General features: G+C 72.0%; 55 protein-coding genes, 2 pseudogenes and 1 riboswitch (2 of these 58 only partly in view). Of the genes and pseudogenes, 27 read left to right on the top strand and 30 right to left on the bottom strand.

The genetic code is table 11. The features are described 5' to 3' along the window. The 6 genes from IEY99_RS21500 to IEY99_RS21475 all read left to right on the top strand — a co-directional run. Window positions 1-164, top strand: the final stretch of a protein-coding gene (locus IEY99_RS21500) for a (Fe-S)-binding protein (RefSeq protein ID WP_189205786.1). 574 nt of this gene lie to the left of the window's left edge; the window shows 164 of its 738 coding nt (coding positions 575-738); its start codon lies beyond the left edge, outside the window; the stop codon is at window positions 162-164. Next, entirely contained in the window at window positions 161-1579 is a 1419-nt protein-coding gene (locus IEY99_RS21495) for a lactate utilization protein B (RefSeq protein ID WP_189205785.1), read from the top strand. The genes IEY99_RS21500 and IEY99_RS21495 overlap by 4 nt, the downstream gene beginning before the upstream one ends. Continuing rightward, entirely contained in the window at window positions 1576-2148 is a 573-nt protein-coding gene (locus IEY99_RS21490) for a LutC/YkgG family protein (RefSeq protein ID WP_189205784.1), read from the top strand. Before IEY99_RS21495 ends, IEY99_RS21490 begins: the two co-directional genes overlap by 4 nt. A gap of 82 nt (window positions 2149-2230) precedes the next feature. Further along, on the top strand, window positions 2231-2566 hold the full coding sequence (locus IEY99_RS21485) for an STAS domain-containing protein (protein WP_189205783.1): 336 nt from the start codon (window positions 2231-2233) through the stop codon (window positions 2564-2566). 24 nt (window positions 2567-2590) lie between these two features. After that, window positions 2591-3487 carry an ABC transporter ATP-binding protein gene (locus IEY99_RS21480; RefSeq protein ID WP_189205782.1) on the top strand — a complete coding sequence of 299 codons (897 nt, stop codon included), beginning with the start codon at window positions 2591-2593 and terminating at the stop codon, window positions 3485-3487. Next, the gene (locus IEY99_RS21475) at window positions 3484-5079 is read left to right on the top strand and encodes an ABC transporter permease (protein ID WP_189205781.1); all 1596 of its coding nucleotides are present in this window, start codon (window positions 3484-3486) and stop codon (window positions 5077-5079) included. Before IEY99_RS21480 ends, IEY99_RS21475 begins: the two co-directional genes overlap by 4 nt. 10 nt (window positions 5080-5089) lie before the next feature. On the opposite strand, the gene IEY99_RS21470 is transcribed toward IEY99_RS21475, so the two are convergent. From IEY99_RS21470 to ahcY, 3 genes are all read right to left on the bottom strand, one after another. After that, window positions 5090-5587 (bottom strand): hypothetical protein, encoded by a 498-nt coding sequence (locus IEY99_RS21470; RefSeq protein ID WP_189205780.1) that lies wholly within the window; start codon window positions 5585-5587, stop codon window positions 5090-5092. Beyond that, on the bottom strand, window positions 5580-7235 hold the full coding sequence (locus IEY99_RS21465; protein WP_189205779.1) for a Na+/H+ antiporter: 1656 nt from the start codon (window positions 7233-7235) through the stop codon (window positions 5580-5582). The genes IEY99_RS21470 and IEY99_RS21465 overlap by 8 nt, the downstream gene beginning before the upstream one ends. 78 nt (window positions 7236-7313) lie before the next feature. Beyond that, complete coding sequence (gene ahcY, locus IEY99_RS21460; protein WP_189205778.1) at window positions 7314-8774, bottom strand: adenosylhomocysteinase; 1461 nt, start codon at window positions 8772-8774, stop codon at window positions 7314-7316. Between the two features lie 17 nt (window positions 8775-8791). Continuing rightward, window positions 8792-8872, bottom strand: a riboswitch (S-adenosyl-L-homocysteine riboswitch). 233 nt (window positions 8873-9105) lie between these two features. On the opposite strand from ahcY, the gene IEY99_RS21455 reads away from it, so the two are divergent. Then, on the top strand, window positions 9106-10143 hold the full coding sequence (locus tag IEY99_RS21455; RefSeq protein WP_189205777.1) for a LacI family DNA-binding transcriptional regulator: 1038 nt from the start codon (window positions 9106-9108) through the stop codon (window positions 10141-10143). A 35-nt stretch (window positions 10144-10178) separates the two neighbouring features. Here the strand turns inward: IEY99_RS21455 and IEY99_RS21450 are convergent, their stop codons facing one another. After that, window positions 10179-11009 (bottom strand): TIM barrel protein, encoded by an 831-nt coding sequence (locus IEY99_RS21450; RefSeq protein WP_189205776.1) that lies wholly within the window; start codon window positions 11007-11009, stop codon window positions 10179-10181. Between the two features lie 205 nt (window positions 11010-11214). On the opposite strand from IEY99_RS21450, the gene IEY99_RS21445 reads away from it, so the two are divergent. Then, window positions 11215-12327, top strand: a complete 1113-nt coding sequence (locus tag IEY99_RS21445) for a M48 family metallopeptidase (protein ID WP_189205775.1) — start codon at window positions 11215-11217, stop codon at window positions 12325-12327. A gap of 124 nt (window positions 12328-12451) precedes the next feature. Further along, complete coding sequence (gene def / locus IEY99_RS21440; protein WP_189205774.1) at window positions 12452-12988, top strand: peptide deformylase; 537 nt, start codon at window positions 12452-12454, stop codon at window positions 12986-12988. An 815-nt stretch (window positions 12989-13803) separates the two neighbouring features. On the opposite strand, the gene IEY99_RS21435 is transcribed toward def, so the two are convergent. Then, a complete protein-coding gene (locus IEY99_RS21435) occupies window positions 13804-15015 on the bottom strand; it encodes a cytochrome P450 (RefSeq protein ID WP_189205773.1) in 1212 nt (403 codons plus the stop codon). A gap of 87 nt (window positions 15016-15102) precedes the next feature. Between IEY99_RS21435 and IEY99_RS21430 the strand changes: the two genes are divergently transcribed. The 3 genes from IEY99_RS21430 (at window position 15103) to IEY99_RS21420 (ending at window position 16954) form a co-directional block, all read left to right on the top strand. After that, window positions 15103-15330: a CsbD family protein gene (locus IEY99_RS21430; protein ID WP_189205772.1), complete on the top strand. Its 228-nt coding sequence runs from the start codon at window positions 15103-15105 to the stop codon at window positions 15328-15330. Between the two features lie 328 nt (window positions 15331-15658). Continuing rightward, entirely contained in the window at window positions 15659-16264 is a 606-nt protein-coding gene (locus tag IEY99_RS21425; RefSeq protein WP_194505967.1) for a hypothetical protein, read from the top strand. A 129-nt stretch (window positions 16265-16393) separates the two neighbouring features. Next, entirely contained in the window at window positions 16394-16954 is a 561-nt protein-coding gene (locus IEY99_RS21420; protein ID WP_189205770.1) for a GNAT family N-acetyltransferase, read from the top strand. Window positions 16955-17136: 182 nt separating this feature from the next. Here IEY99_RS21420 and IEY99_RS21415 read toward each other — a convergent pair whose 3' ends face one another. After that, on the bottom strand, window positions 17137-17286 hold the full coding sequence (locus IEY99_RS21415) for a hypothetical protein (RefSeq protein ID WP_189205769.1): 150 nt from the start codon (window positions 17284-17286) through the stop codon (window positions 17137-17139). 326 nt (window positions 17287-17612) lie between these two features. Beyond that, window positions 17613-18029, bottom strand: a complete 417-nt coding sequence (locus IEY99_RS21410) for a hypothetical protein (protein WP_189205768.1) — start codon at window positions 18027-18029, stop codon at window positions 17613-17615. Between the two features lie 797 nt (window positions 18030-18826). Here IEY99_RS21410 and IEY99_RS21405 point away from each other — a divergent pair. Beyond that, on the top strand, window positions 18827-19243 hold the full coding sequence (locus tag IEY99_RS21405) for an antibiotic biosynthesis monooxygenase family protein (protein WP_229799030.1): 417 nt from the start codon (window positions 18827-18829) through the stop codon (window positions 19241-19243). 9 nt (window positions 19244-19252) lie between these two features. Here IEY99_RS21405 and IEY99_RS21400 read toward each other — a convergent pair whose 3' ends face one another. The 3 genes from IEY99_RS21400 to IEY99_RS21390 all read right to left on the bottom strand — a co-directional run bounded on the left by IEY99_RS21400 (window position 19253) and on the right by IEY99_RS21390 (window position 21912). Continuing rightward, window positions 19253-20383 carry a sensor histidine kinase gene (locus IEY99_RS21400; protein ID WP_189205767.1) on the bottom strand — a complete coding sequence of 377 codons (1131 nt, stop codon included), beginning with the start codon at window positions 20381-20383 and terminating at the stop codon, window positions 19253-19255. After that, the gene (locus IEY99_RS21395) at window positions 20376-21089 is read right to left on the bottom strand and encodes a response regulator transcription factor (protein WP_189205766.1); all 714 of its coding nucleotides are present in this window, start codon (window positions 21087-21089) and stop codon (window positions 20376-20378) included. The genes IEY99_RS21400 and IEY99_RS21395 overlap by 8 nt, the downstream gene beginning before the upstream one ends. Before the next feature lie 79 nt (window positions 21090-21168). Beyond that, complete coding sequence (locus IEY99_RS21390) at window positions 21169-21912, bottom strand: alanyl-tRNA editing protein (protein WP_189205765.1); 744 nt, start codon at window positions 21910-21912, stop codon at window positions 21169-21171. A 105-nt stretch (window positions 21913-22017) separates the two neighbouring features. Here IEY99_RS21390 and IEY99_RS21385 point away from each other — a divergent pair, with 105 nt between their 5' ends. From IEY99_RS21385 to IEY99_RS21370, 4 genes are all read left to right on the top strand, one after another. Further along, on the top strand, window positions 22018-22887 hold the full coding sequence (locus IEY99_RS21385) for a DMT family protein (protein WP_189205764.1): 870 nt from the start codon (window positions 22018-22020) through the stop codon (window positions 22885-22887). A 46-nt stretch (window positions 22888-22933) separates the two neighbouring features. Then, window positions 22934-23554, top strand: a complete 621-nt coding sequence (locus IEY99_RS21380; RefSeq protein WP_189205763.1) for an L-threonylcarbamoyladenylate synthase — start codon at window positions 22934-22936, stop codon at window positions 23552-23554. A 149-nt stretch (window positions 23555-23703) separates the two neighbouring features. Then, entirely contained in the window at window positions 23704-24828 is a 1125-nt protein-coding gene (locus IEY99_RS21375) for a citrate synthase 2 (protein ID WP_189205762.1), read from the top strand. 143 nt (window positions 24829-24971) lie between these two features. Continuing rightward, entirely contained in the window at window positions 24972-26459 is a 1488-nt protein-coding gene (locus tag IEY99_RS21370) for a GGDEF domain-containing protein (protein WP_189205761.1), read from the top strand. Here the strand turns inward: IEY99_RS21370 and IEY99_RS21365 are convergent. The 5 genes from IEY99_RS21365 to IEY99_RS21345 form a co-directional block, all read right to left on the bottom strand. After that, complete coding sequence (locus IEY99_RS21365) at window positions 26444-27610, bottom strand: Gfo/Idh/MocA family protein (RefSeq protein ID WP_189205760.1); 1167 nt, start codon at window positions 27608-27610, stop codon at window positions 26444-26446. The two genes, IEY99_RS21370 and IEY99_RS21365, sit on opposite strands and share 16 nt — an antisense overlap. A gap of 60 nt (window positions 27611-27670) precedes the next feature. Next, window positions 27671-28567, bottom strand: a complete 897-nt coding sequence (locus tag IEY99_RS21360; protein ID WP_189205759.1) for an ATP-grasp domain-containing protein — start codon at window positions 28565-28567, stop codon at window positions 27671-27673. A gap of 5 nt (window positions 28568-28572) precedes the next feature. Further along, complete coding sequence (locus IEY99_RS21355; RefSeq protein WP_189205758.1) at window positions 28573-29460, bottom strand: hypothetical protein; 888 nt, start codon at window positions 29458-29460, stop codon at window positions 28573-28575. Between the two features lie 79 nt (window positions 29461-29539). After that, a complete protein-coding gene (locus tag IEY99_RS21350) occupies window positions 29540-29860 on the bottom strand; it encodes a hypothetical protein (protein WP_189205757.1) in 321 nt (106 codons plus the stop codon). A gap of 76 nt (window positions 29861-29936) precedes the next feature. Then, window positions 29937-30602, bottom strand: a complete 666-nt coding sequence (locus IEY99_RS21345) for a DUF305 domain-containing protein (protein ID WP_189205756.1) — start codon at window positions 30600-30602, stop codon at window positions 29937-29939. A 130-nt stretch (window positions 30603-30732) separates the two neighbouring features. On the opposite strand from IEY99_RS21345, the gene IEY99_RS21340 reads away from it, so the two are divergent. Together IEY99_RS21340 and IEY99_RS21335 are read left to right on the top strand one after the other, a co-directional pair. After that, window positions 30733-32175, top strand: a complete 1443-nt coding sequence (locus IEY99_RS21340) for an LVIVD repeat-containing protein (RefSeq protein ID WP_189205755.1) — start codon at window positions 30733-30735, stop codon at window positions 32173-32175. Between the two features lie 142 nt (window positions 32176-32317). Next, window positions 32318-32827: a class I SAM-dependent methyltransferase gene (locus IEY99_RS21335; RefSeq protein WP_189205847.1), complete on the top strand. Its 510-nt coding sequence runs from the start codon at window positions 32318-32320 to the stop codon at window positions 32825-32827. Window positions 32828-32840: 13 nt separating this feature from the next. Here IEY99_RS21335 and add read toward each other — a convergent pair whose 3' ends face one another. Further along, window positions 32841-33794: an adenosine deaminase gene (gene add / locus IEY99_RS21330; protein ID WP_229799028.1), complete on the bottom strand. Its 954-nt coding sequence runs from the start codon at window positions 33792-33794 to the stop codon at window positions 32841-32843. 140 nt (window positions 33795-33934) lie between these two features. On the opposite strand from add, the gene IEY99_RS21325 reads away from it, so the two are divergent. After that, complete coding sequence (locus IEY99_RS21325; protein ID WP_189205753.1) at window positions 33935-34933, top strand: RNA polymerase subunit sigma-70; 999 nt, start codon at window positions 33935-33937, stop codon at window positions 34931-34933. A gap of 27 nt (window positions 34934-34960) precedes the next feature. On the opposite strand, the gene IEY99_RS21320 is transcribed toward IEY99_RS21325, so the two are convergent. Next, entirely contained in the window at window positions 34961-35779 is an 819-nt protein-coding gene (locus IEY99_RS21320) for a M15 family metallopeptidase (RefSeq protein ID WP_229799027.1), read from the bottom strand. Between the two features lie 380 nt (window positions 35780-36159). Between IEY99_RS21320 and IEY99_RS21315 the strand changes: the two genes are divergently transcribed. The 4 genes from IEY99_RS21315 (at window position 36160) to IEY99_RS21300 (ending at window position 38507) form a co-directional block, all read left to right on the top strand. Beyond that, window positions 36160-36393 (top strand): helix-turn-helix domain-containing protein, encoded by a 234-nt coding sequence (locus IEY99_RS21315; protein WP_189205752.1) that lies wholly within the window; start codon window positions 36160-36162, stop codon window positions 36391-36393. 23 nt (window positions 36394-36416) lie between these two features. Next, window positions 36417-37511, top strand: a complete 1095-nt coding sequence (locus IEY99_RS21310) for a helix-turn-helix transcriptional regulator (protein WP_229799024.1) — start codon at window positions 36417-36419, stop codon at window positions 37509-37511. Between the two features lie 19 nt (window positions 37512-37530). Beyond that, entirely contained in the window at window positions 37531-37707 is a 177-nt protein-coding gene (locus IEY99_RS21305; protein ID WP_189205750.1) for a hypothetical protein, read from the top strand. Window positions 37708-37919: 212 nt separating this feature from the next. Further along, the gene (locus IEY99_RS21300; protein ID WP_229799023.1) at window positions 37920-38507 is read left to right on the top strand and encodes an HAD family hydrolase; all 588 of its coding nucleotides are present in this window, start codon (window positions 37920-37922) and stop codon (window positions 38505-38507) included. Window positions 38508-38587: 80 nt separating this feature from the next. Here the strand turns inward: IEY99_RS21300 and IEY99_RS21295 are convergent, their stop codons facing one another. From IEY99_RS21295 to IEY99_RS21250, 11 genes and pseudogenes are all read right to left on the bottom strand, one after another. Then, window positions 38588-39103 carry a DUF3592 domain-containing protein gene (locus tag IEY99_RS21295; RefSeq protein WP_189205749.1) on the bottom strand — a complete coding sequence of 172 codons (516 nt, stop codon included), beginning with the start codon at window positions 39101-39103 and terminating at the stop codon, window positions 38588-38590. A gap of 45 nt (window positions 39104-39148) precedes the next feature. Continuing rightward, window positions 39149-40141, bottom strand: a complete 993-nt coding sequence (locus tag IEY99_RS21290; RefSeq protein WP_229799021.1) for a 2-dehydropantoate 2-reductase — start codon at window positions 40139-40141, stop codon at window positions 39149-39151. A gap of 82 nt (window positions 40142-40223) precedes the next feature. Beyond that, the gene (locus IEY99_RS21285) at window positions 40224-41921 is read right to left on the bottom strand and encodes a class I adenylate-forming enzyme family protein (RefSeq protein ID WP_189205748.1); all 1698 of its coding nucleotides are present in this window, start codon (window positions 41919-41921) and stop codon (window positions 40224-40226) included. After that, on the bottom strand, window positions 41918-43261 hold the full coding sequence (locus IEY99_RS21280; protein WP_189205747.1) for a flavin monoamine oxidase family protein: 1344 nt from the start codon (window positions 43259-43261) through the stop codon (window positions 41918-41920). The genes IEY99_RS21285 and IEY99_RS21280 overlap by 4 nt, the downstream gene beginning before the upstream one ends. After that, entirely contained in the window at window positions 43258-43479 is a 222-nt protein-coding gene (locus tag IEY99_RS21275) for an acyl carrier protein (RefSeq protein WP_189205745.1), read from the bottom strand. The genes IEY99_RS21280 and IEY99_RS21275 overlap by 4 nt, the downstream gene beginning before the upstream one ends. Beyond that, a complete protein-coding gene (locus tag IEY99_RS21270; RefSeq protein WP_189205743.1) occupies window positions 43476-44846 on the bottom strand; it encodes an amino acid adenylation domain-containing protein in 1371 nt (456 codons plus the stop codon). Before IEY99_RS21270 ends, IEY99_RS21275 begins: the two co-directional genes overlap by 4 nt. Continuing rightward, window positions 44843-45406: pseudogene (locus IEY99_RS34405) on the bottom strand (TIGR03086 family metal-binding protein); the annotation flags it as partial. The gene IEY99_RS21270 and the pseudogene IEY99_RS34405, both read right to left, overlap by 4 nt. A 30-nt stretch (window positions 45407-45436) precedes the next feature. Continuing rightward, window positions 45437-46288: pseudogene (locus IEY99_RS34400) on the bottom strand (SDR family NAD(P)-dependent oxidoreductase); the annotation flags it as partial. After that, window positions 46285-47565, bottom strand: coding sequence for an MFS transporter (locus tag IEY99_RS21260; protein WP_189205739.1), 1281 nt, complete (start codon window positions 47563-47565; stop codon window positions 46285-46287). The pseudogene IEY99_RS34400 and the gene IEY99_RS21260, both read right to left, overlap by 4 nt. Then, window positions 47562-48785, bottom strand: a complete 1224-nt coding sequence (locus IEY99_RS21255; protein ID WP_189205738.1) for a phenylacetate--CoA ligase family protein — start codon at window positions 48783-48785, stop codon at window positions 47562-47564. Before IEY99_RS21255 ends, IEY99_RS21260 begins: the two co-directional genes overlap by 4 nt. Further along, entirely contained in the window at window positions 48782-49756 is a 975-nt protein-coding gene (locus IEY99_RS21250) for an ATP-grasp domain-containing protein (protein ID WP_189205736.1), read from the bottom strand. The genes IEY99_RS21255 and IEY99_RS21250 overlap by 4 nt, the downstream gene beginning before the upstream one ends. Window positions 49757-49874: 118 nt before the next feature. Between IEY99_RS21250 and IEY99_RS21245 the strand changes: the two genes are divergently transcribed. Then, entirely contained in the window at window positions 49875-51131 is a 1257-nt protein-coding gene (locus IEY99_RS21245) for an ATP-grasp domain-containing protein (protein WP_189205735.1), read from the top strand. Window positions 51132-51179: 48 nt separating this feature from the next. Here IEY99_RS21245 and IEY99_RS21240 read toward each other — a convergent pair whose 3' ends face one another. Together IEY99_RS21240 and paaI are read right to left on the bottom strand one after the other, a co-directional pair. Next, window positions 51180-53723 carry an AfsR/SARP family transcriptional regulator gene (locus IEY99_RS21240; protein WP_189205734.1) on the bottom strand — a complete coding sequence of 848 codons (2544 nt, stop codon included), beginning with the start codon at window positions 53721-53723 and terminating at the stop codon, window positions 51180-51182. A 5-nt stretch (window positions 53724-53728) separates the two neighbouring features. Continuing rightward, window positions 53729-54151, bottom strand: a complete 423-nt coding sequence (gene paaI / locus IEY99_RS21235) for a hydroxyphenylacetyl-CoA thioesterase PaaI (protein WP_229799019.1) — start codon at window positions 54149-54151, stop codon at window positions 53729-53731. A 316-nt stretch (window positions 54152-54467) separates the two neighbouring features. Here paaI and IEY99_RS21230 point away from each other — a divergent pair, with 316 nt between their 5' ends. Both IEY99_RS21230 and IEY99_RS21225 read left to right on the top strand, forming a co-directional pair. Then, complete coding sequence (locus IEY99_RS21230) at window positions 54468-55322, top strand: helix-turn-helix transcriptional regulator (RefSeq protein WP_189205732.1); 855 nt, start codon at window positions 54468-54470, stop codon at window positions 55320-55322. 69 nt (window positions 55323-55391) lie between these two features. Further along, window positions 55392-55734, top strand: the 5' end (the start) of a protein-coding gene (locus tag IEY99_RS21225; RefSeq protein ID WP_189205731.1) for an MFS transporter. 1097 nt of this gene lie beyond the right edge of the window; only the first 343 of its 1440 coding nucleotides appear in the window; the start codon lies at window positions 55392-55394; its stop codon lies beyond the right edge, outside the window.

The following is a 55734-nucleotide window of genomic DNA, read 5'->3' as shown; positions in this document are numbered from 1 at the left end:
TCGCCGACAAGATGCACCACATCCTGGACACCGGCGCGGAATTCTGCACCGCCGGCGACGCGTCCTGCCTCATGCACATCGGCGGCGGACTGTCCCGCCTCGCAGCCCCGGTGTCCACGGTCCATCTTGCCGAGATCCTGGCCACGACCGAGGGGGAGACATGAGCCGGACCTTCCTCGGGATGCCCGCGACGGCCCCGCGCGGGGTGGGCCGGTTGCGCGGCGACGAGCCGTTCCCGGCGGCCGCGCGCAAGGCGCTGAGGGACGACCAGCTGCGCCGCAACCTGAGCCACGCGACCAGCACCATCCGGCGCAAGTCCGGTGCGGTCGTCGCCGAGCTGCCCGACTGGCAGGAGCTGCGGGACGCCGGCGCCGCACTGAAGGCGGCGACGCTCGCCCGCCTGCCCGAGCTGCTCGAACGCCTGGAGGAGAAGGTGACGGCGGCGGGCGGCGTGGTGCACTGGGCGGCGGACGCCCACGAGGCGAACCGGATCGTCACCGACCTCGTGCGGGCCACCGGTCACGACCGCGTCATCAAGGTCAAGTCCATGGCGACCCAGGAGATCGGTCTCGACGAGGCCCTCGAGGCGGCCGGGATCGCGCCGGTCGAGACGGACCTCGCCGAGCTGATCGTCCAGCTCGGACACGACCGGCCGAGCCACATCCTGGTGCCGGCGATCCACCGCAACCGGGCCGAGATCCGCGAGATCTTTCTCCGCGAGATGCCGGGTGTCGACCCGGGGTTGACCGACGACCCGGCGGCGCTGGCCGCGGCGGCCCGCCGCTATCTGCGGGAGACCTTCCTGAGCACCCCGGTCGCCGTGTCCGGCGCCAACTTCGCGGTTGCCGAGACGGGGACGCTGGTGGTGCTGGAGTCCGAGGGCAACGGCCGGATGTGCCTGACCCTGCCCGAGACGCTGATCACCGTCATGGGCATCGAGAAGGTGGTGCCCGCCTGGCGCGACCTGGAGGTGTTCCTGCAACTGCTGCCGCGGGCGTCGACCGGGGAGCGGATGAACCCGTACACGTCGATGTGGACCGGGGTGACGCCCGGCGACGGGCCGCAGAGCTTCCACCTGGTGCTGCTGGACAACGGGCGCACGGCCGTGCTCGCCGACGAGGTGGGACGGCAGGCGCTGCACTGCATCCGCTGCTCCGCCTGCCTGAACGTCTGCCCGGTGTACGAGCGGACCGGCGGGCACGCGTACGGGTCGGTGTACCCGGGACCCATCGGCGCGGTGCTGTCCCCGCAGCTCACCGGCGTGGAGGACAACGCCTCGCTGCCGTACGCCTCCACTCTCTGCGGCGCCTGCCTGGACGCCTGCCCGGTGCGGATCGACATCCCGTCCCTCCTGGTGCACCTGCGGAACCGGACTCCCCACCCGCGGGCCGAACGGGTGGCGATGGCCGCGGCGGCGTACACCATGGACCGTCCGGCCCTGTACGCCCGCGCCCAGCGGGCGGCGAAGCTGAGCGGGCGCCTGACCCGCCTGCCCCCGCCCCTGAGCGGCTGGACCGCGAGCCGCGACCTTCCGGATCCGCCGTCCGAGACGTTCCGGGAATGGTGGGCGCGGCGATGAGCAGTCGTGACCTGGTCCTCGCCCGGATCCGGGCGGCGCTCGGCGAGACCGCGGTGCCGCCGGTGCCGCGGGCCTACCGTCCCGCCGGGAGTTCCGGGGCCGGCCTGGATCTGCTGGTGGACCGGCTGACCGACTACCGGGCGGTGGTCCACCGCGATGGCGACGTGGCGGCCGTCGTCGCGTCGTTGGATCCGGGACGCCTCGTGGTCCCGCCGGGGATCGACCGCTCGTGGCTGCCCGCCGGCGCCCGGGTGGTCGAGGACGAGCACGACGCCGACGCGGTGCTCACCGCGGCTGCCGTGGCGGTGGCCGAGACCGGCACGATCGTCCTCGACGGCTCGCCGGACCAGGGCCGCCGGGCCCTGTCGCTCCTGCCCGATCTGCACATCTGCGTCGTCCGCCCGGACCAGGTCGTCGGGGGCGTACCCGACGCCCTGGCCCGCCTCGACCCGGCGCGGCCCCTCACCTGGATCAGCGGCCCCTCGGCCACCAGCGACATCGAGCTCACCCGGGTCGAAGGAGTGCACGGGCCGCGCAACTTGCACGTTGTCATCCCGGTGGAACGCTGAGCGCATGTCGTCCGCTTCATTGGGTGTGACCATGCCGTCACTGCCGCTAGGCTGTCGGTCGACCCCTCACCGGGAGGCCACGATGATCGACCGCCTGACCAGCGATCCGCTCGTCGCGCTGCAGACCCCGCTGACCGTCACCACGACGGTGGAGACGGGTGAGTACGCCCGCCTGCGCTGTGCCGGAGAGATCGACCAGTCCTCCGCGCCGGCGTTCGCGGCCGCCCTCGACGCCGCCGTGCCCGGTCGCCGCCTCGTCGAGGTCGACCTGTCCGCCGTCACCTTCATGGATTCGTCGGGCATCAACACCCTCGTCCGGCACCGCCGGGACGGATGCGAGCTGGTGGTGGTCGAGGTCCCGCCGAACATCCGCCGGGTGCTGGAGATCACCGCCCTGGACCAGATCTTCTGCCGTTGACCCGTACCCCCGGGAGGCAGCACCATGATCGAGGCGATCAGTGTCACCGGGCTTACCAAGAGCTTCGGGCGTACCCGGGCCCTCGACGGCCTCGACCTGCACGTCCGGGCGGGCGAGGTGCACGGCTTCCTGGGTCCCAACGGGGCCGGCAAGACCACGACCATCCGCATCCTGCTCGGGTTGATGCGCGCCGACGGCGGCACCGCCCGGTTGCTCGGCGGCGACCCCTGGTCCGGCGCGACCGCGTTGCACCGGCGGCTGGCGTACGTGCCGGGCGACGTCACGCTCTGGCCCACCCTCTCCGGCGGCGAGGTCATCGACCTGCTCGGCCGGCTGCGCGGCGGCGTCGACCGCCGGCGCCGCGACGAGCTGCTGGAACGCTTCGACCTCGACCCGCGCAAGAAGGGCCGCACCTACTCCAAGGGCAACCGGCAGAAGGTCGCCCTGGTCGCCGCGCTCGCCTCCGATGTGGAGCTGCTCATCCTCGACGAACCGACCTCCGGCCTGGACCCGCTCATGGAGGAGGTGTTCCGGCAGGTCGTCCGGGAGGAGCACCGGCGCGGGGACCGGACGGTGCTGCTGTCCAGCCACATCCTCGGCGAGGTGGAGGCGCTCTGCGACCGGGTGACCATCATCCGGCAGGGACGCACCGTCGAGTCCGGCACCCTGGCCGAGCTGCGCCACCTCACCCGGACGACCATCGAGGCGGAGCTCGCCGGGCCCGTCGACGGCCTCGCGGCGCTGCCCGGCGTGCACGGCCTGCGCGTCGACGACCACCGGGTGCGCTTCGACGTGGACGTCGACGCGCTCCAGCCCGCCCTGCGCCGGCTCGTCGACGGCGGCGTCCGCGCGCTGACCAGCCATCCGCCGACGCTGGAGGAGCTCTTCCTCCGGCAGTACCAGCAGGGCCCGGCCCGGTGACCGGCACCGGTCGCCTCGTCCGGCTGATCCTGCGGCGCGACCGGGTGCTGCTGCCGTTGTGGGTGGTCGTCCTCGCGCTCGTGCCGGCCGGTTACGTCGGCTCCTTCCGCGAGCTCTTCCCCACCGAGGCGGAGCGTCTCCAGTACGCCACGGTCAGCGCCGGCAACGCGGGTTTCGTCGCGCTCTACGGGCCGCTGCACGGCAGCAGCCTCGGCGAGCTGGTGGCCTGGCGCGGCGGCTTCCTGCCCGTGATGATCGCCCTGTTCAGCCTGCTCACCGTCGTCCGGCACACCCGTGCGGACGAGGAGGCGGGGCGTACGGAGCTGATCGGCGCGGGCGTGGTCGGCCGGCGCGCCGGGCTGGCGGCGGCCCTGACCGTCACCCTCGGCGCCACCGTCGTGCTCGCGCTGATCCTCGCCCCGGCCATGATCTCGCAGGGGCTGCCCGTCGCCGGGTCCGTGCTGCTGGCCGCGGAGTACGCCCTCGCCGGCTGGGTGTTCGCCGCGGCGGGTGCCGTCGCCGCCCAGCTTGCCGCCGGGGCCCGTACCGCCCGGGCCATCGCGGTCGTCGCGCTCGGGGCCGCGTACGCGCTGCGCCTCGCCGGGGACGTCAGCGGCGCCGGCGGCGGTCCCGTCTCCTGGCTGGCCTGGCTGTCGCCGATCGGGTGGGTACAGCGGATGTTCCCGTACGGCGAGAACCGCTGGTGGCCCGGCGCCCTGGTGCTCGTCCTCACCGCCGGCCTGGTCGCGACCGCGGCCGTCCTGGCAGCCCGGCGCGACGTCGGCGCCGGCCTGGTGGCGCCCCGGCCCGGCCCCGCCGCCGCGGCACCCGGCCTGCGCACCCCCGTGGCGCTCGCCTGGCGGTTGCACCGGGGACCGCTGGCGGGCTGGATCGCCGGCTTCGCGGCCCTGGGGCTGGTCTTCGGCGGGGTCGTCCGGAGCGTCGCGGACCTCACCTCCGGCAATCCCGCTCTGGCCCGCATCTTCGCGCGGATGGGCGGATCCTCCGGCGCGACCGACAGCTTCCTCGCCGGGACGACCGGGCTGATGGGGGTGATCGCGGCCGCGTGTGCGGTGCAGGCCACCCTGCGCCTGCGCGACGAGGAGACCGCCGGGCACGCCGAGCTCGTCCTGGCCACCGGGTCCGGCCGGCTGCGCTGGATCGGCAGCCACCTGCTCTTCGCGCTGGCCGGTCCGGCCCTCGCGCTGGCGGTGGGCGGCGCGGTGTGCGGGCTCGTGGCGGGCCTGACGCTGCACGACAGCGGCCAGTTCACCCGCGTCCTGGGCGGGATGCTCGCGCAGCTCCCCGCGGTCGCCGTGCTCGGCGCGCTGACCGTGCTGCTCTTCGGCGTCGTGCCCCGGGCGGCCCCGGCGGCGTGGGCCGCGGTCGCGGGCTGCGTCCTGCTCCTGATGACCGGCGCGACTCTCGGCCTGAGTCAGTGGGTCATGGATCTCTCGCCGTTCACCCACGTCCCGCACCTGCCCGGGGGCGAGCCGTCGGCCACGCCGTTCGTGATCCTGACCGCGGTCGCGGTGGTGTTCGCCGGGGCCGGGCTGGCCGGCGCCCGGCGCCGCGACATCCCGGCGACGTAGCGGAGCCGGGTCAGCCGACCGGGATCTCGACGGCCCGGACGTCGCCGACGTCGGCGATGCGCCACAGGTCGCGTTCGTCGCCCAGCGAGATGCCGTCGACGTTGGCCGGGTCGACGACCAGGCTGGTGCCGTCGTCCAGGCTGAAGGAGAGGCCGCGTACCCGTCCGGTGGTGGGGAACTCGTCGTCGATGTAAAGGGTCACCGACTTGCATTCCAGCGCTCGGCGGGAACTGAGGTACAAACCGGTCATATCGACCAGAACGCCGCGCAACTGATCCTCTTCGGCCAGCTCGGGATGCACGGTGGGCTCGGCGGCGTGGCCGATCTGGATCCACTGGCCGACCTGGGTGACGGACAGGTCGAGGTAGCCGGGCCCCGGCGCGCCGATGAAGATCTGCTTGCCGTAGAGCACCACCCGCTCGGGCGAGCTGCTCAGGTCGCCGTAGCCGGCGGCCAACAGCTCCTCGAAGCGGTGACACTGGCGGAAAAGGCGGATCAACTCATCCATGGCGCGGCCGATCGGGTAGTAGGCGTTCTTCGTGGTCGAGTTCGCGTTCCAGGACCCTCATGCTCTCGTCCGAGAGCCGGCCGGCGTCGCGCCAGCGCAGCAGTTCCTCGCGCTGAGCGTCGATCACCGAGCGGCGTACCCGCAGGGCGGCCTCGTACTGCGGTGAGACCGGCACCTCGTTCGAGTCTGCCTGATCGAGGAGGTCCAGGCGGCGCCGATAGCGTTCCAGGCGGGATTCGAGTTGCTTGCGCATCGTCTCGATCGCCGGGACCTCGACGTGGTCGGGCCGCTGGTGCTGGATCTCGTCCAGCCGGTCGAGGGCGGCCTGTACGGAGGCCGAACGGGCCTCGTTGCGCAGCCGGGCGTTGTCCGTCTCGTTGGCCTTCAGCCCCAGCATCCGCATCAGCGGCGCGAACGTGACGCCCTGGCCGACCAGCGTGACCAGCACGACTATAAATGCGCAGAACAGGAGCAAATCCAGCACGGGGAACGGCCGGCCGTCCTCGGTGCTGGCCGGAATGGTGAAGACGGCCGCCAAGGTGATCACCCCGCGGGTGCCCGCCCAGCTCAGCGCGGTGATCTCCCGGCCGTCGAGGCGGCGCTCCCGGCGGCTGGCGGCCTCCTTCGACCAGGGGTCGCCGCCGAGGCGGGCGTGCATCGAGCGGGGCAGCACCTGCGTCAGCATCAGGAACAACGGCCGCACCAGCAGCACCACGCCGACCGAGACCGAGACGGCGATGACGATCGTCGACGTCGAGTACGCCGACAAACCGTCGATCACCCACGGCAGCTGCTGGCCGATGAGCAGGAAGACCAGGCCCTCGAGCAGGAAGTCGACCAGCCGCCAGACCGCGCTGACCTGCAGGCGGCTCGCGCCCGAGGCGATCCGGGGAGCGTCGTGGCCGACGATCAGGCCGGCGACCACGACCGCCAGCACGCCGGACACGTGCACCTGCTCGGCCAGCAGATAGGCGACGAACGGCGTCGCCAGGGACACGGCGTTGGCGATCAGCGGATCGTGCTGCAGCGGCCGGGCGGCCCGGACCGCGTACGCGACCACCATGCCCGCCACCACGCCGCCGGACGCGGAGATGACGAACTCACCCACCGCGGCGGGAAACGAGAACGTCTCGCCGACCGCGGCGGACACGGCCACGCTGAGCAGGGTGAGCGCGGTCGCGTCGTTGAGCAGGCCCTCACCCTGCACCAGGGTGACGATGTTGCGGGGCAGGCCGACCCGCTTGCCGACCGCGAGCGCCGCGACCGGGTCCGGCGGGGCGACCGCCGCACCCAGCGCGACGCCGGCGGCCAGCGTCGCGCCGGCCACGAAGAAGTGGAAGCCCACGCCGACGAGCAGGGCGGTCAGCAGGACCAGAACCACGGACAGGCTGATGACCGTACGCAGGTTGCGCCGGATGTCGATCAGGGACGAGTCCAGGGCCGCCTTGTAGAGCAGGGGCGGCAGCACCAGCGTCAGCACGAGGTGCGGATCGAGCCCGATGTTCGGTCCCGGCAGGACGGCGTACACGATGCCGATGACGGTCAGCAGCGCGGCCGCGGGCAGTCCCGTGCGGTCGGCGAACCAGCGAACCGCGACGATGACCGCCACGCTCGCCAGGATGAACAGCAGGCTGATCTCCACACTCACCCGGACAGTCTCCCGGACGGTGGATCACCGCGCGCGTCGGTTCCCAGGGCCGCCGGCGACCCTGGGAACCCGCGTGGATCAGTAGCGGTAGTGGTCGGGCTTGTACGGTCCCTCGACCGGCACGCCCAGGTACTCCGCCTGCTTCTTGGTCAGCTCGGTGAGCCGGACGCCGAGCGCGTCCAGGTGCAGCCGGGCGACCTTCTCGTCCAGGTGCTTCGGCAGCACGTAGACCTGGTTGTCGTACTCGCCGGGCTTGGTCCAGAGCTCGATCTGCGCGATCACCTGGTTGGTGAACGAGTTCGACATGACGAAGCTCGGGTGGCCGGTGGCGTTGCCCAGGTTCATCAGGCGGCCCTCGGAGAGCACGATGACCGCGTGCCCGTCCGGGAAGCGCCACTCGTGGACCTGCGGCTTGACCTCGACCTTCTCGATGCCCGGCACCTTGGCGAGGCCGGCCATGTCGATCTCGTCGTCGAAGTGGCCGACGTTGCCCACGATCGCGTTGTGCTTCATCGCGGCCATGTGCTCGACCGTGATGATCTCGGTGCCACCGGTCGTGGTGATGAAGATGTCCGCCTCGGAGACCACGTCCTCCATGCGGACGACCTGCATGCCGTCCATCGCCGCCTGCAGCGCGCAGATCGGGTCGATCTCGGTCACCACGACCCGGGCGCCCTGGCCGCGGAGCGTCTCGGCCGAGCCCTTGCCCACGTCGCCGTAGCCGCAGACCACGGCCAGCTTGCCGCCGAGCATGACGTCGGTGGCCCGGTTGAGGCCGTCGACCAGCGAGTGGCGGATGCCGTACTTGTTGTCGAACTTGCTCTTGGTGACCGAGTCGTTGACGTTGATCGCCGGGAAGAGCAGGTCGCCGGTCTTGGCGAACTTGTAGAGGCGGGCCACGCCGGTGGTGGTCTCCTCGGTGACGCCGCGGATCTCGGCAGCGATCTTGGTGAACCGCTGGCCGTCCGACGCCAGGCTGCGGCGCAGCGTGTCGAGGATGATCGTGTACTCGTGGTTGTCCTCGGCGGTGGTCGCGGGGACCGCGCCGGCCTTCTCGAACTCGACGCCCTTGTGCACCAGCAGGGTGGCGTCGCCGCCATCGTCGAGGATCATGTTCGGGCCGAGGCCGTCACCGAAGTCGAACAGCTGCTCGGTGCACCACCAGTACTCCTCGAGCGTCTCGCCCTTCCAGGCGAAGACCGGGGTGCCGGACGGGGCCTCGACCGTGCCCTCCGGGCCGACGACGATCGCCGCGGCGGCCTCGTCCTGGGTCGAGAAGATGTTGCAGGAGACCCAGCGCACCTGCGCACCGAGCGCGACCAGCGTCTCGATGAGCACGGCGGTCTGGATGGTCATGTGCAGCGAGCCGGCGATCCGCGCGCCGCGCAGCGGCTGCGCGTCCTTGAACTCCTCGCGGATCGACATGAGGCCGGGCATCTCGTGCTCGGCAAGGCGCATCTGGTGCCGGCCGAAGGCGGCCAGCGACAGGTCGGCCACGGCGAAGTCGATGCCGTTGAGCTTCTGGAGACGTGGTGACATGGGAAGGGCACCCCCCTCTTCAGGAGGCGCCCTTGCGACAGTGGCCCGCGGGCCGAGCGTGGCGGATCCGGAGATCCGTCGCAGCGCCTCTCGGCACGGGGCAGCGCCTCGTCGGGCGCTCTTCCACCATAACGTCGCTTGCCCAAGATCGGGAATCCCGCTTGGCCTTCGACCCCGTTATCCAGGACCTTTGCGGCCATGTGACGCGCGCCACTGGCCGGCCCGCCGGCCCGCCCGGCTCCGGTTCGCCGATCTTCGTGGCATCAGGCCGGCGGTGGAAAAGCCATCAAAACACCTTGAAAAGGCATCAAATACCCATCATTGTGTACGCGTGAAGCACCCGTACCGCATCCGCGAGATCGCCGCCCAGTCCGGCCTCAGCGAGGCCACTGTGGACCGTGTGCTGCACCGGCGCGGCGGCGTGCGCGCGAGCACGGTCCGTGAGGTGGAGCAGGCGATCGCCGACCTCGACCGGCAGCAGTCCCAGCTGCGCATCGGCGGGCGTACCTTCATGGTGGACGTCGTCGTGCAGGCACCGGCCCGGTTCTCCACGGCCGTGCGCCACGCGCTGGAGGCAGAACTGCCCGCGATGCGGCCGGCCGTCATCCGGTCCCGGTTCCACTTCCTCGACAGCGCCGGCGCGGGCGACCTGGCGGCACTGCTCGAGAAGATCGGTCGCACCAAGTCGCACGGCGTCATCCTCAAGGCCCCGGACGTCCCGGAGGTCGTCGCCGCCGTCGCCCGCCTGGCCCAGCAGGGAATCCCGGTGGTGACCCTGGTGACGGACCTGCCCACCAGTGCGCGGGCCGCGTACGTCGGCATCGACAACCGGGCGGCCGGTGCCACAGCGGCGTACCTGGTGCAGGAATGGCTCGCCGACCGCGCCGGGGACGTCCTCGTGGTGCGCGGCCACGGATCCTTCCGCGGCGAGGACGAGCGGGAGATGGGCTTCCGCGCCGAGATGCGCGCCGGCGCCGCGAGCCGGCGCCTGCTGGAGGTCGTCGACGAGGAGGACCGTGCGGACGCGGTCCACATCGGAACCCGCGAGGTGCTGACCGCCAACCCGGCGGTCCGCGCGGTCTACTCGCTGTACGCGGGCGCCGGCGGCAACGCGGCCGTGATCGACGCCTTCGACCGGGAGAAGCGGCGCTACGACGTCTTCGTCGCCCACGACCTCGACGGGGAGAACACCGTCCTGCTGCGGGAGCGGCGGTTGTCCGCGGTCCTGCACCACGACCTGCGCCACGATCTGCGCCGGGCGTGCCACGTGGTCATGCAGGCGCAGGGGGCGCTGCCGGGTCCCGTCCGGTCCACGCCCTCGGCGATCCAGGTGATCACACCCCACAACACGCCCCCGGCGGAGCTCTGACCTCCCCGTCGTGGGGTGGGCTTCGGCCGGGTGGCTCACGTTCCGAGGATCTCCCGGAGGCGGGTGGCACTGCGGCGGACGTCCGCGAGCGGGCCCTCGTCCTGCGGTTCGCCGGCCAGGATCGTGTCCTGCTCCAGCACCCACCAGCCGTCGTACCCGTGCCGCCGCAGCGCCGCCGCGACCCGGACGAAGTCCACGTCGCCCGACCCGATCGGCCGGTACATCCCGGCCGCCACGGCGTCGGTGTAGCTGCGCCGCCCGGCCCGCACGTCGGCCGCCACGCCCGCGTCGACGTCCTTGGCGTGCACGTGCGCGACCCGGTCACCCGCCCGCTCGGCCAGCTCGACCGGATCGGTGCCGCCGATCAGAAGATGGCCGGTGTCCAGGCAGAGCGCGATGTCCGAGCCGTCCAGCACGCGCTGGACCGCGGCGTACGTCTCGACCACCGTGCCGACGTGCGGATGCAGCACGGCGGTCAGCCCTCGCTCGCCCGCCGCGGCCGACAGTCGATCCGCATTGGACAGCAGCCGCCTCCAGCCGGCGTCGTCCAGCTCCGGGCGGGCGTCGTACCCGTCCTGTCCGGTGACGGCCGCGAGCACCACGGTGTCCGCGCCCGCGGCGACGAACCGGTCGAGGTCGACCGAGGGCTCACCCTCGTGCAACACGACCGGGACGAAACCGCCCACCGCGGTCAGTCCCCGCTCCCGCAGGATCTCGTCGCAGGGCAGGAAACCGTCGGGGCCGAACTCCGTCGCGGTCAGGCCGGCCTCGCGCATCTCCCGCAGGACCCGGTCGGCGGACAGTTGGTGGCCCCAGCCCGGCACCTCACAGACACCCCACGAGATGGGCGCTCCGGCAATCCTCATGCTCCTGAGACTGAGCGCGTATCGCGTTCGCGGCAAGGCGTCCGTACCCATCAAAAAGACCTCAGGCTGAGGTCTTGCCCGGACCCATCCGGATCGGCCGAAAGGCAGAGGCGGGCCGCGACGGTTCAGGCTGCGAGCCGATGCGCGCCGGCCGGCCGCGAAGCGATGCTCTAGGCCGTAGAGCCCGTCTGCCCGGAGGGACCACATGACGATCGACGACGAGAACCGGCCCGCACGGCAGCGGGTCACGCTGACCGGCATCAGCTCCCGCGCCTGGGAGCATCCCGCCGACCGCGGCGCGCTGACGGCCCTGCGCGAGCTGCGCGGCTTCGACGACGTCGTGAAGGCGTTCTTCGGCATGTGGAACGAGCGCGGTTTCCGGCTCGCGTACCTGGCCGGTGCCATCCGCGTCGACCACCGCCAGTACCCGCGGGTCTACCAGCGTTTCACCGAGGCCGCGGCCACCCTCGACGTGGCCGAGCTGCCCGAGCTGTACGTCACCCAGGCGCCGATGATCCACGGCGAGGCCATCGGCATGGACCGGCCGTTCATCGTCCTCACCACGGCGGCCGTGGAGAAGCTCGACGACGACGAACTGCGCGCCCTGCTCGGGCACGAGATCGGTCACGTCCGCAGCGGCCACGCCGTCTACAAGACGATCATGATGATCCTCACCAAGTGGGCGACCAACATCAGCTGGATCCCGATCGGCGCCCTTGCCCTGCGCGCCATCATCGCCGCCATGTACGAGTGGTGGCGCAAGGCCGAGCTGTCCGCGGACCGCGCCGGCCTGCTCGCCGGCCAGGATCCCGCGGCGTCGACGCGGCTGCTGATGAAGCTCGCCGGCGGCGGCGACCTCTCACAGATCGACACGGCGGCCTTCCTGGAGCAGGCGGCCGAGTACGAGGGCGGCGGCGACCTGCGCGACAGCTTCCACAAGATCGGCATGACCGCGTGGAGCAGCCACCCGGTCCCCGTCGCCCGCGCCGCCGAGCTGCGCAAATGGATCGACTCCGGGGCGTACGCCCGCATCCTCGGCGGCGACTACGACCACCGTGACACCGACGGCAACGCCTCCGTGACCGCCGACGTCAAGGCGGCGGCGTCGCACTACCGGGAGTCCTTCCAGAACTCGCAGGACCCGCTGGTGACACTGGCACGCCGGGTGACCGGCGGGGCAGCCGACCTGGGCGACTGGGCGGGTACGCAGGCGGGCAAGGCGCGCGACTGGGCAAGCACGGCGGCCGGGGCGGCCAGCCGGGCCGCCCGCCGCACCAGCCGCCCGGACGACACCGACCAGACCCCACCCGCGCCGTAGCCCCCCGGCCGTCACCGGTCGCCCTCCGACCGCTGCCCGCCGTCTCACCCCCCCCCCGTTCGAGGCGGCGGGCGGCTCCGGCCGCTCACCCCGGCGGCTCGACCCGATCTCTACTATTGAGCGCGTGCAGACCCGTGCCGGAACCCCACGACCGATCACCCGCTACGGCGAGCCGGTGCTCCACCGGCGCTGCGCCGACGTGACCGTGTTCGACGACGATCTGCAGCAGCTCGTCGCCGACATGTTCGCCAGCATGGCGGCGGCGGAGGGGGTTGGCCTGGCCGCCAACCAGATCGGCGTCGACGCCCAGGTGTTCGTCGTCGACTGCCCCGACGAGACGGGCACCCGCGTCGTCGCCCACGTGGTCAACCCCGTCCTGCACCTGCCCGAGGACCGCGGCCTGGAGGTCGACGACGAGGGCTGCCTCTCGGTGCCGGGCGTCCGCGCGGAACTCGGCCGCCCGGCCACCTCCTACGTCACCGGCGTCGACATGCACGGCAACCCGACCCGCATCGACGGCACCGGCCTGCTGGCGCGGTGCCTGCAGCACGAGACCGATCATCTGAACGGCCTGCTGTACGTGGACCGGCTCCCCGCCAAGAAGCGAAAGAAGCTCCTCGCCAAGAGCGCCGAGGCACCCAGCGTCGGCGTCACCGAGTAGCCGCCTCCCGGATGCCGCGAGCGTGAGCGGCCCGCGGGCTCGTCCCCGCCGCGACCCGCAGCCGGCGGCCCGCAGCCGGCGGCCCGCAGCCGGCGGCCCGCAGCCGGCGGCCCGCAGCCGGCGGCCCGCAGCCGGCGGCCCGCGGCCCGCAGCCGACGCATCGCTGCCGGACCACTGCGGTCGGCATTCCCGCGGCCGATGCTCCACCGCCGGAGCGCTCCGGTCCTGCGGCCGGGTCCTCGCGGCCGGACCACTTCGGTTGGCAGTCTCGCGGCCGGCTTCGGCGGGCAGCCGGGGTGGTTCGTGTCCTGCCCGAACGCGAAGTTCACGTTTGCCGCGGTTCCTTGGTCGCGGGGGGGGGTCGGTCCGGCGGTCTCCGCCTCCACCGACCGGCTCGCCCTGAGTATCGCTGCGGTCACCCAAGTCCTCGAATGCGGGGATGCCGCTCGCCGACCGGCGACCCCCGGATGACGTTTCGGCCGGTCACCGATGATCGACGGGATGGATGGACAAGAACCGCGCCGGTCGATACTCTTTCTTACGACGCCGTTGCGAGTTCTTCCCCCGTGGAATTCGCAACGGCGCTCCTATTTCTCGAGCAATTGACACAATTACCGACTGCCGGAGGATGGGCAGCCTCACCTCAGGTCACCCCGCCCGGCAGCGCTGCTTGAGCCTCGCCGAGGGCGGCGTCGCCGCAATAATTCCGGCTGACGGCCGCCCATTGCTTCGGCTTTCCGCCGGACGGGTGGCCTGGCCTCAGTTCCCGCTGCCAGGCTGCCTCGCTTCGGCTTCCGCCGGCGGGCTGGCCCAGCTCAACTCACACTGACGGGCAGCGTCGTGTAGCCGCGGATCGCCAGGCTGTCGCGGCGGCCCGGGTCGCCCGCGAAGTCGAGCTTCGGGAAGCGGTGGAGCAGAGCGGGCAGTGCGATCTGCGCCTCCAGGCGGGCGAGCGGCGCCCCCAGGCAGTAGTGGATGCCGCCCCCGAACGACAGGGGGGCGTTGTCCTGGCGGGTGAGGTCGAGGCGGTCGGGGTCCGGGAAACGCTCCGGGTCGCGGTTGCCCGCCCCGATGTACGCCACGATCCGTTCGCCGCCGGAGACGGGTACGCCCGCCAGCTCGATGTCGTCCCAGGCGACCCGCGCCAGCAGCTGCACCGGTGTGTCGTACCGGAGAAGCTCCTCGACCGCGCCCGGCGCCAGGCCCGGGTCGTCGCGCAACAGGGCGAGCTGATCGGGGTTGCGCAGCAACGCGACGACGCTGTTGGCGAGCAGGTTGGTGGTGGTCTCGAAGCCGGCCGCGAAGAGCAGCGCCGCCATGGTGAGGAGCTCGTCCTCGGTGAGCTTCTCGCCGTCCTCTTCAGCCGCGACAAGCGCGCTGATCATGTCGTCGGCGGGCTTCCTGCGGCGCTCGGCGGTCAGCCCGGCAAGATACTCGCGGATGGTGGCGGCGGCGGGATCGGCGATCTCCAGTACGTCGGAGGTGACGGTCTCGAGCACCAGTGTCCAGTCCCGGACGAGCCCCTGGAACTGGGCGCGATCCGGCTCCGGAACTCCCAGCAGCTCGCCGATGACGTTGACCGGCAGCGGAAAGGCGAAGGCCTCGACGAAGTCGACGTCGCCCGCCATCCGGTCGAGCAGGTCGTCCACCATCTCGGTGATCCGCGGTTGCAACGCCTGCACGCGGCGGGCGGTGAAGGAGGAGCTCACCAGCCGGCGCAGCCGGGTGTGATCCGGCGGGTTGATCGTCAAGATGCTGGTGAACAGCTGCCGCAACGCGGGATGGTTCTCCCAGTTGGGACTGAGGAACTCGAGCATGTGCGGCGGCATGTGGCCGAGCCGCGGATCCCGGGTGACGGCAACGCAGTCGGCGTGCCGCGTCACCACGAGCGCCCCGTCGTCGGCGCGCACGAGGGGGGAGATCTCCCGAAGCCGACGATACCGAGGGTACGGATCCTCGCGCCCGGCCGCCCGAGTCAGCTCGCCGAGCAGGGTCGATGCCTCAGCACTCTCCACGATGGCCGTCATGGTGCCGAGCCTACCGGCGAGTAAGTGACCGCCGTCCATGTTTACAGTCGGGTCGAGCCTCGTAAATTTCAGTTTACGGAAGTTGCGGTGCCCGGCATCGGGGGATGCGCAACGGCAGGGCTGCTCAAGGGCAGGGATGCCATCGGCGACGCGACCGGCAACGAGCGGCTCATCACCGAGGGCCGGGCGCAGGCGCAGCGGTTGCGGACGGAGCTGGTCGAGGTCGACCTGCTGCGGGCCTGGGCGGAGCTGGTCGAGGTCGACCCGCTGTGGGTCTGCGCGGAGCTGGTCGAGGTCGACCTGCTGTGGGTGTAGGCGGAGCTGGCGGAGGTCGACCTGCCCCGGGCGCGGGTGGCGGAGGTCGACCTGCTGCGGGCTGCGGGACCGCCGTGCCGCTGGCCGACCACGCGGAGCGCGCGACGGACGGTCGCTGGGTCCGGGTGTATGTCCGGCCGCCGGACCACGCGTTCGAGGCGGACGACCCGGTAGCAATATCCGGTCATTCTTATGACGCGGAATCGCTTTTAACGATATGCAACTTGCAGTCAGCACCATCTGAGACAGCGACGTAGATCGACGGGTTTTCCTTCGGCTGTGACGGTCAACTGGCTTGGGTCACTCGTCACGGCCGAAAGGAAGAGAGATGGCACGTCCGCACATTCCATGGAAGATGCTGGTGGCCGCTTGTCTGGCTATACCTGCCACGGTCGTCGCCGCCACGCCTGCCGCGGCGGCCGCCCGTACCGGTCCGGTCACGGCCGAGGACCGCGTCCTGGAAACGCCCGGCACGATGACGTCCACGGTGTCCGGCACCTTCACCGACGCGACGAGCGCCGCCGGCACGGTGCATGGCACCTTCGCTCCCGAGCGCTTCGAGGTCGCCGGCGATGGGATCGTCGCGGTCGGCCTCCTTGCCGCCACGCTCGTGGACTCGACCGGGGAAACCGTCGGTAGCGAGACGCAGAGCGTGTCGCTACCTCTCCTGTCCGGGACCGCAAGCGCGACCGGCGCGGAGATCCAGGCGTTCTGCCCGATCCTGGATCTGGTGCTCGGGCCGCTGGATCTCGACCTGTTGGGTCTGCGGGTACATCTGGACCGGGTGCACCTGAACATCACCGCGGTTTCGGGGCCGGGTGACCTGCTCGGCAATCTGCTCTGCGCGGTGGCCGGCCTGCTCGATCCCATTCGTCCGCCGCTGCAGGCCATCGTCGACCTGTTGAACCAGATTCTCTCGATCCTGCGATCCTGAACCTGCGCCGACCATGACGTTCCCGTGCCCGGACGCCGGCGTCCGGGCACGGAACCGAACGAACCCATGGATCTCCCACTCGGTGCGATATCGCTGGCGTGCCCGGCTTCCGGCGGTGAAGATCGCGACATGCAGGTCTTCCTGGAAACCGGACGGCTGTCGCTGCGCCCGTTCACCGGCGCCGACGCCGACCACCTCGTGGCACTGGACAACGACCCCGAGGTCATGCGCTTCATCAACGGTGGCAAGCCGACCGGCCGCGAGACGGTCCAGACGACGACCCTGCCACGGTTGTTGCAGGTATACCCGTGCCTCGGCACCCGCGGCTACTGGGCCGCCGAGGAGAAGAGCACCGGGATCTTCCTGGGCTGGTTCGAGTTCCGCCCCGTCAACGAGCACAGCGCCGCCGTGGTCGAGCTCGGCTATCGGCTGAACAAGGCCGCCTGGGGCAGGGGGTTTGCCACGGAGGGTTCGCGAGCGCTGATCGACAAGGGGTTCACCGACCTCGGGGTGGAGCGGGTGACCGCCAACACCATGGCGGTCAACACCGGGTCCCGGCGGGTGATGGAGAAGGCAGGTCTGAGGTTCCGGCGGAACTTCACCGGGGACTGGCCCGAGGCGATCGAAGGTTCCGAGCACGGCGAGGTCGAGTACGAACTGACCCGCGTTGAGTGGGAGCACGGCAGGTAGACGACCACCTCCACCCCGGCGACCGCCGCGAGTCACTCCACAGGTATCGGCGTAGCTCGCGGGCATGCGCATGACCGCTGGGTCGCCCGGCAGGATGGTCTGCGGCCGCGCTACCCCGGCTCACTGCCGTCTGATCAGCCGGGCATCCGGAAACGTCGGATCGCGGTGGCGCCGGATGTGGCTCAGTTACGCCGACGGGCCAGCATAACGACTTGCGGTGTCTGCTCGGCGCCTTCAGCGTGAGGGTGCAGTTGGGCGTGAACGTCGAATCCCGTTCCGGCGAGCACGGCGATCAGGTGCTGCGGGTCGTGACGGTAGTTGGTCAGGGACACGGAACGTCCATAGGCGCTGGTGCGCTCCACGCGCTCGCCGTTACCGGCCTGGAAGGCCGTCAGCAGCCAAGCACCAGGCCTGAGCACGCGGGCGAACTCGCTCCCGCAGGTCGACAGCCCTTCAGGGCCGGTGCCTTTTCCGATCCTATGGCTCCTGCTCTCAGGAATGTTCCATCGATCGTGGCGAACCGCTCAATTCGGATGGGAGCCGCAGTGACTCCCATCCGAACGGAGCTTCCTGGTGGCACCGCGGAGCGTTCTTCACCCTTCCAATGAGGCCGGAAAACTCCGATTAGCCGGAAGGTCTGCGCTGCTGAGTGAGCGGCTCAGTTCTGAGTGACTCGGACCGTTTCGTTGATCTCCGTGTACTGACATTCGAACTGGCCGCACACGGACAGGGCGCCCGAGATGATCGCCTCGCCAGGGCGGAAGAACTCGCCGCCGGGCTGGGCGACCGCCCGCACCGTCACCGCCTGGGGTGCGCCCGTACAGGTAATGGAGGTCGAGCCGCTGCCTTGTGCCACGCCGCCGCCCGAACGCTGCGTGACGGACAGATAGAGATAGCCCGAGGCGCCGGCCGGGCATACGACGGTGACGTTGACATCGACGGCGCTGCCCCGAGCAACCACGGTCGCGGACGTGACGTCGGCGGTCAGCGTACTCGCCGCGCTCGCTGGAGCAGGGAGCATCAGCCCGAACAGTGACAGTCCGAGCAACGTGATGACGGTCAGGAAGCGGCGCATGGTGATCCTCCTGTGGTCGACGAACACGGTGGCGCTGCGCCGACGACAGTAGGCCGGTGTTATGGCGTTACGTATTCAATCGAAAACGGATGGCGACGGAGTCGTTGATCCGACTTCTGCGGAGGCCACCTGACCCGTTTCGGAGCGTCGACGTGACAGCTGACCGAATGCGTTCAGATCTCACATCTGTTCCTGGAAAACTCGCCATGAGCAGCGAGAACAATACTGACGGCATGGCGTGTCGAGGTGTCGTGAGTGGGGGCGCGTGACGGCGCAGTCCGGGTCGTCCAGGCACAGATGCGGGTTCAGCTGCCAGCGCCTCGGCACGGACGGAGCTAATCGTCCTCTCGGACCGCCTCGACGTGAAAAGTATGCGACCACCCTCGGGCCTTCGGTTACGACCACGACGCTGCCCGGTTGCACGCTGAAGCGTGCCTCATGTTGCTCCACCAACCACGACGCTTCGGCTGCGGAGACCCAGCTTCTCCGGTCGGCGACCCTCAGGACAAAGGAGGCGAGCCCCGAACTGGCCGTGCTCGGTGGCACGAACGCTGTGGCAGCGTAGTCCTCTGTAGTTGGCGTCGCCGGAGGGCCGGACGACCGTCCCCCTGTTCGGGAGTCAGCCAAATGACGTGACCTTGCAGGGGTAGATTTCTGCCGAGGTGCATGCACGAAGTCTTCCGTATGCCAACAGTCGAGGCGCCTGAAGACATCCAGGCGGCGGTCAGGTATTGACCTCAAGTCCGGTTGATGTTGGAAGCTCGGCTTCCTTCCAACCCGTAGCCCGGAGGTCAACCATGCCCATCGTCCACCGCGTCGACAAGTTCGTCGTCCCGGAAGCCGCTCGCGAGGAGTTCTGGCGACACGTGCACCGCACACATGGGATCCTGCGCAGCCAGCCGGGCTTCCTCGAAGACACTCTGTTGGAGCAGCACTCCGGCCCCGGGCGCTTCAACGCGGTCACGATCATCCGCTGGTCGTCGGCCGACGACCTGCCCGCCGCCCGGGCCGCTGCGGAGGCCGGTCACCGCGCGGCGGGATTCGAACCCGCAGAGTTTTTCGACCGCGCCGGGATTGAGGCGGATGTCGCCAACTACGTCGAGGTAGAACGTGCACTCGGTGTCGTCTCGGCCGGCACCGGATCACCTGTCGTATCCACTCTTGGTGACCTGGCAGGCCGGTCCACCGCGACGCCGGAGCAGAGTCGGGGGTGAACGGCGAACTCAGAGTCGAACCGCCGGGGGGCGGTTCGGAGCCGAACCGCCGGAGAGGGACGGCGGCGTCGGGTCGGCGGGGCCGATGGGCGGGAGCCGACGGGCGCCGTGTCTTGCCGGAGCCGGCGACAGTGGCAGCCGGACCTCGAACCGGCAGCCCACCGGGGTGTTGTCGACCCGCACCTGTCCGCCGTGCGCCTCCACCAGCCCGCGGACGATCGCGAGGCCGAGCCCTCCGCCGAAGGCGTCCTCCTGGGGCTCGGGCGTCCGTGCGCGCTCACCGCGGAAGGCCACGTCGAAGACCCGCGTGAGATCCGGCTCCGGTATGCCGCCGCAGGTGTCCGAGACGGCGAGCCAGGCCTCGTTGGCCTGGACGCCCGCATTGATCTCGACCCTCCCGTGCCGCGGGGTGTATCGGACGCTGTTGACCAGGAGATTGGCGACCACTCGGGTGAGCTCCTGTTCGCCGGCCATGATGACCGGCCATTCCCCGCCGGGGGCGACCACGGTGACGCCGCGGCGCGCCGCCAGGGGTGCCGTCGTCGCCACGGCGTCCGCCACCACGTCGGCGAGGGAGACGCTCGACAGGGTGAGGTGCAGGGCGCCGGCGTTGATGCGCGACAGCTCGAAGAGATCGTCGACGAGCTGACTCATGCGGTCGGTCTCGACGCGGATGCGATGGTGATATTCGGCGACGGTCTCCTGGTCGCTGACGACCTTGTCCTCGAGGGCCTCCGCCATCGCGCGCAGCCCGGCGAGCGGCGTGCGCAGGTCGTGCGAGACCCAGGCGACCAGCTCCCGGCGGCTCGCCTCCATCTGCCGCTCCCGCTCGCGGGCCTGGACCGACCAGACCGAGGCCGCGGCGAGCCGGCGTCCGAAGGTGGTGCCGACCGCGAGGCTGACCGTCGCGGACGCGAGGACGGTGATCAGCACGACCTGGAGGTCGTGTGCCGACAGGAACATCGCCTGGGCGACGGCGGCGATGCCCGCGACCACCGAGGCCACGGTGATGGTGAGCATGACGCAGATGTGCATGATGATCGAGCGGCGTCGCAGCATCCGCAGCGACAGCTCTCCGATGACGCCGACCAGGGTGCCCGCCGCGAGCGCGTACAGCGCGATGAGGATCAGGTCACGCATGGTCGCCCACCCGTTCGAAGCGGTAGCCGGCGCCGTACGAGGTGAGGATGCGCTTGGGTGAGTCGGCGGCGGGCTGGATCTTGGCGCGCAGCCGGGCCATCGCGGTGGTGACGGTCCCGGCCTCGCCCACCGACCAGCCCCAGACCCTTTCGAGAAGCTGCTGATGGGTCCAGGTGCGGCCGGCGTGGCTCATCAGGAAGACCAGCAGGTCGAACTCGCCCTTGGTCAGTCTGACGGGGGTGCCGCCGATGGTCACGACGCGCCGTGAGGTGTCGGCGACCAGGTCGCCGTCGACCAGCACGGGCTGGGGTCGGTCCGCCTGGCCGGCCCGCCGCAGGATGGACCGGATCCGGAGAGTCAGCTCCCGGGGGGAGAACGGCTTGGTGACGTAGTCGTCGGCGCCGGCCTCCAGGCCGAGGACGCGGTCGGGCTCCTCGCCCAGTGCCGTCAGCATCAGCACCGGCAGGTCGGGCGCGTCCCGGCGGAGCCGGCGGCACACCTCGATGCCGTCGATGCCGGGCATCATCAGGTCGAGCACCACGAGGTCGGGCAGCTCGGCGGAGGCGGCGGCGAGCGCCGCCTCGCCGTCGGCGGCCAGCCGGACCCGGCAGCCGTCCTGCTCCAGGTATCGCCGGACGACGTCGCTGACGGTCGGATCGTCGTCGACGACGAGCACGTGGTGGGTCACGACTGCGACGCTACCCATCCCACGGGCCCGGTGGGATGGTCTGACTCCTTACCGTCTTCTGACGAATGGCCGGCCCAGACGCGTCCGGCGGACACGATCAGGCCAGTTTGATCCGTACGCGTCGGTTCTGCCGGCCTTTGCTCTCCACCTTGACGACCTGGACCCGGCCCACCTGGGCGGTCGACGCGACGTGCGTGCCTCCGTCGGCCTGGACGTCGAGGCCGACGATGTCGATGACGCGGATCTCCGGGTTTTCGAGCGGTGGCAGGGCATCCTGGGTGCGGACCAGATCCGGGATGCGCAGGGCTTCGTCGCGGGGCAGGACGCGAGCCACGATCTTGCGGTCGGCGGCGATCTCCGCGTTGACGGCGTCCTCGAGCGCCTGCTTGAAGCCGGGCGGCACCTCGGGCAGGTTGAAGTCCATCCGGGCCTCGCCCGGCTGCATGTTGCCGCCGGTGACCAGGGCACCGAAGTCGCGGAACACCGTGCCGCAGAGGATGTGCAGCCCGGAGTGGGTACGCATCAGGGTGCTGCGCCGTTCGTCGTCGATCGCGCCGCGGACGGTGGTGCCGGCTCGCGGTACGGGGTCGCCCGGCGCCGGAATCAGGTAGAGGTCGTCGCCCTTGCGGGTGTCGACGACGCGGGTCTGGACGCCTTCCCAGAGCAGGACGCCGTGGTCCGGTGGCTGGCCGCCGCCTCCCGGGTAGAAGGCGGAGCGGTCGAGCACGATGCCCGCCTCCGGATCCGCGGGATCGGACCAGACGACTGTGCAGTCCCACTCGCGGATCGCCGGGTCCGTCCAGTCCAGACGGTGAGTGTGTCCGTGTTGCGCGAAACTCATGCGTGCAGAGTAGGCCCGCGGTACCGCGCAAGCCGTACGGGGACTCGGCGAAACTACCGCTCGCGGACGACGCGCCGGTGGCCGGTGGGCGCATAGGTTCTCGTCGTGGAAGTGTCGGAGATGCCCCTGATCGCGGTCTCGCTCTGCGTCGCTTCCGCGCTGTCGTACGCGGCGGCCGCGGTTCTTCAGGAGCGGATCGCGGACCGTCCGGCGACCGTACTGCTGCGCACGTCGTCGTGGTGGGTGGCGATCGGTCTGAACGGTGGCGGTGCGGCGCTGCATGTCGTCGCGCTCCGGTACGGCCCGCTGTCCCTGGTCCAGCCGCTGGGCGTGATCACCCTCGTGCTGGCGGTGGCGCTCGGCGCGTGGCGCATGCGGCGGGCTGTCACGAGATCGGAGTGGCACGGCATCGCGCTGACCGTGGCCGGCCTGGGCGGCATCATGGTGCTCGCCGGCTCGGCCGGGGACGTCGGGGTGCTCAGCGCCGGGCATCTGATCGGACTGCTGCTCGTGGCCGCCGCGGTGCTCACGGCGCTCGGCGGCTGGAGCGCGGTGCCCGGCGCCTCGGGGCTGTGGGCCGCGGCGGCCGGCGGGGTCGCCTTCGGCGTCTCGTCCGCGCTCACTCAGACGGTTGCCGTGCACATCGCCGGGTACGGGTTCGGCGCCCTGCTGCGTCCGTTCGTCGCCCTGGCCGCGATCGCCGTCGGGGTGCTGGCCTGCGCCGGCCTGCTCTTCGCCCAGCGGTCGTACCGGGCCGGGCTTGCGGCGCCGCTGGCGGTCGTCGCCCTGGCCAACCCGGTGGCCGCGGCCACCGTCGGCCTGGTGCTGCTCGGTGAGCGGATCGTCGGCGGCACAGTCGGCGTCGCGGTCGCCGGGATGAGCGCGCTCGCGGCGGGTACGGGGGTGGCACTGCTGTCCCGGGCCCGGGCCGACGAGATCCCCCCCGTCGGCAGCGCCTATGCCGAGACGAAATAGGTGCGGGACGCGGCCACGCCGCTCCCGCGCGATCTAGGCTTTCCGGGTGGCCAAGTACTTCGACGTTCACCCGGACAACCCTCAGGCCCGGGCCATCGCCCAAATCGTCGGCGTGCTGCGCGACGACGGATTGATCGCCTACCCGACGGACTCCTGCTATGCGCTGGGTTGCCGGATCGGCAACGCCGCCGGGATCGACCGGATCCGCGAGATCCGGAATCTGGGCGGTGGTCACCATTTCACCCTGGTGTGCCGGGACTTCGCTCAGCTCGGCCAGCTCGTGCAGATCAACAACGCCGTCTTCCGCGCGGTCAAGGCGGCGACGCCGGGCAGTTACACGTTCATCCTGCCGGCCACCCGGGAGGTGCCGCGGCGGCTGTTGCATCCCAAGAAGAAGACCGTCGGGGTACGCATCCCCGAGCATGCGGTGACCCAGGCGATCCTCGCCGAGCTGGGGGAGCCGCTGCTCTCCAGCACCCTGCTGCTGCCCGACGAGGAGGAGCCGCTCACCCAGGGCTGGGAGATCAAGGAGCGGCTGGACCACGCGGTCGACGCGGTGATCGATTCGGGGGAGTGCGGCACGGTGCCCACCACCGTCGTGGATCTCTCCGAGGGCACGCCGGAGGTGCTGCGGGTCGGCGCCGGCGATCCGGCGCGCTTCGCCTGAGCCCGGCGGCCGACAAGCCAGGGGAGCGGCATGGTGAGGGCTGGCGGCCCGATCCGGCAGACTCACGCGGTGTGACATTTTCCCCACGCTCGAACGGCCTGACCAGCCGTAGGATTCGAGATCCACCGATGCGTTCACCGGGAGTCACCATGCTGACCGTTCCCCCTGGCCTCGCCGGAGTTGTCGCTTTCGACACCGAGATCGCGGAACCCGACCGCGACGGCGGGTCCCTGCGTTACCGCGGCATCGACATCGAGAAGCTCGTCGGCAAGGTGTCCTTCGCCGACGTGTGGGGGCTGCTCGTCGACGGGGACTTCGGCTCCCCGTTGCAGCCCGAGGAGCCGTACCCGCTGACCCTGCGCTCCGGCGACGTCCGGGCCGACGTGCAGGCGGCGATCGCGACGGCGGCGCCGGCCTGGGGCGCGCGTCCGGTGATCGACATCGACGATGCCCGGGCGCGGGCCGACCTGGCGCGGACGTCGGCCACCATGCTCTCCCTCGTCGCCCAGGGCGCGCGGGGTGGCGAGCTGCCGGCCGTGCCCCGCCAGCGCGTCGACGAGGCGTCCAGCATCGTCGAGCGGTTCATGGTCCAGTGGCGTGGCGAGCCCGACCCCCGGCACGTCAGCGCGATCGACCGCTACTGGATCTCGGCGGCCGAGCATGGCATGAACGCGTCGACCTTCACCGCTCGGGTGGTCGCCAGCACGGGTGCCGACGTGCCGGCCGCGATGTCGGCGGCGGTCGCGGCGATGTCCGGCCCGCTGCACGGCGGCGCGCCGTCGCGGGCGTTGCACATGGTCGAGGCGGTCGAGCGGTCCGGCGATGCCCGGGCGTACGTCAAGCAGGTGCTCGACAGCGGCCAGCGGCTCATGGGCTTCGGCCACGCGATCTACCGCGCCGAGGACCCGCGGGCGCGGCTGCTGCGCGCGACCGCCAAGGAGCTGGGCGCCCCGCGGTACGAGGTGGCGAAGGCGCTGGAGGACGCGGCCCTGACCGAGCTGCGCGAGCGCAAGCCGGACCGGGTGCTGGAGACCAACGTCGAGTTCTGGGCAGCGATCATCCTGGACTTCGCCGAGGTGCCGGCGCCGATGTTCACCTCCATGTTCACCTGCGCCCGGACCGCGGGGTGGGCGAGCCACATCCTCGAGCAGAAGCGCCTCGGGAAGATCATCCGCCCGTCCGCCGACTACGTGGGCGTGACCGACCGGAGCCCGTCGGACCTCGCCGGCTGGGAGGACGCGATCAAGCGGAACGCGGGACGCGCCTACCTCTGATCATTTCCGGCGACGGAGAGGCGAGCGCGGCACAGTACGCACAAACGGGCGGCGGTCCGCCAGCGGAAAGGTGACCCGAGGCGCAACCCGTTAGGGAGCGCACAACCGCTCATGTGCCCGCCGGAACCTGACGATGGTCCGGCGTGGCCCGGTCCGGCGTTCGCCTCTTCCTGCTGGTGATGTTCGTCGTCACCCTCGTGGAGACGGCCGTCTTCTACACGCTCGCCGGCGAGCTCATCCACCTGGTCACGTACGCCACGCTGTGCGCGCTGGCCTGGTGTTCCGTCCTGCGGATGGGGCCACGGCGACAGCACCGCCCGCGGCCCCGGCACCGCTCGGCGCCCGCCCGGCAGCTGGTGGCGCGGGTGACGGTGGCCGAGCAGCGGGGGCGGGAGCGGCTGCCGTGGGCGCTCGTCGCCGCCGGGATGACCCTGTGGTTCGCCGGGGACGCGTACGAGCTGGTGGCGGCGCACTTCCTCGGCGGCGTCCCGGCCGTGGGCATCGCCGACGCGTTCTGGCTGGGCGGATATCCGCTGCTGGCGGCGGCCCTGGCGCTGATGGCACGGCGCCGGGCGCCGGGGCGGTTGCGGGGCGCCGTCGTGGACGCGCTCACCCTGACGGTCGCGGCCGGCGCCGTCAGCTGGCAGTTCATCATGAAGCCGCTGGCCGAGGGCTTCGCGCTGGCCGAGTCCGCGGTGCCCCTGCTCTATCCCTTCGCCGACGTCGTCCTGCTCAGCGGTGCGCTCGTCGTGGCGATGTCGCCCGGCGTGCGGACCGCGCCCACCCGGCTCGTGCTCGCGGGGGCGATGTGGTTCCTGAGCATGGATCTGGCCTGGAACGTCCTGCCGTACGTGCTGTCCGAGGAGCTCTACGGCCGCCTCAGCGCCGCGGTACTCTTCGGCAACGCCCTGCTCGTCGCGGCCGGGATGCACCCCGCCCGGCTCGAGCTCACCAGTCCGGGCACGGAGGTCACGGTCCTGCACCCGGCCCGGATCTTCTTCCTGGCCATCGCGCTCATGACGGCTCCGCTGCTCACCCTCGTCGCCGATGACAAGATCACCGCGGTGGTGGCCTCGGCGGCCTGCGCCCTGCTGGTGATCGTCCGGTTCACGACCGCCGTACGCGAGCAGGAGCGTGCCCAGGCGTTGCTGGCGCAGCAGGCGCGCCGCGACCCGCTCACCGGCCTGGCCAACCGCTCGGTCCTGCGGGACCGGCTCGCCCGTGCGGTGCCGGCGCCGGACGACCCGGTCGCGGTCCTCTACCTCGATCTCGACGGCTTCAAGGACATCAACGACAGGTACGGCCACGAAGCCGGGGACGCGGTCCTGCTCGCGATCGCGGAACGGCTCTCCGCGGCGGTCCGCGAGCAGGATCTCGTGGCCCGGCTCGGCGGCGACGAGTTCGTCCTGTTGCTGCCGGGCGTGGCGGCCGACGAGGCGGTGCGGCTCGCCGAGCGGCTGCTGACCGAGATCGCCTGGCCGGTGCCGTACGAGGGGCACCAGCTGGTCGTCGGCACCAGCATCGGCATCGCGGCCCGCGACGTGGCCGGCGACGAGGCCCTGCTGCGCGTCGCCGACGCGGCGATGTACCGGGCCAAGCAGCTGGGGCGCGGCCGCTACGTGCTCAGCTGAGCCGGCGTCACCCAGGCGCGGGTCTCGGCGGACACCGCCATCGCGTCGAGGACCTCCGCGGCGCGGACCGCGTCGTCGAGGGTGGCACCGTACGGCCGGCCCTCCGCGATCGAGCGCAGGAAGTGCCACGCCTCGATCACCTTGAGGTCGTCGTACCCCATGGCGTTGCCGCTGCCCGGCTGGAAGGCCGCGTACTCGCCGTGGCCCGGCCCCACCAGAACCGTACGGGTGGGCTGGTCCTGGTAGTCGCCGCCGGTGCTGACGGCCAGCTCGCCCAGGCGGCGGAAGTCCCACGCCACCGCGCCGCGGGTCCCGTGCACCTCGAAGCCGTAGCTGTTCTGCTCCCCGACGGCGACCCGGCTCGCCTCCAGCACGGCCCGCGCCCCGGACGCGAGCCGCAGGTGCGCCGCGACGTAGTCCTCGTTCTCGACGGGGCCCGGCTCGCCGCCGGCGGCCCGGGTGTGCCCGGCGGTCGCGCCGGTCGGCCGGGGGCGCTCGGGCACGAAGACGGCGGTGTCGGCGACCAGCGACTCGATCTCGCCGAGCAGGTGCCGGAGCAGGTCCACGCCGTGGGCGGCCAGGTCTGCGAGCACGCCGCTGCCGCCGCGGGCTCGCTCGAAACGCCAGCTCAGCGCCCCGTCCGGGTGGGCGGCGTAGTCGCTGAAGAGGCGGAAACGCGCATGGGTGACCGCGCCGAGCTCGCCGCCGGCGATCAGCTCGCGGGCGGCGGCCACGGCGGGGGCGTGGCGGTAGTTGAACCCGACGGTGCCCTGGACGCCGGACTCGCGGACCGCGGCGGCGACCGCCCGGGCGTCGGCGGCGGTGAGGCCGACCGGCTTCTCGATCCAGACGTGCTTGCCGGCCCGGGCCAGCGCGACGCCCATCTCGCGGTGCAGGAAGTTCGGGGCGCCGATGCTCGCCGCCCGGACCGCCGGGTCGGCGAGCAGCTCGCGCCAGTCACGGGTGGCGGTCGCGAAGCCGTAGCGCTCGGCGGCCTCCTCGGCCCGGCCCGGCACCTCGTCCGCGACGGCCACCAGCTCCGGGCGTACCGGAAGATCCGGGAAGTGATGCAGAACCCGCAGGTAGGACTGGGTGTGCACGCGGCCCATCCAGCCGAACCCGGCGACCGCGACGCCCAGGGTTTTCCTCATGCGCGGAGCGTATGAGCGCCGAGGACGGACGGCCAAGGCCGCCGGCCCCTCAATACGACCTCAGGACCGGGCGCGGGCGAGGATCGCCTCGGCGTAGTTGGCACACTGCTCGGGGAACAGCGGAAGGAACTTCACCGGGGCGACCATCTCCACCTCGAGCAGCAGCAGGCCGGAGGGGGACGCCGGGTCGATGATGAAGTCGAGCCGCACCGACAACGGCTCGTTGACCAGCAGCTTGCGCAGCTCGGCGTACGCGTGCCGGATCACCCGCTCCTGCTGGGCGGTGAGCCCCGGGTACGGCTGCGGGTCCGGGTGGAACGCCCGGGGGCTGTCGCCGGGCCGCAGGATCGCCGCCTTGGTCACGGCGTGCGAGATCGTGCCGTCGAGCGTGACGACGCCGAGCTCCCGGTGGGCGTCGATGGCCGTCACGTACGGCTGCACGAGCGCCGGCCCCAGCTCGCGCAGGTAGGCGACCAGGGCGGACAGCTCGTCCATCGTGAACTCCCGGGCGCCGAGGGTGCCGCCGGAGGCGATGGGCTTGGCGACGACGGTGGGCCGGGAGGCGTCCGCCGCGGCGAAGACGGCGCGCAGGGTGGCGGCGTCCGGCTCCTCGACCAGCGTCGACGGCACTATCGGTACCCCCGCGGCGCCCAGCTGTGACAGATACCGCTTGTTCGCGCCGAGGGCGATCGCGTCGAGCGGGTTGAGCAGGCGGGTGCCGTCGAGCTCGCGGTCCCACAGCCATTCGTCGAAGGCGGGCAGTCGCGTCCACATGCTCCATGGCGACTGCAGCACCACCGCGCCGTAGCCGGCCCACTCGACCCGTTCGGCGCCGTCCCAGGTCACGACGTCGCAGGTCGCGCCGCGCTCGCGCAGCTCCCGTGCCACCAGCGGGGTGTCCTCGTCCCGCCAGTGTGGTTCGGGGAACCGGTGCGAGGTGACCAGGGCGATCCGCATGCTCGTCAGCGCACCCCGGCGATCCGCGGCCGCCCGCCGGTCGGCTGCGCCCAGGACGGCACCTCCCGCCGCGGCCGGATCTCCTGGGTCGGCCCGGCATCCTGGGTCGCCAGGGCCTGCGTGGTCTCGGAGGCGGGGGAAGGGACCTGGCGCAGGAGGGCGCGGGCTCGCTCCGGCAGCGCCTCCCAGGCCGCGTCGGCGCGCGCCTGTGCGGCCGTCGCCTCGTGGCGCAGGGTCCGGACCGCGGCGGTCGCCACGTCGGCGGCCTGCCAGGCGGCCTCCTCCCCGGTCAGCGCCTGCTGGTACGCGGCGAAGCGGTGACTCGCCGTGGCCCGGGCGAGGGCCAGCTCCTGGGCGAGCGGGTGCAGCGCCGGATTCCAGCCGTTGCGGTACGTCAGCGCGTCCAGCAGCTGGGTGTCGGACAGGTCACCCCGGCGGTAGGCGGCCTGCGCGGCCCGGCGCAGGGCCTGTGCCCGCTCCGCGACCTCCTCGGCCGACGGCGCGGTCTCCGGGGTGGCCCACGCCGCGGCCCGGCGGGCCCGTTCGAGGCGCGCGTCCGCGTCCTGCCATGCCTGCCAGGCGCGCTCCACCTCGGCCTGGGCCTGCTGGCACCGCTCGCGGCGCCGCTCGGCGGTGGCGGCCGCGCCCTGCGCCGCCACCGCGACCTCCGCGGCGTACCGGATCGTCTCCTGGGCCAGCCCGGCGCGGCGCCGCAGGTCGGCGCGCCGGCGCGCCGCCGACTCCGCCAGCCACGCGGCGATCTCCCGCGGGCGGCGTACGCCCGCGGGCAGGGCGAGCGCGCCCAGCGCGACCGCCGCCAGCGCGAGGAGCGCCAGCCAGATGACCGCCACCCGGCCGCTGGTGTCGCCGAGGAGCTCGAGCGTGAAGTCCATGTCCCATTCCTTATCCGCCGATGACGCCGCTAATCGATGACCCCCGGCTACGTCTGAAGGCCGGGTCCTGCCGGATCGATCAGGCGGCGGCGGGAGGCGCCCGCGGCCCGGCGACGGCACCACCGGACCGGCCGTGCAGGTGGGCGACCGCGACCGGGGCACCGGTCGCGGGCAGCGGGACCGCCTCGGCGGCGGCGACGGGCGGGCTCGTGGCGAGGGCCGGGGACTCGACCAGGACGGGCGGGGTGTCCTCGGACGCCTCGACCGCCGGGGCGGCGATGGCGGTGGACGGGGCAGCGGGCACCGGCTCCGCCGCTGGGGCGGTGGCAGCCGCGCCGGTCAACAGGGCGAAAAGGATGGAGGTGGCGAGCGACAGCCGGAGCACACCATTCCCCTTCACACCGGACAACCTATCCACGAACGCCGTGCCGGCGCATCCGCCGGAAGGCGGACGTGATCGATGTAACCGCGGCCGCCTATCCGGCGGACAGCTGGTGCATCCGGCGGATCTCGCTGCCCTGCTCGACCGCCATCTCGTTGGCCAGTTCGCGGAGCGCCGGGTCGGCGCCGCCGCCGAGCGCGTCGCCCGCCATCTGGATCGCGCCCCGATGATGAGCGGACATCATCCGGACGAACTCGCGGTCGAAGGCCGTCCCGGTGAGCCCGGCCAGGGCCGCCATGGCGGCCTCCGACTGCATACCCGGCATCGTGCGGTGATCGTGTGCGGGGTCGCTCGCGGGCAGCTTGCGGTCCCGCAACCATCCCTGCAGCCATCCGACCTCGGGGCTTTGTGCTGCGCTGATCCGCTCCGCCAGGGCCCGGAGCTGCGCGTCGGCGGCGCGGCCGGGTGCCAGCTTCGCCATCTCGATCGCCTGTCCGTGGTGGACGATCATCATCTGGACGAAGGCGGTGTCGATCGAGTTGTAGGTGGACCCGTCGGGTGCGCGCACCTTGTCGGAATCGGTCACGACCGCGGAGTCACCCGGTCGTCCCGGCAGGATGACGCGTTCCGGCGGGCCGGAGCTGACCCGGGGTGCCGCGGCCGGAGCGTCCTCCCCGGAGCGTGCCGCCAGTACCGTGCCGCCCGCGCCGAGGGCCACCACGACGACACCGATCAGCATCAATGTTCTCTGCCGGTTCATCGAATCCTTTCAGTTTCGCAACGCGGTTCCCTGGCAACGCCCAGGCGCACTATCGTAGCGACGAAGGTGAATGCGCACCGACAGTGACAACACCTTGACCCGCGGTGCGTGGACAGCCGGAAGGAGCTCCATGAAGCACTCTGCCCCACGAGGGCGGCAGCTCAGGCGCCTGGCGTTCGCCGGTGCGGCGGTGGTCGTCGCCGGCTTGCTGGTGGCGCCCTCGAGCGGTATGGCACAGACGCCGGCCGATCCCGGCACTCCGCCCGGCGTCGACGAGGTCGCCAGCACGCCGAACATCAAGCAGGTCGCGTACCTGCCGAAGACCGGTCCCTTCGCCAACTCGACCAACTCGGACTGGGCCTTCCAGGGCCACTACGCCTTCGGCGGCAACTACAACGGCTTCACCGTCTACGACATCAAGAACCCCAAGGCGCCCGTGGTGGCGGCCCAGGTGCTCTGCCCCGGCTCGCAGAACGACGTCTCCGTCACCGGCAACCTGCTCTTCCTGGGCACCGACTCGCAGCGCACCAACGACTCCTGCGACAACACCGCGTCCACGACGGCCGCACCCGGCGACCGCTGGGAAGGCATCAAGATCTTCGACATCAGCGACCCGGTGACGCCGAAGTACCTCAAGTCGATCAAGACCGACTGTGGCTCGCACACGCAGACGCTGGTTCCCGGCAAGGCGGGCGACGACTCGGCCTACATCTACGTGTCGTCGTACAACCTGGCCGCGGCGGACCTGCCCAACTGCGCGCTGCCGCACGACAAGATCTCGATCATCCGGGTGCCGCTGAAGGACCCGGCCGCGGCCGCGGTCGTCGCGACGCCGGTGCTGTTCCCGGACGGTGGCAACCCGGGCGGCCCCGGCGAGGAGCAGCAGCCGACCACCGGCTGCCACGACATCACGGCGTACCCGGAGAAGGACATCGCGGCGGGCGCCTGCATGGGTGACGGCGTGCTGTTCGACATCTCGGTCCGCTCGGCGCCGCGGGTGATCACCACCGTCCGCGACACCGTCAACTTCTCCTTCTGGCACTCCGCGACCTTCAACAACAACGCCACCAAGGTCGTCTTCACCGACGAGCTGGGCGGCGGCGGCATGGCCACCTGCAACCCGGAGATCGGCCCGAACCGCGGCGCCGACGCGATCTACGACATCGTGGGCCGCGGCGACAAGCGCAAGCTGGAGTTCCGCAGCTACTTCAAGATCCCGCGGCTCAACACCGAGTTCGAGAACTGCGTGGCCCACAACGGCTCGCTGATCCCGATGCCGGGCCGCGACATCATGGTGCAGGCGTGGTACCAGGGCGGCATCTCGGTCTGGGACTTCACCGACTCCCGGGCGCCCAAGGAGATCGCGTACTGGGAGCGCGGCCCGCTGTCGGCCACCCAGTTCGTCAGCGGCGGCTCGTGGTCGGCGTACTGGTACAACGGCTTCATCTACTCCAACGACATCGTCAAGGGCATGGACGTGCTGGAGCTGAAGGACATCCGCACCAACCTGGCCCGTAGGGCCCGTACCGACGAGTTCAACGCGCAGACACAGGACAACTTCCGTAAGTGGTGACACCCTGAGTCACAGGCCCGGCCCCCTCGTGCGGCCGGGCCTGTGCCGTTCTGGCAGGGTCAGCGAGGTGGACAACCTCTGGCTGGAGAAGCTCGCGCAGGACCCGGGCCACTCGAAGTGGTACATCGAGCGGTTCCGCACCATGGCCGCCGAGGGTGCCGACCTCGCCGGCGAGGCCCGCCTGATCGACGCGATGGTCCCGCGGGGCTCGCGCATCCTCGACGCCGGCTGCGGCACCGGCCGCGTCGGAGGTCACCTCGCCGCGGCCGGGCACGACGTGACCGGCGTCGACCTCGATCCCGAGCTGATCGCGGCCGCCCGCGAGGACCACCCCGGCCCCCGCTGGCTGGTCGGCGACCTGTCCGAGCTCGACCTGCCGGAGCGCTTCGACGCCATCGTCTCGGCCGGCAACGTCATGGCCTTCGCGGCGCCCTCCACCCGCGTCGAGATCCTGCGCCGCATGCGTACGCACCTTGCCGGGAACGGCCGGGCGGTGATCGGCTTCGGTGCGGGCCGGGGCTACGACTTCGACGACTTCCTCGCCGACGCCGCCACCGCCGGCCTGGCGCCCGGGCTCCTCCTCGCCACCTGGGACCTGCGCCCGTTCACGCCCGGCTCCGACTTCCTCGTCGCGATCCTCGACCCGCGCTGACTACCGCGCCTGATCAATCCGGGGCCAGCGCGGCCAGGCGGGCCCGGGTGGCGTCGTCGCAGAGGGCACCCTCGAGCCCTGCGCGGTAGGCCGCCTCGGCCGTGACGCCGAGGCCCGCGGCAAGCGCGTACTCCGTGGACAGGTCGGTGTCGAACAGGGCCGGGTCGTCGGTGGAGATCGAGCAGGCGACACCGGCCGCCACGAGGCGGGGCAGTGGGTGGTCGGCGCCCGTCACGCCCAGCCGGCGGTTCGAGGTGGGACAGACGTCCAGGACGATGCGGCGCTCGGCGAGCTCGGCGAGCAGGTACGGGTCCTCGGCGGCGCGGATCCCGTGGCGCAGACGGCTCGCGCCCATCCGCAGCGCGGAGCGGATCGAGGCCGGACCGGCGAGTTCGCCCGCGTGGGGCACCAGGCCCAGCCCGCCGTCGGCGGCGATGCGCATCGCTTCGGCGTGCGGGGCGTCCGGGTAGCGGCCCTCGAAGCCGGCGAGGCCGAAGCCGACCACCCCGCGGCCGGCGAACCGTACCGCCGCCCGCGCCACCGCGGTGCCGAACTCGGGATCGCAGCCGCGGTACTGCTCCGGCGTCAGCCGGACGATCACTCCGTGCACCTGCTCGGCCTCTGTGGCGCCCGCACAGTAGCCCTCGAACATGGCGTCGAGCCCGATCTCGGCCACCTGCTCCGGCTGCGGAGTGAAGATGCCCTCCACGTACACCGCACCGTGGCGCCGCGCCTCCTGCGCATAGTCGACCACGATCTGCCGGAGATCCTCGGGCGTCCGCAGGCAGCCCATGACCAGGTTCCACACCTCGACGAAGTGGGCGAAGTCGCGGAAGGCGAACAGCCGGGCCAGTGCCCGCGGATCGTCCGTCGGCAGTGTCACCCGGTTCCGGCGTGCCAGCCGCAGCAGGGTAGCGGGCCGGACGGAGCCCTCGAGATGGAGATGCAGTTCGATCTTCGGAGTCACGCGGCATTCTGGCACGGAGACCGGCGCGCCGGGTCCGGCCCTCACCGCATCCGCCGTGCCGACCGACCCGGACTGATGAGTTGTCGCGCCCGCACCCGTCATACCTCCGACGGGACACGACGAGGCGGAAGGATGACGTGATGGGTACGGACACACGGCTGGAGGAGCTCGGCATGAGCGGTCCGGGCGAGATGGACGAGCCGGCGTTCTCGGGAATGGCGGAGCGGCACCGGCGGGAGCTGCACGTGCACTGCTACCGGATGCTCGGGTCGTTCGAGGATGCCGAGGACACCGTGCAGGAGACGTTCCTGCGGGCCTGGCGGCGGCGGGAGACGTTCGAGGGGCGGTCGACGTTCCGGGCCTGGCTGTACCGGATCGCCACCAACGCCTGCCTGGACCTGCTCGCCAAGTGCCGCCCGGAGCCGGCGACCGGCGGCGAGGTGCGGTGGCTGCAGCCCTATCCGGACCGGCTGCTCGACGAGCTGCCCGCCGGCGGCGCGGACGAGCCGGAGACCGTCGCCGTGGCGCGGGAGACGATCGAGCTGGCGTACCTGGTCGCGGTCCAGCACCTGGCGCCACGCCCGCGGGCCGTGCTGATCCTGCGGGACGTGCTCGGCTGGCCGGCGAGGGACGTCGCGGAGCTGCTCGGGGACTCGGTCAACTCCGTGAACAGCGCGTTGCAGCGGGCCCGCGCCGGCCTGCGGGACCACCTGCCCGCCGAGCGGCAGGACTGGACCGGCGGCGAGGAGGACGCCCGGACGCGGGAGCTGGTACGCCGCTACACCGACGCCAGCGTGGCCACGGACGTCCCGGCGCTCGCCGCACTGCTGCGCGACGACGTACGGTGCTCGATGCCGCCCACACCGGGCCTGTACGTCGGCCGCGACACGGTGGTGAACGACTGGGTCGAGAGCGGCTTCCCGGACATGCAGCACCTGCGCGCCGTCCCCACCGCCGTGAACCGGCAGCCCGCCGTCGCGTTCTACCAGTGGCGCAAGCGTGAGGGGGCGTACCTGGCGCTGACGATCGACGTCCTGCGCATCACCGGCGGGGCGATCACCGAGATCGTCACGTTCCACGCCGACCAGTTCCCACGGCTCGGGCTGCCGGAGCGCCTGCCGGCGGACGGCACGGATTAGCCGCTCGAGGGGAAGTGGCCCCGGTGGTCAGCGGTCGGTGGTGCTGAAGTGCATGTAGTCCTTGAGCGTGCGCCAGCGGCCGCCCCAGGACAGGCCGTTGGTGGTGAAGGCCCGGACCGCGCCCGCGGCGTGCATCATCCCTCTGCGGTACGCGGCCCGCGCCAGGAAGTCCGTCCCTGAGCGCGGGTCGATGTAGGAGCCTCGGATCATCGGGTTCTGCACCGGGTTGACGTCGATCGCCAGCCCGTACGCGTGCTGGGAGAGCGTCTTGCTCCCGGCCACCCGGCGGCAGCTGTAGCCGGAGGTCACCGTCGCCATGTCGGTGATCCACGGCGCGTTGACGGACATCGGGCTCATGCCCATGATCCGGAAGCGCATCCGGTAGAGCGACAGGAACGCCCGCTGGATCCGCTTGGCGATGGTCTTGTGGACCACGATGCTGCCGGCTCGGGTGATGCCGTAGAAGTCGATGTACGTGACCCAGACCTTGCGCAGGTCGGCGGGCAGCACGGGGCACTTCTTGCGGGGATCCCAGTTCACCGCGGCCGGGGTCACCCGCTCGATCGAGGACCGCCAGCCGGTGAGGGGCACGGCCGGCTTCCCGACGTGCAGCACGCCGTCCACGCTCGGCTGGTGCGGCTTCAGGATGCCGTTCCAGGCGCGGAGCTGGGCCGGGGTGATGCCGTACACGGCGGCGATCTCCTTGATCGTCTCGCCGGGCCGGACCACGTGGTACCGCGGCGTCGAGGCGGCCGGGGACGCGGGTGCGGCCGGCGCGGCCGAGGCGGGCAGGTCACCGGTCAGCAGGACGAACAGGGCGGCGAAAAAAGCGAAAAACCTCTTCATCCGTACCATTACGCAACGTACGGCCATGATCATGGGGCAGGAATCGGCAAACCGGGCGGACCGGTTCCGACGTCCCCCGTCTGAACGTCGGAGCCGGTCCTGCAGCGCGTCGGCACCCCGCGCCCGTGGCGGCGGGGCACGGGGCCCGAAGGGCGCGACGACGGGCAAACCCCGAGCCCGTCCTCATGCCCTGTCAGATTGCGGACTCCGCCCGGACAGGTCAACGAACGCGGTACCCGAGGGCGCGATTTTGCGGGATCCGGAAGTGGCCGGGTGCGTTTTTGCGCAACCCCAAGGGACAAAACCGGCAGGTGTGGACCGTGCCGGGCGGCTGTGGTTGCATGCGCCTCGATCGACCCACCCGAAATGGAGCCGGAGCTTTGCCGAAGATCATCCTGTCCGATCGCGAGCGTGAACTGGTGTCCCTGCTCGCCCAGGGCCACACCGATGTCTCCGCGGCGGAGCAACTCGGCATCAGCGCGCGGTCGGTCTCCAACATCCTGCGCTCCCTCATGGATCGGCTCGGCGTCGACAACCGCTTTCAGCTGGGTCTCGCCCTTGGCTTCCTCCGCAAGGTCAACGTTCCCGGTCCATCCGTGGGAAGCGATGGTTGACCCCGTAGATGAGAATCGATGGAGTGACGAGCACCCCGATCCCGTTCGGCGCCGCCATACCTTCGCTGGTCCGCTGGGGCATGTCCAGCGACGCCGACTTCGTCTTCCGTACCCTCGCGACATTCGGGCCCCGGACCGAGCGCACCATCGCCACCGAGCTGGGGCTGTCCAGCCGCCGCACCGCGGAGGCGCTGGCCGAGCTGAGAGAGGCCGGCGCGGCGGTCTCCACTGACGACAGTCGCACCACGACGCGCATCTGGACGGCCCGCCGGCCGGCCGCGGTCGTCGCCATGCTGCGGTCGCGCCGGATGCGGCTCGTGGACGACCACGCGAAGGCCCGGTCGCACCACCACGTCGTCCGCGCGCTGCGCAGCTCCGGCGTCGGCGCGGCGCTGCCCCTGGACTCGGTGCCCGGCCTGCGCGGAAGCGTCACGGACGGGATGCGCTACCTCAGCCGCCAGGCCACCCGCGACCGGATCGCCGAGCTCGTCGCCACCGACATCCGCGACTTCTGGACGATGAGCAACGACCAGGCCATCGACGCCGAGGCCGCCCGGGTCGCCGCCCCGCAGGATCTCGCGCTCTACGAGCGCGGCGTGCGGATGCGGCTGCTCGCCCTGCCTCCCGCGGACGGCGACCCGCTCGACGTCAGCGGCCACCTCATCAACGGCACCACCTACCAGCGGCGGGAGACGCCCAACGTCCCCTTGCGGCTCATGCTCGTGGACCGGCGGTTCGCCTACTTCCCCGCCGATCCCGGCGACCTCGACCAGGGCTACCTGGAGGTGGAGCGGCCGGGTGTGCTGCGAGCCCTCATCCGGCTCTTCGAGCGGCACTGGGACGTGGCGGTGCCGCCGGAGCGGCTCGCCGTCGCCCCGATCGTGCTCTCGCCCCGCGAGCGCAGCCTGATCACCCTGCTCGCCGCCGGCCATACCGACCAGAGCTCCGCCGAGCGGCTGCGCATCAGCGCCCGGTCCGTGACCGGCATCATGCGCAACCTCATGGACCGGCTCGGCGTGGAGAACCGGTTCCAGCTCGGCCTTGCACTGGGGGCGTTGCGGGTCGCCGCGCCGCCCTCGTTCGCCGGCGCCGCCGGCGAACCGCACCAGACCGATTGATCCCACGGGGGGTATCGAAATGTCTCTGCGCTTCCATACCGTTCTCATCGGCGCGCTCGTGGCGCTCTGCCTTGCGGTGGGGCTGGGTGTCCTCGTCCACTCGCAGGCCCGCGACACCACGCCGCCCTCCACCGCGGTCGTGGCGCCCTCGACGCCGCCGAGCGACCCGAACGGCAGCTGCGTCTCCTGCACCTAGGGCGGGCAGACGTGCGCGGCCTGCCGGCTTTCTGCCGGCAGGCCGTGTGCCGGTCGTCACTATCGGTACCGCCGACCCGAGGGCAACGCTGAGTCGCCATAGGATCACCATGCATTCACATGCGTAAGGCACCCGCTGCCGATGATTCTTCTGCGCCCGACTTCGATTCCAAAAGAATCAACGGTCGAGCGCGGATCCACTATGGAGGCTCCGTGTTCCGCTCCCTCGCGCGTCTCATGCTGCCCGCAATCCTGGCCGCATCCGCGCTGACCGTCACCGCCGCCGCCCCGGCCGCCGCGTCGGACGCCGTCCCGGCCGCCGCCCCGGCGGTGTGCAATCGTCCGGTGGTCTACTTCGACCTCGGCAACGTGCTGATCGACACCTCGGACTGGTCGCACGTGCGGTACGAGCCGGGCGCCCTGTCCTACCTGCGCGACCTGCGTTCCCGCGGTGTCGCCCTCGGCCTGATCATCAACATCCCGGAGGCCTGGGGCGCCACCCAGGAGGAAAAGCTCGCGACGATGCAGCAGTACATCGCCGACCGGTGGGCCGAGCCGCGGCCGTTCGTCTGGTCGTACTTCGAGGGCCGCATCGTCCTGCCCCGCACGGACGCCGAACGCAAGCCCGCCCCGGCGCTGTTCGAGCGCGCCCTGGCGGAGTCCGCCCCGTGCGTGCCCTACTACCAGGGCGAAGTCGCCGCCGAGCTGACCGCCGCCGCGCAGGTCGGACTGCGTACCTACCAGGTCGGCAAGCCGGGCCGCTCGTTCTACCTGCCCGCTTCCCAGCTGCGCCGGCGCTGACCGCCGCTCGCGACGGGGCGTTCGCGGGTCACCGCCGAACGCCCCGCGCTGTCTCGCGAGCCGCCTGGGGCGGCGCGGGTTCAGAAGCCCTGGTCGAAATCGTCGGGGCCCGGATCGTCGATGTTCCCGAAGTCTTCGAAGTCGGTGAAGAAGTCGAGCGCCATGTCGGCCATCTGGTATGCGCACAGGGCGAAGACCAGGAACACCACGCCGAACACAAGGTAGAGGACCACCCCTTGCCCGCCCTTGCGGGTGGGCGCCGCCTCGCTGGGGTTCGCCGGGTCGTAGAACACCTCGATCTCGGTGCCGGCCAGATGGGACCGGAACGAGGCCAGATCGCCCAGCACCGTCCGGACCTCCTGCCCCGTGCCGGTGCGGAAGGTGACCACCGGCCGGTAGGAGGTGCGCCCGTCGGACCAGGACTCCAGCTGGTTGTCGACGACCCGGGCGACGGTCCGCTGGCCGGAGCCGGCGAGCGCGCGCAGGCGGCTCCACCGCCGGGCCCCCGCGACGAGCAAGCCCACGCCGGTCAGCGCGGGGATGCCCACGATGAGCACGGCGACGAGCTTCGGCAACCAGCCGACGTTTTCGATCATGGCGCGAATGTAATGCATCCGGCCCCGGCCGGTCGTGAACTTGCCTCAGGCGGGATAGAGGCCCCGCACCCGGGCCGCGAGCCGGCTCAGGCCGAGCAGCGCGTCGATGCTCGGCGTGGGCACGCCGAGGCGCCCGCCGATCTCGCGGACCGCGCCCACCAGGGCGTCCAGCTCCACCGGCCGGCCGGCCTCCACGTCCTGCAGCATGGAGGTCTTGAACGCGCCCAGCCGGGCGGTCACCAGGTGCCGGTCCTCGGGCGTCTCGGTGATGTCGCAGCCCAGCTCGCGCCCGATCGCGGCGGCCTCGCGCATCGCCGCGGAGCAGAACTCGCGCACCAGCGGGTCGGCGAGCACGCGGTCCGCGGTGGCGCCGGTGAGCGCGGAGATCGGGTTCATCGTCATGTTTCCCCAGAGCTTGTACCAGATGTCGTAGCGGACATCGGGGGAGACGACGGCGTCGAACCCGGCGGCGGCCAGCAGGGCGCCCACCTTCTCGGCACGCGCCGAGACGCCGCCCGCCGGCTCGCCGACGATGAGCCCGTTGCCCATGACGTGCCGGACCAGGCCCGGCTCCAGCACCGTGCAACTCGCGTGGACCACCCCGCCGAGCACCCGGTCGGTGTCGACGGCCGCCGCGACGACGCCGTCCGGGTCGACGCTGCGCAGCGGCTCCTGGCCGAGCTTGGTGCCGTGGCCGAACCACCAGGGCACTCCGTTCATGAACGGCAGCACGACCGTGTCGGATCCCAGCAGCGGGGGCAGCAGCTGCGCCACGCTCGCCAGCGCGGGCGCCTTGACCGCGAGGAGGACCAGATCCTGTGCGCCGAGCTCGGCGGCGTCGGCGGTGGCCCGGGCCGGCGTAGCGACCGGGCCGTCGGCGGTCTGCAACCGCCAGCCCGCCGTCCGCAGCGACCGCAGCGTCGCACCCCGGGCGACGGCGCTGACCTCGGCCACCCCCGACGCCGCCAACCGGGCACCGATCCAGCCACCGACAGCGCCGGCTCCGACCACGCAGACCTTCATCGGACGACTCCCCATCGATCCACCACGACGGCTGCCATCCTGACACGGACGCCCGGAGAAGCAGGTCACGCCGCCGCCGCGGCGTGACCTGGAAAGCTCAGCGGAACATGCCCGCGTGGCGGGTGCGCAGCTCGCGCTTGAGCACCTTGCCGGTCGGCCCGAGCGGGAAGTCCTCCGCCGTCCGCGCGATCACCACCGCGGCGAGCGCCGCCAGCCCGGCCGTGGCCAGCTCCTTGTTCGCCTTCTCCAGGAGCGCCTCGGCCGTGGCCGAGGCGGCCTCGGCCTGCAGCCGGACCACCGCGATCGGGACCTGCGCCCGCCCGCCCGGTCCGGGCACGCCCACCACCGAGCAGTCCTGGACCAGGTCGGCGCAGTCGGCGATCAGCACCTCCTCGACCGGCAGGCTGTAGACCGGCCCGGCCAGGGTGTCGATCACGTCGACCGTACGGTCCAGGTGGTAGAAGTTGCCCTCGGCGTCGCGGCGGGCCACGTCACCGGTGAGCCAGAAGCCGTTGAGCTCGAAGCTCTCGGTGAGCCGTGGGTTCTTCCAGTAGCCCGGGGTACGCGACGGAGTGATCACGCCGAGCAGGCCGACCGTCCCGTCGGGCAGCTCGTTGCCCTCCTCGTCGAGGACCGCTGCCTTGATCACGGCTTCCTGCGGCTTGCCGACGCACCTGTCGTTGCGGGGCGTCTCCGGGGTGGTCAGCCCGCCGAACAGGGCCATGCCCATCTCGGAGGAGCCGAGGCCGTCGATGAACTGCGAACCGGGCAGCGCCTCGCCCGCGGGGTGGTCCTTCGGCAGCAGCCAGGCGGCGAGCAGGCCGGCCGGCCGCTCGCCGAGGCCGACGAGCCGCCGGATGTGGCCGTAGTGCGCGGAGTCGCCGGTGTTGAACCAGGAGTGCACCCGCGCCGCGCCGCGGACCGGCAGCTCGCCGGTGGCGAGCTCCACGAAGGTCCGCGGGAAGGAGGCCAGCATGGTCGGCTGGAACGCCTCCATCACCGGCTCCACCACGGACCGGCGCCAGTCGCCCATCACCACTGTGGGCAGGCCGAGCAGGATCGCGGTGAGGAAGTAGCTGAGGCCGCCGGCGTGCGTGTGGGGCATCAGCGACATCAGCTTGTCGTACGGCTCCGCCGGGAACCGGGTCATCCGCGGCTGCTTGCCGTCCCAGAAGCTGCGGTGCCCCAGGATCGTGGACTTCGGAGTGCCGGTGGTGCCCGACGAGTGGATCAGTGCGCACACGTCGTCGGCAGCGTGCCGGTACGGGTACACCTCCGGCAGCGCCGCCCCCGCGTCGTCGAACGCCTGGATCTCGGCGGCCAGCGCGAGGAACCCGGGACGGCGCGCGGGGTCCGCGCGGTACGCCGAGGCGAGCCGGGTGGTGTCGTCGGCCACCACGCCGACCACGCCGACGTGATCCAGGTAGCGGAGCAGCACGTCGAGGCGCATCGCGTCGTTGATCATCGCGGGGATGGCGCCCAGCGCGGTCAGCGCCAGATAGTGGATCAGCGGCTCCAGGCCCTCGGCGACCACGATGCCCACCGGGTCGCCGTCGCGGACCCCGTTGGCCCAGTACCACTTGGCGTACCGGTCGCGCAGTGCCACCAGGTCGAGCAGGCTGTGCCCGCGCAGCGAGACCCGGCCGCGGTGGTCGGCGCTGTGCGTGTAGATCATCGGGATCGCCCGGTTCGGGTTGTCCTTCGCGGCGTAGTCGAGGAAGTTCCCGGCGCCCAGGTCGGGCTCGGTCATGAACTTCTCGCGTACGCTCAGCGGAGCGATCGGGCTGTCGGTCATCGGTTTCTCCCTGGGGTCTCGTAGCTGGACAGAACCTCCGCGGCGACCCGGTGTCCCGAGCGGATCGCGCCCTCCATGAGTCCGAAGAACTCCGTGCTCGTCTCCGTGCCGGCCCAGTGCACGCGCCCGTGCGGGGTGCTCAGGTGCGGTCCCAGCCGCAGCCAGTCGCCGGGCCCGAACACGGCCGCGTAGCAGCCCTTGCTGTACGGCTCGTTCACCCAGTCGGTGACGTGCACGGCGACCGGCGGCGGAAGCTGCGGGAACAGCTCGGCCACCTGGTGCAGCGCCTCGGCCTCGCGCGTCGCGGGGTCGAGCGCCGCGAACCGGTACGCCTCGGCGCCGGTCACGAAGCCGGTCAGCACCCCGGCCTCGCCGTCGGGCGGGGAGTCGTCCACGGTCGACAGCAGCGGCCCGGTGGCGCTCACCGACCAGCCGGAAAGTCCATGCTCGTGCCAGTACGGCTCCCGGTAGACGATCTGCACCTTCACCGCGCACCCCCGGCCGGTCGCCGCGGTGGCCCGGGGCGCCGGCAGGCCCGGCCGGTAGTCGATCGACTGGGCCAGCAGCGGCGGGACCGCGACGATGACGGCGTCGCCGTGGTGCCGCTCGCCGTTGGCCGCCTGCACGCTCACCCGGCCGCCGTCCTGGTGGATCGCCCGGACCGGCCGGTGCAGCCGGACCCGGTCGCCGAGCTGCTCGGCGAGCCGTTCGGCGATCTGGTGCGCGCCGCCCAGCACCCGGTCCTGCTGCGCGCCGCCCTCGAACGCGTTGAGATATCTGATCCCACCGCCCGCGCGCAGGTAGAGCGCCATGTGCAGCACCGAGACGGAGGCCGGGTCGGCGGCCATCATCTCGCCCAGGAACAGCGGGAAGAACAGTCGCGCGTCGGGGTGGCGCAGGTTCTCGGCGGCCCACTCGGCGGCGGTCGTCGAGTCCAGCGCCGCGGCGTCCGGCGTCTCCCACGGCGCGTCCGGGCGTACGGTCGCGGTCAGGTCGTAGAGAAGGTCGAACATCTCGCCGAGGGCGACCGCGTTGAGCGGCGGGAACCGGCCGGCCCGGGTCTTCTCGCCGCTGCCGAGGGCGAACCGGCTGCCGCCGTACATCGCGGTCGGCGTCGCCGACAGTCCGAGCCCGGCCATCGTCTTGTGCAGCTCGGTGTGCCGGTCACCGAGGTACGCCGCCCCGGCGTCGGCCCACGCGCCGGGCGCCACCTCGACGCCGTGGGTGCGCCCGCCGACCCGCTCCCGCGCCTCCAGCACGACCGTCTCCACGCCGGCGGCGGCCAGGTCGGCGGCGGCGGTCAGCCCGGCCAGCCCGGCGCCGATCACCACGACCCTCATCGCGGCGCGCCCGTGACCGTGGTGGCCAGCGCGGCCGGGGTGGGCGCCAGCAGGAAGTCCTCGAAGGTCAGCTCGACGCCGTGCTCGCGGGCCACGGCGCTGAGCACCCGGGTGGCCAGCAGCGAGTCGCCCCCGGCGACGAAGAAGTCGGACTCCTCCGTGACCTCCGGGTTCTCCAGCACCCGCCGGAACAGGGCGGTCGCCTGGTGGACGTTCATGGCAGCATCTCCTTGCTTGCGCGCCGATCGACCTTGCCGCTCGCCGTGTAGGCGAGCTCGGTGACGACGTGGATGTGACTGGGAACCAGGTGGGCCGGGACCCGGCCGCGCAGGTGCTCGGCGATCCGGGCCGGCAGCCCGGCGCCGGGTGTGCCGGCCCGGGGTACGACATACGCGGCGAGTGCCGTACGCCCCGCCACCGTGACCCCGGTGACGAGGGCCGCACGCACTCCCGGATGGCCGGCCAGGTGCGCTTCCACCTCGGCCGGGTCCACCCGGATCCCGCGGATCTTCACCTCGTGGTCGACCCGGCCGCGGTGGGTGAGAACGCCGTCGCCGCCGCGGGACACCCGGTCGCCGGTGCGGAAGAACCGCTCTCCCGCGACCGTGACGAACCGTTGCGCGGTCGCCTCCGGACGGCCGAGATAGCCGTCGGCCAGCGCCGGGCCGCCGATCAGCAGCTCGTCGCCGTCGCCGAGGCGCTCCACCACGTGCGGCAGGGCCCTGCCGATCGGCACCGGCGCGGCCGGACCGGCCGGCCGGGCCGCCAGCGGTCCGTGCAGGTCCACGGCGTGGGTGATCAAGGTCGTTTCCGTGCATCCGTACGTGTTGAGCAGCCGCGCATGCCCGGTCGGCAGCGCCGCCCACTGCGCGACCCGCCCCGGCGCGGCCGCCTCCCCACCGATCACCACCAGCCGTACGCACGCCGGCAGCCCCTCGCCGGACTCGTGCAGGTGCCCGACCAGCTCGTGCCAGAAGGCGGTCGGCAGGTCCAGCACCGTGATCCGCTCCCGCGCGACCATCCGCAGGAACCGGGGGAACGACCCGCGGTGCGCGTCCGCGTCGAACACCAGGCATGCCCCGCCGGTGAGCGCCGGCAGGATCTCCTCGAAGCAGGTGTCCCAGTTGAGCGACGCGAACTGCAGCACCCGGTCGTCCGGGGTGATGCCGAACAGGTCGCGCAGGGACCGTACGGTCGTCGCGATGGCCCGGTGACCGGTGGCCACCGGCTTGGGCTCGCCGGTGGATCCCGAGGTGAACAGCACGTACGCCGCAGCCGGGTCGCCTTCGCCCCGGTGGACCGCCCGGGCCATCGCCGCCCGCCGCTCCTCGGGAAAACCGGGATCGATCGGGCAGTAGGTGCCGCCGGCGGACCAGACGCCGAACAGCGCGACCACCGTGTCCACGTCGTGCCCGGCCGGGACGCCGACGATCCCGGGCCGCTCACCGAGACGGCCGGCGAACTCCGCCACCCTGGCGGCGAGTTCGGCATAGCTCAGCTCGGCGCCGTCCGCCCTGACGGCCGGGCGATCCGGGTGGGCGCGTGCCGCGGCCAGGAAGCCGGCGAGCACTCCTTGCGCGCTCATCGCGCGCTCCAGCCCGGGTCGCGACCCAGGAACGCGAGCAGGCGATCCAGCGGGGTGGCGTCGTCGGGCAGCGCACGGGCCGGGGCGAACGACGCCTGCGGCCGGTGCCGGCGGGGACCGTCGGGCACGTCGCGGTCGGCGATCTCCTGCACCGCCGCGACCACGTCGCCCCCGACGTCCATCGGCCGTCCGATCGCGGCCGCCACGTCCCAGCCGTGCACCAGATAGTCGAGCAGGTGGAAACCCAGTGCCTGCCGGGCCGGCAGGCGGATCCCGTCCCGGATCAACGGCAACCAGACGGTGCGGTTCAGCGCGCCGTCCGCGCCGAACGCGGCGATCACCTCCCGGGCGGACGCGGCGTACTCGGCGCGCGGGTCCGCGCCGATCGGGGTGTCCCAGTCCGCCGGTTGCGTCTGCTCGCCGCGGGCCGCCGCGGCGAAGCCCCGGTTCTCCCGGATCATGTGCGCGACGAGCTGGGACACCGTCCAGTCGGCGCACGGCGTGGGCCGCAGCCACTGGTCCTCGCGGATCGCGCCGACGATCTCGACGCTCTGCTCCACGGCCCGCCGGTGCAGGTCCAGGGTGCGCGGGGCGACCCAGGACCGGGTCATCGCCGCCACCGCGGTGCCGTCCGGGTCGGCCAGCTTGGTGCGGGCGTACTGCTCGCCCCATTCGCTGGTCATCATCCGGAACGGCGGCGCGTCGTCGGTCAGGGCGCACAGCAGCACTTCCGCCACCTCGCGCGCGGACTGCACGCCCGGATAGCCACCGCGTACGACCCAGTCGAGGTAGTCGGTCAGCACCTCGGCGTACGCGCCGGCCTCGGCGAGCAACGACTCGCGGGTGACGCCGGCGTTCGCGCCGAAGGCGGTGCCCAGCACCGGTCCCGGCTCGACCATGACGACCCGCACGCCGAGCGCGCCCGCGACCGGCGCGAGGCTCTCCATGAACCCCTCGACGGCGAACTTCGCGGTCGAGTACGCCTCGTTGAACGGCTGACCGATCAGCCCGCGGGTGCTGCCCACGGTGACCACCCGCCCGCGGCTCGCGCGCAGGTGCGGCAGCGCGGCCCGGGTCACCGCGACCACGCCGAACAGGTTCACCTCCAGGTTCGCCCGGAAGCGCGCCATGCCGGCGGTCTCCACACTGGCGAAGGTGTTGGCCAGCCCGGCGTTGTTGACCAGCGCGTCCAGCCGGCCGTGCGTGCCGAGCACGCCGGCCAGGCACCCGTGGATGGAGGACTCGTCGGTGACGTCGAGGCGGCGGATGTCGAGCTTCACCCCGGCCGTCTCGGCGGCCTGCCGCAGCTGGTCCGCCCGGTCCAGGTCGCGCAGCGTGGCGACCGTGGTGTAACCGGCCTGCGCGCAGAGGACCGCGGTCTCCAGGCCGATGCCGGACGAGCAGCCCGTGATCAGGACGACTCCGGTGCCGATCGCGGTCATGCGACACCCACCGTCTCGCGCTCCCGGTCGAGCCGGGCCTGGGTGGGCGCCAGCGGGATCCAGGCGCACACCACCCCGATCAGCGTGGCGCCGACCATCGTGATCCGGGCCGCGTCGAGCACGCCCGCGTGCGGGGTGAGCACCTCGACCAGCACGCCGCCGAGCAGTGCCGAGAACGGGATGACACCCCAGGTGATGGTGCGGAAGGCGGCATGCGAGACGGCCTGGTCGGCCGGGTCCACCCGCGCCTGGCGGACCGCGCCCGTGCTGACGTTGTACCAGACCATGGTCAGCCCGTAGAGGCTCAGCGTGACGCACAGGACGACGGCGCTGGGCAGCGCCGGCGCGGCCAGGATGCCCAGACCCACCGCGCTGTGCAGGAACGCCGACCAGGGCATCAGCCGGGCCGGTCCGACCTTCTTGCTGACCCGCTGGGCGACCAGCGCCCCGCCGACCGCGGCGACCGCGGCGACCGACATCACGGTGCCGAACGTCGGTACGGACAGGTGCAGTCCCCGGTACGCCAGGATCGGCATCACGGTCACGAAGATGGGACCGCCCAGGTTGAGCAGCGTGGTGCCCAGGATGGTGCCGCGCAGCACCGGGTCGTTCCAGTTCAGCTTGACTCCGGCGACCAGCCGGGTCCACATCGGCTCGTGCTGCTGCTTGCGCACCCCGTACGGCTGCATCGCGCGGACGGTGGCCGCCGAGAACAGGAAGGTGATCGCGTCGACCAGCAGCGACGCGACACCGAGCAGCCGGTACAGCACGCTGGCCACGGCGGGCCCCACCACCTCGGCGGTGGTGCGGCTGCTCTCCAGGTGCGAGAACGCCTGCACCCGTCCGTCGGCCGGCACGATCGACGAGATGGTGGCGGTGTAGCCGATGTTGAAGAACACCGAGGTCGCGTTCGCCAGCGCCACCACCGCGAACACCAGGGGCACGGACAGCACGTCGAGCCAGTAGGCGACCGGGATGGCCGCGATCGTCACCACCCGGATCAGGTCGCACCAGATCAGCGTCCGGCGCAGGTCCCAGCGGTCGACCAGCACCCCCGCGACGAGGCTGAGCAGGGGAATGGCCAGGTACTGCGCCATGCCGACCAGACCCACCTGGAACGCCGAGGCGTGCAGCAGCAGGATCATCACGGTCGGCACCACGAACAGGTTGATCCGGTCGCCGACGTTGCTGACGCTCTGCCCGAGCCACAGCAGGTTGAACTCGCGCCCGAGCCCGCGGGACAGGCCCAGGCGGGTCAGCGTCGCGGGCGGGCTCATGTCGCCTGCCGCTGCACCAGGGAAGACACCTTGCCGGTGCGCTCGTTGTGGATCAGGGTCCCGACGATGCGGACCTCGAAGGCCTCCGGGTCGCGGTAGAAGGCGGTGTTCGGCCCGCCGAAGGGGGAGGCCAGGATGTGGTCCCGGATCCGGTCGGCGAGCCCGTCCGGCGCGTCGTGGGACGGCACCACGAGCACCTCCAGGATGGCGGCGCGGGCCGGATGCTCGGTGATCACCAACTGGCTCTGCGACACCCCGCCCCCGCTGGCGACCTCGCGCAGGAAGGCGTCCACGTTGAGCGACATGCCGCGGAACAACGCGTCCTCGTCGCGGCGGCCCAGGACCCGCAGCGCCCGGCCCGGCACCCCGCAGGTGCAGGTGACCCACTCGCCCGCGTCGCCGGTCTGGTAGCGCAGCACCGGGTTGAGCCCGTGCGGCTTCAGCGAGGTGAAGTCGATCATCTGGTCGGCGCCGATGTGCACGAGCTGCGACGGCAGCGTGTGCCAGGTGTCGTCGGCGCACTGCGGCGTGTTCGTGCCGGCCACCCAGGTCTCGGTGCTGCCGAACAGGCCCCAGCGGCGCGCCTGCGGCGCCACCACCGGCAGGTCCTCGTCCAGGCCCGGGATCCAGGGCTCGCCGAGCCAGAGCAGGGTCCGCAGGTCGGGCAGCTTGATCCCGATCTCCCGGGCGCGGCCGATGATCGGCCGCAGCACGCTGGGCGTGCCGCCGATCGAGGTGATGCCGCGGTCGACGAAGAACTCGAGCCAGTAGTCGTACTCGGCGGGCTTGATGACGCCCAGCCCGAATCCCGTGCACCCGGTCAGGTCCGCGTACGCGTTCATCAGGGGATGCGCACCCCACAAGCCGCCGGCGCCCCAGGTGTTGACGAACAGGTCGTCGGGGCCGAGCGGCTTCCACTGCTCGTACACCTCGGCCATGTAGAGGCCGGTGGGGGCGTAGCCGACCTTCGGCGCGCCGGTGCTGCCGCCGCTCTGGAACGTCCAGGTCGCGCCGTGCTGCGCCTTCGGCTTGAGGTGCTTCAGCGCCGCCTGGAGGTCGTCCTTGCGCATCACCGGCACGTGGACCAGGTCCTCGAGGCTGCCCAGCGCCACGATGTCGGCGTACCGGTCGGCCAGGGCCGGCACCGAGCGCAGCTTGGCCAGGGTGTCCCGGGCGGTCTCGACCGCGAGCGGGGTGGCGGAGAAGAAGTCGGCGGTCACAGCGCACCTCTCGATCGGGCGTGCCCGTCCCGGTACGCCTGGAACCGGTCCCGGACGATCGCCCGGTTCTGCCGGACCACCTCGGGATCGCCGGGATCGGGGCACATGATGGCGCCGTCCGGTTCCACCTCGGACAGCCAGAAACGTTCACCGTCGTGCAGGAAGTCGACGCAGAAGTACGGCAGCGGCAGCTTCTTCGCGAAGAATTCCAGCGCCGGAGCCAGTTCCTCGGGCAGCGGCGCGTACCGCAGCCGCGCCCCGGTGCTGTACTGCGGGTAGCGGGCACCGTCGCCCGGGATGCGCAGCAGCGTGGTGTGCGGCTTGCCGTCCACCATGTGCACGCGGTAGTCGGTGGTCGACCGGCCCAGGTACGGCTGGAACACCAGCGTGGTGTCCCCGCCCTGGGCCAGGCTGAGCAGCCCGCGGACGTCGTGCTCGTCGTGGGCCATGTTGATGCCCCGCGAGGCGCACCAGCCGGCCGGCTTGACGATCGCCGGATACGTCAGCTTCTCGATCGCGGGCAGGAACTCCTCGTACGGCAGGTCCCGGCCGGACCCGATGCGGACGGAGGGGATCGGCGGGATCGGCGAGTCCCTGAGGAACAGCAGGGTGGCCATCTTGTCGTTGCCGAGCGCGGCCAGCCAGGCCGGGTGCGGCAGATAGAAGCCGGCCTGCTCCAGGACCGCGTACAGCGTGAACTGGTTGAAGGTGTCGGCGGCCTGGTAGGGCAGCGTGTACGGGGAGGTGATGAACAGGGTGTCGTCCGGGGTGACCAGCTTGCCGTCGACGAACACCCGCGGGTTCTGGGGATCCAGGGCGTCCACGGTCACCGCCTCCGGTGTGGTCCGCTCCCAGCTCAGACCGAGATCCTGGGCCACTTCCTGATAGGTGCGCCAGAACGCGCGGCTCCACTGCGCCGCGGTCCGGGTCGATTCTCTGTCCGGGAAAACCCAGCACATGCGCTGCAACATGGACCGAAGCCTGCGGGGACGCGCTGCGGATCCACTATGGTTCCGCTGCCCGCGCCGGGCGGCCCGCCGTGCAGCGGATCCGTAGCGGATCTGCAGTGGCCGCGCCCACGGTGGGGCGATGAGCGCTTCCCGAACCGTCGTATTGGTCGATCCCTACGCCCCGAGCCGGCGCGTGCCGCCGGTCTTCCACCAGGCCGGCTACCAAGTGGTCCGGGTGCAGAGCACGCCCGAACGGCCACTGGTGTACCAAGGCACCCTCGACCTGTCCCCGTACGCCGCCAACATCGTGCACGACGGCGACCTGGACGCCACGCTCGCCGCGGTACGGGCGCACGACCCGGTCGCCGTCGTGGCCAGCGGGGAGATCGGCGTCGAGTTCGCCGACCTGCTCGCCACCGAGCTCGGGCTGCCCAACAACGGCACCGCGCTGAGCGTCGCCCGCCGCGACAAGTACGTGCAGATCGAGACCCTCCGGGCCGCCGGGCTGCGGGCCACCCGCCAGCTCCTCGTCACCGACGCGGAGCAGCTGGCCGCGTGGCACGCCGAGCTGGGCGGCCGGATCGTGGTGAAGCCCATCCGCAGCGCGGCCGGTGACGGGGTGCACTTCTGCTCGACGCCGGCCGAGTCCGTCGCGGCGTACCGCAAGCTCCTCGACAGCGAGAACATCTTCTCCCGGCGCAACGAGGGCGTCGTGGCCCAGGAGTACCTGGTCGGCGGCGAGTACGTGGTGGACACGGTGAGCTGCGACGGCCGGCACCACGTCACCGACATGTGGAAGTACGAGAAGCTCACCGCCAACGGCATCGTCGACCTCACCTGCGGGGTGCGCCTGCTGCCCCGGCACGGCGCGGTCCAGGAGGCGCTGGTGCCGTACGCGTTCCAGGTCCTCGACGCGCTCGGCATCCGCTACGGCGCCGCGCACCTGGAGATCAAGCTGACCCCGGACGGGCCCTGCCTGGTCGAGGTGGGCGCCCGGATGGCCGGCCTGGACCTGCCCGGCTTCTGCCAGCCGGCACTCGGCGAGGGACAGCTGGAGTGGATCGTCGACGCGTACACGCGGCCGGAGCGGTTCGCCGAGCGGGCGGGCACCGACTACGAGATCAAGCAGCACGTGGTCAGCGCGTGGGCCGTGTCCACCGTGGAGGCGCCGCTCAAGTCGTACCCGATGATGGGCGTGATCGAGGGGCTGGAGAGCCTCTACGACATCCGCCCGGTGGTGTCGCCCGGCGGCCGGCTGCGGCGCACCGTCGACGACCTGAGCACCCCGCTGATCGTCAACCTGATGCACCCGGTGGAGGAGGTCGTCGACCGCGACTTCGGTACCTTCCGCTACCTGGACGGCCCGGCGTTCTACGAACTGGCCGAGGACGCCTGAGACCCGCCGGCCGCCACCTCGGACGAGATGGCGGCCGCGAACGGGGGGTTACCGCGCGGGATCCCCGGGTGCGTGCCGTACGCCCGCGCTGAACAGATTCCGGGCCAGCCGCCGATCCGTGCCGCTCACCCGGGACGCCTCCAGGGAACGGCTCAGGTGCGTCCGGAACCGCGCGCCCACCTGCGCGTTCAGCACCTGCCGGCCGCGGCTGAACCGGGTGCCGGTCGCCGCCTCGCACATGATCAGCGCCTGCGCGAACCGCTCCTGACCGCGCTCGGCCGAGCCGGCCCGCACCAGCAGGTCGGCGTGGGCGAACAGGGCGATCGTGGCGGCCAGCGGTTCCCGGCCCGGGTCGAGCAGGTCCAGCGTGCGCTCCAGCAGCGAGCCGGCCTCGGCGGGCCGCCCCTGCCTGGCCAGCAGGGTGCCCAGCCCGAACGTGGCGATCCGGATGTGGTCCCGCTGGTCCACGTCGAGCAGGTGGATCGCCTTGCTCAGGTGCCCGCTCGCCTCCTCGGAGCGCGCCGGGTCGGCCAGCAGCACGGCACCGAGCTGGGCGTGGGCCGCCCCGAGCGTCCGGCTGACGCCCAGCGTCGTCGCCGCGGCCAGCGCCGCCTCGCACGCCTCGATGCCCACCGCCGGGGTGACCGCGTACGCCTTGCTGACGAAATCCCAGGTGAGCGCGGGATCGCGGCGTTGCACCACCCACCGGGCCAGGGCCGGCAGATCGTCGCGCTCGGCCGCGACGAACTCCGGATCCGGCGTCGGCTGGGCCGCCAGCCGCTCGAAGGTGGTCAGATACCAGCGGATCGCCCGCTCCTCGGCGACGTCGCGGTCGCTCAGCGCGGCCCCGCAGCGGTGGGCGAACCGGCGGACCATGTCGTGCCAGCCGTACCGGTCCGGGCCGGTCTCGACCATCAGGTTCGCCGAGATCAGCTCGTCGAGCAGCCGCCGGGTCCGGGGCACCGTGATCCCCGCGACCGCGGCCGCCAGCTCCAGGCTCACCGAGCGCACCGGCAGCGCGCCGAGCTGGTCGAACAGCCGGGCCCCGGCCGGCTCGAGACCGGCGCGCGCCTGCGCCAGCGCCGCCCGGACCGTCCGCGGGTCGTCGGCCACCGCGAGGGTGTCGGCCCGCGCCCGGAGCTCCTCCGCGAACGAGCCGAGCGCCTGGGTGGAACGGGCCGCGAGCATGGCACCGGCCTGGCGCAACGTGAGCGGCCAGCCGCCGCACAGGGCCACCACCTCGTCGCCGCCCGGCCCGGACAACCGCTGCGGGCCGACGATCTCGGCCAACAGCTCCCGGGCCGCGGTGCCGGACAGCGGGCGCAGGTCGACCGTACGCACCTCGTGGTGCGCGGCCAGCGCGGTCAGCCGGCTCCGGCTGGTCGCCACGAGCAGGCTGCCCGAGGTGGGCGGGACCAGCGGCAGCAGGTGGCCCACGCCGCCGGCGTCGTCGGCGACCAGCAGGACCCGCTGGTGGTACAGCTGGGTCCGGAACAGGGCGGCCCGCTCCTCGACCCCGGCGGGCAGGTGGTGCGCGGGCACCCCGAGGGCGAGCAGCGCCGCGCCCACGGCCGCGTCCGGCGAGAGCGCCGCGCCCTTCGCCGAGCCGTGCAGGTCCACGAAGATCTGGCCGTCCGGGAACCGGTCCGCCACCGTGTGCGCCCAGCGCACCGCCAGCGCCGTCTTGCCCAGCCCGCCGGCGCCGGAGACCAGCACGATCCGCGGGTCGGCACCCGGGTGCGGCAGCGCCGCGGTCAGCGCCGCCAGATCGGCTTCGCGGCCGGCGAAATAACCGACGCCGGCCGGCATCTGCGCCGGCCGTGGCGCCGGGGCGGGCTCGGCCGCCGCCGCACCGGCCGGCGCCCTCCGCGACGCCGGCTGGTCGCCGCGCAGGATCGCGGCGTGCAGCTCCCGGAGGTCCGCGCACGGGTCGCTGCCCAGCTCGTCGGCGAGCCGCTTGCGCAACGTCTGGTACGCGAGCAGCGCCTCCGCACGCCGGTTCGACCGGTCCAACGCCGTCATCAACTGCCCGGTGAGCCGCTCCCGCAACGGGTTCGCCGCCACCGCCGCGACCATCTCCCGGACCAGTTCCGCGTGCCGTCCCAGCGCCAGCTCCGCATCGAAGCAGGCCTCCAGGAGCGACACCCGGAGCTCGGCCAGCCGGGTCCGGTCGGCCTCCACCCCGGGCGCGGCCACCCCGCCCAGGGGCTCGCCGTGCCACAGCGCCAGCGCCTCCCGCAGCTTCACGGCGGCCTCGGCGGGTTGCGCGCGCGCCGCCTCCCGGGCCAGGTCCTCGCACCGTCTGAGGTCACAGGCGGCCGGCGGCAGCGCCAGGAAGTATCCCGGGTCGCGGGTGACCAGCGCACCGCCGATCTTGCGCCGTAGCGACGAGATCAGGCCCTGGACGCGGACCCGCGGCGCCGCCGGGGGCTTGAGCGCCCACAGGCCGTCGATGAGCCGCTCGGTGGACAACACCGTGCCCTCGGCGAGCGCCAGCAGGGTGAGAACGCTGCGCTCCAACGGGGCGAGCGGGACGCGGGTCCCGTCCGTGCGGGCCTCGACCGGCCCGAGCAGTGCCAGTTCCAGCGCCATGCCGGTCAGCTTTCCGGTGAGAATGCCGGGCGCCCGCTGAGCATCATGCTCTGCCCGCGGAACTCGGCGACGATCTCGCCGGCCGCGCGCCGCACCGTCACGTCGTACACCCCGCTGCGCCCGGCGCGGACCCGCTCGACCGCGTCGGCGACCAGTTCGTCGTGCACCGCGGCCGGGCGCAGGAAGGTGACCTGCGCGCCCTGGGCCACCGCGGCCGGGCCGTGACTGTTGCTGGCGTACGCGAACGCCGCATCGGCCAGGAGGAACAGGTATCCGCCGTGGACGGTCCCGTGCCCGTTGGTCATCGTGTCCCCGACCCGCATCCGCATCCGGGCCCGCCCGGGCCCGACGTCGTCCAGGTGGATGCCGAGGGTCTGGCAGGTGAGGTCCCGGTCGTACATGGCCGTGACCGACTGGATCGTGTCCATTGTGTACTGCCCCCGCTTGTACCGGTGAGATTGTGAGCGCATTTAACCGTGTGAGTACAACCTCATGACGTCCCGTGACGTGCCTTGGGTGGCGGAGCTGTCCGGATCGGGCCCTTTGTCGGCGTCGATTTGGTGTGGTCGGCCTATCTGTGGCTATTCGCGATGTTCACTGAACCCTGACTCTTCGCACCTACCTCACGACGCGGCAGTCATCTGGTGATCTTGGTGCGGAAGTGACGCGACCGTCGACAACCGACCCCGGCCGGCGGTGCCAAGTGGACTTGTCGCCGCCCGTTCGCTCTCCTACGCTGATCGGGTGAAATCGGACGTGCCCGCGCGCCTCGCAGAGTTGGGAAGGTTCCTCGTCGCCCGTCGTGCGGAAACCTCGCCGGATCGGGTCGGCCTGCCGGTCGCGGGCCGGCGGCGCACACCCGGCCTGCGCCGCGAAGAGGTGGCGCTGCTCGCGGGTGTCGGCGTGTCCTGGTACACGTGGATCGAGCAGGGCCGCGCACCGAACGTCTCCGGTGAAGTGCTGGACTCCATCGCCCGGGTGCTCGCCCTGGACGACACTCAGCGGCTGTACATGCGCAGGCTGGCGGGGTTGAGCACCGAGCATGTGGACTCGGCGTACCGGCCGGACGCGGGGGCGCTGGCCCCGTTCGCCGACAACTGGTTGCCCAACCCCGCGTACATCGTCGACCGGTATTGGACCGTGGTGACGGCGAACAGCACCTTCCGCGCTTTCTGGAATGTCGCCCCCGGCGAGCAGTTCAACCTCGTCGAGTACTTCTTCACCGATCCGCACGCCCGGATGCTGTATCCGCTCTGGGAGGAGGAGGCGCGTCCGCTGGTGGCCCGTTTCCGGTCGCAGGTGGCCCGCTATCCGGACGACCCGCGGTTCGCCGCACTGATCGGCCGGCTGTCCCGGACGAGCACCGGATTCGCGGATCTCTGGTCCCGGCAGGTTGTGGCCGACGACGCCTGCGGACCCGACCTGTGGTTCCATCCGGGTGCCGGCCGGGCGGCCTTCCAGCGCACGTCCCTGCGATTCACCGACCGCATCGGACTGGCGATGGTGGTGTTCCTGCCGATCTCCGGGACCGGCACGGAAGCCGTCGTCCGCCGGGTCGCCGGCACCCTCGGCGCTCCGGAGCTGCGGCACACGGCGTGAAGGTGTTGGTGCCACTACTACGTTCACCACGCACTTCTTGCGCCCCGTCGCTCGGTGCATGTTCAGGACATGACAAGCACCGTCACCACGCTCAGCATGACGGCCAGGCAGAAAGCGACCCTGGTCGTCCTGCTCGGCGCACAGTTCATGTTCGCCGTCGACTTCTCCATCCTCACCGTCACCCTGCCCGGCATCCAGGCCGACCTCGGCTTCGGCATCGGCGGCCTGCAGTGGATCGTCACGTCGTTCGCGCTGACCGCGGCCGGCTTCATGTTGCTGTTCGGCCGGATCGGCGACCTGTTCGGCCGTAAGCGGCTCTTCCTGGCCGGCATGGCCATGCTGACGGTGTCCTCGCTCGTGGGAGGCCTCGCGACGACGCCGGAGGTGATGCTCGTCGCCCGCACGGCGCAGG

The organism is Couchioplanes azureus, assembly GCF_014648355.1.
Lineage (GTDB): Bacteria > Actinomycetota > Actinomycetes > Mycobacteriales > Micromonosporaceae > Actinoplanes > Actinoplanes azureus.
The sequence above is the reverse complement of the archived record's forward strand: the minus strand, read 5'-3'. Positions and strand labels throughout refer to the sequence as shown.

Excerpts from the sequence above, each read along its gene's own strand:
- IEY99_RS21495 (WP_189205785.1), top strand. The coding sequence starts at position 161 with ATGAGCCGGACCTTCCTCGGGATGCCCGCGACGGCCCCGCGCGGGGTG.
- IEY99_RS21490 (WP_189205784.1), top strand. The coding sequence starts at position 1,576 with ATGAGCAGTCGTGACCTGGTCCTCGCCCGGATCCGGGCGGCGCTCGGC.
- IEY99_RS21485 (WP_189205783.1), top strand. The coding sequence starts at position 2,231 with ATGATCGACCGCCTGACCAGCGATCCGCTCGTCGCGCTGCAGACCCCG.
- IEY99_RS21480 (WP_189205782.1), top strand. The coding sequence starts at position 2,591 with ATGATCGAGGCGATCAGTGTCACCGGGCTTACCAAGAGCTTCGGGCGT.
- IEY99_RS21470 (WP_189205780.1), bottom strand. The coding sequence starts at position 5,587 with ATGGATGAGTTGATCCGCCTTTTCCGCCAGTGTCACCGCTTCGAGGAG.
- ahcY (WP_189205778.1), bottom strand. The coding sequence starts at position 8,774 with ATGTCACCACGTCTCCAGAAGCTCAACGGCATCGACTTCGCCGTGGCC.
- IEY99_RS21450 (WP_189205776.1), bottom strand. The coding sequence starts at position 11,009 with ATGAGGATTGCCGGAGCGCCCATCTCGTGGGGTGTCTGTGAGGTGCCG.
- IEY99_RS21445 (WP_189205775.1), top strand. The coding sequence starts at position 11,215 with ATGACGATCGACGACGAGAACCGGCCCGCACGGCAGCGGGTCACGCTG.
- IEY99_RS21435 (WP_189205773.1), bottom strand. The coding sequence starts at position 15,015 with ATGACGGCCATCGTGGAGAGTGCTGAGGCATCGACCCTGCTCGGCGAG.
- IEY99_RS21425 (WP_194505967.1), top strand. The coding sequence starts at position 15,659 with ATGGCACGTCCGCACATTCCATGGAAGATGCTGGTGGCCGCTTGTCTG.
- IEY99_RS21420 (WP_189205770.1), top strand. The coding sequence starts at position 16,394 with ATGCAGGTCTTCCTGGAAACCGGACGGCTGTCGCTGCGCCCGTTCACC.
- IEY99_RS21410 (WP_189205768.1), bottom strand. The coding sequence starts at position 18,029 with ATGCGCCGCTTCCTGACCGTCATCACGTTGCTCGGACTGTCACTGTTC.
- IEY99_RS21405 (WP_229799030.1), top strand. The coding sequence starts at position 18,827 with ATGCCCATCGTCCACCGCGTCGACAAGTTCGTCGTCCCGGAAGCCGCT.
- IEY99_RS21400 (WP_189205767.1), bottom strand. The coding sequence starts at position 20,383 with ATGCGTGACCTGATCCTCATCGCGCTGTACGCGCTCGCGGCGGGCACC.
- IEY99_RS21395 (WP_189205766.1), bottom strand. The coding sequence starts at position 21,089 with ATGGGTAGCGTCGCAGTCGTGACCCACCACGTGCTCGTCGTCGACGAC.
- IEY99_RS21390 (WP_189205765.1), bottom strand. The coding sequence starts at position 21,912 with ATGAGTTTCGCGCAACACGGACACACTCACCGTCTGGACTGGACGGAC.
- IEY99_RS21375 (WP_189205762.1), top strand. The coding sequence starts at position 23,704 with ATGCTGACCGTTCCCCCTGGCCTCGCCGGAGTTGTCGCTTTCGACACC.
- IEY99_RS21365 (WP_189205760.1), bottom strand. The coding sequence starts at position 27,610 with ATGAGGAAAACCCTGGGCGTCGCGGTCGCCGGGTTCGGCTGGATGGGC.
- IEY99_RS21360 (WP_189205759.1), bottom strand. The coding sequence starts at position 28,567 with ATGCGGATCGCCCTGGTCACCTCGCACCGGTTCCCCGAACCACACTGG.
- IEY99_RS21355 (WP_189205758.1), bottom strand. The coding sequence starts at position 29,460 with ATGGACTTCACGCTCGAGCTCCTCGGCGACACCAGCGGCCGGGTGGCG.
- IEY99_RS21345 (WP_189205756.1), bottom strand. The coding sequence starts at position 30,602 with ATGAACCGGCAGAGAACATTGATGCTGATCGGTGTCGTCGTGGTGGCC.
- IEY99_RS21340 (WP_189205755.1), top strand. The coding sequence starts at position 30,733 with ATGAAGCACTCTGCCCCACGAGGGCGGCAGCTCAGGCGCCTGGCGTTC.
- IEY99_RS21335 (WP_189205847.1), top strand. The coding sequence starts at position 32,318 with ATGGCCGCCGAGGGTGCCGACCTCGCCGGCGAGGCCCGCCTGATCGAC.
- IEY99_RS21325 (WP_189205753.1), top strand. The coding sequence starts at position 33,935 with ATGGGTACGGACACACGGCTGGAGGAGCTCGGCATGAGCGGTCCGGGC.
- IEY99_RS21320 (WP_229799027.1), bottom strand. The coding sequence starts at position 35,779 with ATGAAGAGGTTTTTCGCTTTTTTCGCCGCCCTGTTCGTCCTGCTGACC.
- IEY99_RS21305 (WP_189205750.1), top strand. The coding sequence starts at position 37,531 with ATGTCTCTGCGCTTCCATACCGTTCTCATCGGCGCGCTCGTGGCGCTC.
- IEY99_RS21295 (WP_189205749.1), bottom strand. The coding sequence starts at position 39,103 with ATGATCGAAAACGTCGGCTGGTTGCCGAAGCTCGTCGCCGTGCTCATC.
- IEY99_RS21290 (WP_229799021.1), bottom strand. The coding sequence starts at position 40,141 with ATGGGGAGTCGTCCGATGAAGGTCTGCGTGGTCGGAGCCGGCGCTGTC.
- IEY99_RS21285 (WP_189205748.1), bottom strand. The coding sequence starts at position 41,921 with ATGACCGACAGCCCGATCGCTCCGCTGAGCGTACGCGAGAAGTTCATG.
- IEY99_RS21280 (WP_189205747.1), bottom strand. The coding sequence starts at position 43,261 with ATGAGGGTCGTGGTGATCGGCGCCGGGCTGGCCGGGCTGACCGCCGCC.
- IEY99_RS21275 (WP_189205745.1), bottom strand. The coding sequence starts at position 43,479 with ATGAACGTCCACCAGGCGACCGCCCTGTTCCGGCGGGTGCTGGAGAAC.
- IEY99_RS21270 (WP_189205743.1), bottom strand. The coding sequence starts at position 44,846 with ATGAGCGCGCAAGGAGTGCTCGCCGGCTTCCTGGCCGCGGCACGCGCC.
- IEY99_RS21260 (WP_189205739.1), bottom strand. The coding sequence starts at position 47,565 with ATGAGCCCGCCCGCGACGCTGACCCGCCTGGGCCTGTCCCGCGGGCTC.
- IEY99_RS21250 (WP_189205736.1), bottom strand. The coding sequence starts at position 49,756 with ATGTTGCAGCGCATGTGCTGGGTTTTCCCGGACAGAGAATCGACCCGG.
- IEY99_RS21245 (WP_189205735.1), top strand. The coding sequence starts at position 49,875 with ATGAGCGCTTCCCGAACCGTCGTATTGGTCGATCCCTACGCCCCGAGC.
- IEY99_RS21240 (WP_189205734.1), bottom strand. The coding sequence starts at position 53,723 with ATGGCGCTGGAACTGGCACTGCTCGGGCCGGTCGAGGCCCGCACGGAC.
- paaI (WP_229799019.1), bottom strand. The coding sequence starts at position 54,151 with ATGGACACGATCCAGTCGGTCACGGCCATGTACGACCGGGACCTCACC.